The sequence below is a fragment of the Streptomyces sp. NPDC034085 genome, assembly GCF_055575555.1.
On sequence record NZ_JBVISL010000008.1, the window covers coordinates 282,740 to 340,072 of the forward strand.

50 protein-coding genes (2 of these 50 only partly in view) are annotated in these 57,333 nt (G+C 72.6%); 32 read left to right on the forward strand and 18 right to left on the reverse strand.

Features of this window, described 5'->3' with window-relative positions; translation table 11 throughout:
* A protein-coding gene (locus ACZ501_RS26195; RefSeq protein WP_468798556.1) for a hypothetical protein crosses the window boundary here: on the forward strand, positions 1-917 show its 3' portion. Its footprint begins 10 nt before the window's first position; only the last 917 of its 927 coding nucleotides appear in the window; its start codon lies beyond the left edge, outside the window; it ends in the stop codon at positions 915-917.
* 65 nt (positions 918-982) lie between these two features.
* Positions 983-1,471, forward strand: a complete 489-nt coding sequence (locus ACZ501_RS26200; protein WP_361604846.1) for a glutathione peroxidase — start codon at positions 983-985, stop codon at positions 1,469-1,471.
* Between the two features lie 220 nt (positions 1,472-1,691).
* On the opposite strand, the gene ACZ501_RS26205 is transcribed toward ACZ501_RS26200, so the two are convergent.
* Together ACZ501_RS26205 and ACZ501_RS26210 are read right to left on the reverse strand one after the other, a co-directional pair.
* On the reverse strand, positions 1,692-3,371 hold the full coding sequence (locus tag ACZ501_RS26205) for an AMP-binding protein (protein WP_468798559.1): 1,680 nt from the start codon (positions 3,369-3,371) through the stop codon (positions 1,692-1,694).
* A gap of 45 nt (positions 3,372-3,416) precedes the next feature.
* Positions 3,417-4,532, reverse strand: a complete 1,116-nt coding sequence (locus ACZ501_RS26210; protein ID WP_468798562.1) for a winged helix DNA-binding domain-containing protein — start codon at positions 4,530-4,532, stop codon at positions 3,417-3,419.
* 86 nt (positions 4,533-4,618) lie between these two features.
* Between ACZ501_RS26210 and ACZ501_RS26215 the strand changes: the two genes are divergently transcribed.
* The 6 genes from ACZ501_RS26215 to ACZ501_RS26240 all read left to right on the forward strand — a co-directional run bounded on the left by ACZ501_RS26215 (position 4,619) and on the right by ACZ501_RS26240 (position 8,803).
* On the forward strand, positions 4,619-5,758 hold the full coding sequence (locus ACZ501_RS26215; RefSeq protein WP_468798565.1) for a magnesium and cobalt transport protein CorA: 1,140 nt from the start codon (positions 4,619-4,621) through the stop codon (positions 5,756-5,758).
* A 399-nt stretch (positions 5,759-6,157) separates the two neighbouring features.
* Entirely contained in the window at positions 6,158-6,370 is a 213-nt protein-coding gene (locus ACZ501_RS26220) for a hypothetical protein (RefSeq protein WP_468798568.1), read from the forward strand.
* Between the two features lie 143 nt (positions 6,371-6,513).
* Positions 6,514-6,645, forward strand: coding sequence for a DUF5131 family protein (locus ACZ501_RS26225; RefSeq protein WP_362466020.1), 132 nt, complete (start codon positions 6,514-6,516; stop codon positions 6,643-6,645).
* A gap of 218 nt (positions 6,646-6,863) precedes the next feature.
* Positions 6,864-7,238 carry a hypothetical protein gene (locus ACZ501_RS26230; protein WP_468798571.1) on the forward strand — a complete coding sequence of 125 codons (375 nt, stop codon included), beginning with the start codon at positions 6,864-6,866 and terminating at the stop codon, positions 7,236-7,238.
* 378 nt (positions 7,239-7,616) lie between these two features.
* A complete protein-coding gene (locus tag ACZ501_RS26235; protein WP_468798574.1) occupies positions 7,617-8,444 on the forward strand; it encodes a hypothetical protein in 828 nt (275 codons plus the stop codon).
* A 131-nt stretch (positions 8,445-8,575) separates the two neighbouring features.
* The gene (locus ACZ501_RS26240) at positions 8,576-8,803 is read left to right on the forward strand and encodes a hypothetical protein (protein WP_468798577.1); all 228 of its coding nucleotides are present in this window, start codon (positions 8,576-8,578) and stop codon (positions 8,801-8,803) included.
* A gap of 535 nt (positions 8,804-9,338) precedes the next feature.
* Here the strand turns inward: ACZ501_RS26240 and ACZ501_RS26245 are convergent.
* Both ACZ501_RS26245 and ACZ501_RS26250 read right to left on the reverse strand, forming a co-directional pair.
* The gene (locus ACZ501_RS26245) at positions 9,339-10,388 is read right to left on the reverse strand and encodes a phosphotransferase (RefSeq protein WP_468798580.1); all 1,050 of its coding nucleotides are present in this window, start codon (positions 10,386-10,388) and stop codon (positions 9,339-9,341) included.
* Between the two features lie 97 nt (positions 10,389-10,485).
* Positions 10,486-10,845, reverse strand: a complete 360-nt coding sequence (locus tag ACZ501_RS26250; RefSeq protein WP_468798583.1) for a hypothetical protein — start codon at positions 10,843-10,845, stop codon at positions 10,486-10,488.
* A 104-nt stretch (positions 10,846-10,949) separates the two neighbouring features.
* On the opposite strand from ACZ501_RS26250, the gene ACZ501_RS26255 reads away from it, so the two are divergent.
* The 3 genes from ACZ501_RS26255 to ACZ501_RS26265 all read left to right on the forward strand — a co-directional run bounded on the left by ACZ501_RS26255 (position 10,950) and on the right by ACZ501_RS26265 (position 12,970).
* The gene (locus ACZ501_RS26255) at positions 10,950-11,888 is read left to right on the forward strand and encodes a MerR family transcriptional regulator (RefSeq protein WP_468798586.1); all 939 of its coding nucleotides are present in this window, start codon (positions 10,950-10,952) and stop codon (positions 11,886-11,888) included.
* Between the two features lie 74 nt (positions 11,889-11,962).
* A complete protein-coding gene (locus ACZ501_RS26260; protein WP_468798589.1) occupies positions 11,963-12,532 on the forward strand; it encodes a GNAT family N-acetyltransferase in 570 nt (189 codons plus the stop codon).
* Between the two features lie 222 nt (positions 12,533-12,754).
* Positions 12,755-12,970, forward strand: coding sequence for a DUF6243 family protein (locus ACZ501_RS26265; RefSeq protein ID WP_361602065.1), 216 nt, complete (start codon positions 12,755-12,757; stop codon positions 12,968-12,970).
* Between the two features lie 151 nt (positions 12,971-13,121).
* On the opposite strand, the gene ACZ501_RS26270 is transcribed toward ACZ501_RS26265, so the two are convergent.
* The 3 genes from ACZ501_RS26270 to ACZ501_RS26280 all read right to left on the reverse strand — a co-directional run bounded on the left by ACZ501_RS26270 (position 13,122) and on the right by ACZ501_RS26280 (position 17,279).
* Complete coding sequence (locus ACZ501_RS26270) at positions 13,122-14,216, reverse strand: DUF1152 domain-containing protein (RefSeq protein ID WP_468798592.1); 1,095 nt, start codon at positions 14,214-14,216, stop codon at positions 13,122-13,124.
* 43 nt (positions 14,217-14,259) lie between these two features.
* Positions 14,260-15,696, reverse strand: a complete 1,437-nt coding sequence (locus ACZ501_RS26275; RefSeq protein WP_468798712.1) for a GuaB1 family IMP dehydrogenase-related protein — start codon at positions 15,694-15,696, stop codon at positions 14,260-14,262.
* Between the two features lie 149 nt (positions 15,697-15,845).
* Positions 15,846-17,279: a coproporphyrinogen-III oxidase family protein gene (locus tag ACZ501_RS26280; protein ID WP_361602059.1), complete on the reverse strand. Its 1,434-nt coding sequence runs from the start codon at positions 17,277-17,279 to the stop codon at positions 15,846-15,848.
* Positions 17,280-18,275: 996 nt separating this feature from the next.
* Here ACZ501_RS26280 and pucD point away from each other — a divergent pair.
* From pucD to ACZ501_RS26325, 9 genes are all read left to right on the forward strand, one after another.
* On the forward strand, positions 18,276-20,627 hold the full coding sequence (pucD, locus tag ACZ501_RS26285) for a xanthine dehydrogenase subunit D (RefSeq protein WP_468798595.1): 2,352 nt from the start codon (positions 18,276-18,278) through the stop codon (positions 20,625-20,627).
* Positions 20,624-21,853: an ATP-grasp domain-containing protein gene (locus ACZ501_RS26290; protein WP_468798598.1), complete on the forward strand. Its 1,230-nt coding sequence runs from the start codon at positions 20,624-20,626 to the stop codon at positions 21,851-21,853. Before pucD ends, ACZ501_RS26290 begins: the two co-directional genes overlap by 4 nt.
* Before the next feature lie 5 nt (positions 21,854-21,858).
* Positions 21,859-23,154 (forward strand): ATP-grasp domain-containing protein, encoded by a 1,296-nt coding sequence (locus ACZ501_RS26295; protein WP_468798601.1) that lies wholly within the window; start codon positions 21,859-21,861, stop codon positions 23,152-23,154.
* Positions 23,155-23,202: 48 nt separating this feature from the next.
* Positions 23,203-23,931, forward strand: a complete 729-nt coding sequence (locus ACZ501_RS26300) for a 2OG-Fe dioxygenase family protein (RefSeq protein WP_468798604.1) — start codon at positions 23,203-23,205, stop codon at positions 23,929-23,931.
* 118 nt (positions 23,932-24,049) lie between these two features.
* On the forward strand, positions 24,050-25,402 hold the full coding sequence (locus ACZ501_RS26305; RefSeq protein ID WP_468798607.1) for a hypothetical protein: 1,353 nt from the start codon (positions 24,050-24,052) through the stop codon (positions 25,400-25,402).
* Complete coding sequence (locus tag ACZ501_RS26310; RefSeq protein ID WP_468798610.1) at positions 25,399-26,718, forward strand: MFS transporter; 1,320 nt, start codon at positions 25,399-25,401, stop codon at positions 26,716-26,718. Before ACZ501_RS26305 ends, ACZ501_RS26310 begins: the two co-directional genes overlap by 4 nt.
* On the forward strand, positions 26,715-28,064 hold the full coding sequence (locus ACZ501_RS26315) for an aminotransferase-like domain-containing protein (protein ID WP_361608811.1): 1,350 nt from the start codon (positions 26,715-26,717) through the stop codon (positions 28,062-28,064). The genes ACZ501_RS26310 and ACZ501_RS26315 overlap by 4 nt, the downstream gene beginning before the upstream one ends.
* A gap of 7 nt (positions 28,065-28,071) precedes the next feature.
* Positions 28,072-29,301: a methionine adenosyltransferase gene (metK, locus tag ACZ501_RS26320; RefSeq protein ID WP_468798613.1), complete on the forward strand. Its 1,230-nt coding sequence runs from the start codon at positions 28,072-28,074 to the stop codon at positions 29,299-29,301.
* A 58-nt stretch (positions 29,302-29,359) separates the two neighbouring features.
* A complete protein-coding gene (locus tag ACZ501_RS26325; protein WP_361608815.1) occupies positions 29,360-30,562 on the forward strand; it encodes an MFS transporter in 1,203 nt (400 codons plus the stop codon).
* A gap of 33 nt (positions 30,563-30,595) precedes the next feature.
* Here ACZ501_RS26325 and ACZ501_RS26330 read toward each other — a convergent pair whose 3' ends face one another.
* Entirely contained in the window at positions 30,596-31,657 is a 1,062-nt protein-coding gene (locus ACZ501_RS26330; protein ID WP_361608817.1) for a GNAT family N-acetyltransferase, read from the reverse strand.
* A 299-nt stretch (positions 31,658-31,956) separates the two neighbouring features.
* On the opposite strand from ACZ501_RS26330, the gene ACZ501_RS26335 reads away from it, so the two are divergent.
* Both ACZ501_RS26335 and ACZ501_RS26340 read left to right on the forward strand, forming a co-directional pair.
* Positions 31,957-33,201 carry an ATP-grasp domain-containing protein gene (locus ACZ501_RS26335; RefSeq protein WP_468798616.1) on the forward strand — a complete coding sequence of 415 codons (1,245 nt, stop codon included), beginning with the start codon at positions 31,957-31,959 and terminating at the stop codon, positions 33,199-33,201.
* A complete protein-coding gene (locus ACZ501_RS26340) occupies positions 33,201-34,565 on the forward strand; it encodes a hypothetical protein (RefSeq protein ID WP_361608821.1) in 1,365 nt (454 codons plus the stop codon). Before ACZ501_RS26335 ends, ACZ501_RS26340 begins: the two co-directional genes overlap by 1 nt.
* A gap of 33 nt (positions 34,566-34,598) precedes the next feature.
* Here ACZ501_RS26340 and ACZ501_RS26345 read toward each other — a convergent pair whose 3' ends face one another.
* The 3 genes from ACZ501_RS26345 to ACZ501_RS26355 are packed head-to-tail and all read right to left on the reverse strand — an operon-like array spanning position 34,599 to position 38,625.
* Positions 34,599-35,798, reverse strand: a complete 1,200-nt coding sequence (locus ACZ501_RS26345) for an NAD(P)/FAD-dependent oxidoreductase (RefSeq protein ID WP_468798619.1) — start codon at positions 35,796-35,798, stop codon at positions 34,599-34,601.
* Complete coding sequence (locus ACZ501_RS26350; RefSeq protein ID WP_468798622.1) at positions 35,795-37,192, reverse strand: FAD-dependent oxidoreductase; 1,398 nt, start codon at positions 37,190-37,192, stop codon at positions 35,795-35,797. The genes ACZ501_RS26345 and ACZ501_RS26350 overlap by 4 nt, the downstream gene beginning before the upstream one ends.
* The gene (locus ACZ501_RS26355) at positions 37,189-38,625 is read right to left on the reverse strand and encodes an FGGY family carbohydrate kinase (protein ID WP_468798625.1); all 1,437 of its coding nucleotides are present in this window, start codon (positions 38,623-38,625) and stop codon (positions 37,189-37,191) included. The genes ACZ501_RS26350 and ACZ501_RS26355 overlap by 4 nt, the downstream gene beginning before the upstream one ends.
* 408 nt (positions 38,626-39,033) lie before the next feature.
* On the opposite strand from ACZ501_RS26355, the gene ACZ501_RS26360 reads away from it, so the two are divergent.
* Together ACZ501_RS26360 and ACZ501_RS26365 are read left to right on the forward strand one after the other, a co-directional pair.
* Positions 39,034-40,005: a hypothetical protein gene (locus ACZ501_RS26360; RefSeq protein WP_468798628.1), complete on the forward strand. Its 972-nt coding sequence runs from the start codon at positions 39,034-39,036 to the stop codon at positions 40,003-40,005.
* Between the two features lie 99 nt (positions 40,006-40,104).
* A complete protein-coding gene (locus ACZ501_RS26365; protein WP_361610536.1) occupies positions 40,105-41,640 on the forward strand; it encodes an amino acid permease in 1,536 nt (511 codons plus the stop codon).
* A 37-nt stretch (positions 41,641-41,677) separates the two neighbouring features.
* Here ACZ501_RS26365 and ACZ501_RS26370 read toward each other — a convergent pair whose 3' ends face one another.
* The 4 genes from ACZ501_RS26370 to ACZ501_RS26385 form a co-directional block, all read right to left on the reverse strand.
* On the reverse strand, positions 41,678-42,967 hold the full coding sequence (locus ACZ501_RS26370; RefSeq protein ID WP_468798631.1) for an NAD(P)/FAD-dependent oxidoreductase: 1,290 nt from the start codon (positions 42,965-42,967) through the stop codon (positions 41,678-41,680).
* Between the two features lie 102 nt (positions 42,968-43,069).
* A complete protein-coding gene (locus ACZ501_RS26375) occupies positions 43,070-44,470 on the reverse strand; it encodes an MFS transporter (protein ID WP_468798634.1) in 1,401 nt (466 codons plus the stop codon).
* Between the two features lie 105 nt (positions 44,471-44,575).
* Entirely contained in the window at positions 44,576-44,890 is a 315-nt protein-coding gene (locus ACZ501_RS26380) for a metal-sensitive transcriptional regulator (RefSeq protein WP_361610268.1), read from the reverse strand.
* 75 nt (positions 44,891-44,965) lie between these two features.
* On the reverse strand, positions 44,966-45,937 hold the full coding sequence (locus tag ACZ501_RS26385; protein WP_468798637.1) for a hypothetical protein: 972 nt from the start codon (positions 45,935-45,937) through the stop codon (positions 44,966-44,968).
* Between the two features lie 191 nt (positions 45,938-46,128).
* On the opposite strand from ACZ501_RS26385, the gene ACZ501_RS26390 reads away from it, so the two are divergent.
* The 8 genes from ACZ501_RS26390 to ACZ501_RS26425 all read left to right on the forward strand — a co-directional run bounded on the left by ACZ501_RS26390 (position 46,129) and on the right by ACZ501_RS26425 (position 53,888).
* Entirely contained in the window at positions 46,129-46,416 is a 288-nt protein-coding gene (locus tag ACZ501_RS26390) for a cation transporter (protein WP_468798640.1), read from the forward strand.
* Positions 46,417-46,511: 95 nt separating this feature from the next.
* Positions 46,512-48,770 carry a heavy metal translocating P-type ATPase gene (locus tag ACZ501_RS26395; RefSeq protein ID WP_361610273.1) on the forward strand — a complete coding sequence of 753 codons (2,259 nt, stop codon included), beginning with the start codon at positions 46,512-46,514 and terminating at the stop codon, positions 48,768-48,770.
* Between the two features lie 245 nt (positions 48,771-49,015).
* Positions 49,016-49,405, forward strand: a complete 390-nt coding sequence (locus ACZ501_RS26400; RefSeq protein ID WP_361608622.1) for a BlaI/MecI/CopY family transcriptional regulator — start codon at positions 49,016-49,018, stop codon at positions 49,403-49,405.
* Positions 49,402-50,310, forward strand: coding sequence for a M56 family metallopeptidase (locus ACZ501_RS26405; RefSeq protein ID WP_361608624.1), 909 nt, complete (start codon positions 49,402-49,404; stop codon positions 50,308-50,310). Before ACZ501_RS26400 ends, ACZ501_RS26405 begins: the two co-directional genes overlap by 4 nt.
* A gap of 163 nt (positions 50,311-50,473) precedes the next feature.
* Positions 50,474-50,953, forward strand: coding sequence for a GNAT family N-acetyltransferase (locus ACZ501_RS26410; protein ID WP_468798643.1), 480 nt, complete (start codon positions 50,474-50,476; stop codon positions 50,951-50,953).
* A gap of 219 nt (positions 50,954-51,172) precedes the next feature.
* On the forward strand, positions 51,173-52,081 hold the full coding sequence (locus tag ACZ501_RS26415) for a class I SAM-dependent methyltransferase (protein WP_468798646.1): 909 nt from the start codon (positions 51,173-51,175) through the stop codon (positions 52,079-52,081).
* An 86-nt stretch (positions 52,082-52,167) separates the two neighbouring features.
* A complete protein-coding gene (locus tag ACZ501_RS26420; protein WP_361608630.1) occupies positions 52,168-52,611 on the forward strand; it encodes a Fur family transcriptional regulator in 444 nt (147 codons plus the stop codon).
* A 224-nt stretch (positions 52,612-52,835) separates the two neighbouring features.
* Positions 52,836-53,888, forward strand: coding sequence for a helix-turn-helix transcriptional regulator (locus ACZ501_RS26425; protein WP_361608632.1), 1,053 nt, complete (start codon positions 52,836-52,838; stop codon positions 53,886-53,888).
* Positions 53,889-54,070: 182 nt separating this feature from the next.
* Here the strand turns inward: ACZ501_RS26425 and ACZ501_RS26430 are convergent, their stop codons facing one another.
* The 3 genes from ACZ501_RS26430 to ACZ501_RS26440 form a co-directional block, all read right to left on the reverse strand.
* Entirely contained in the window at positions 54,071-54,196 is a 126-nt protein-coding gene (locus ACZ501_RS26430) for a hypothetical protein (protein WP_361608634.1), read from the reverse strand.
* Between the two features lie 171 nt (positions 54,197-54,367).
* Positions 54,368-55,684 carry a D-inositol-3-phosphate glycosyltransferase gene (gene mshA, locus ACZ501_RS26435; protein ID WP_468798715.1) on the reverse strand — a complete coding sequence of 439 codons (1,317 nt, stop codon included), beginning with the start codon at positions 55,682-55,684 and terminating at the stop codon, positions 54,368-54,370.
* Positions 55,685-55,870: 186 nt separating this feature from the next.
* Positions 55,871-57,333, reverse strand: partial view of a class I tRNA ligase family protein gene (locus ACZ501_RS26440; RefSeq protein WP_468798649.1) — the 3' portion only. 112 nt of this gene lie beyond the right edge of the window; 1,463 of the gene's 1,575 nt are visible here — the last part of the coding sequence; the start codon falls outside the window, past its right edge; its stop codon occupies positions 55,871-55,873.

The window sequence follows — 57,333 nt, forward strand, 5'->3', positions numbered from 1 at the left end:
CGGTACCGGTGCGCTGCCCCTCGTGCCGGCGGGAGAACGGCTACAGCGTCCCCGTCTATCCCTGCGCCTGCGGGAGTCCCGTCGCGCCGCCCCTGGATCTGGTGGCGCCGGCCGTTCCGATCACCCACCGCAACTGGTCCGACGCCTGGGTGACGGTGCGCTGCGGGGTCTGCGGGCGCGACAGCGACTGGCCGCACCCCGAGGTGGGCTGCGGCTCCTGCGGGCTGGTCGTGCGGGTGCCGGTGCATCCGGCGGGGTCGGTGGAGGCGGTGGGCCCGTCCGGGGCGGGCGGATCCGGTGCCGGCCCGGGCGGCCGGCCGGGCACGGGCGCGCGGGACGGCGCAGGGGGCGGGGCGCCGCCGGTGCAGCCGCCGTCGGCGGGGTCGTCTCCGGCGGAGCCGGCCGCCGGGGGGCCGTCACCGGCGCAGCCCTGCGCCGCGGACCGGGGCGGCCCGGCCGCGCCCGCGGTGGGCGGCGCGGGCGTACCGGCGCCGGGTGCGGGCCCGGCCGCCGGGCGGCTCCCGCTGTCACGGCCGGCGTTCCGGCCCGTGACGATCCGTACCGCCCGGGACGCGGTGGTCACCGCCGCGCTGTACCTGCGCTGGCTCGGCTTCCAGGACGTCCGCCAGCCCGACGGGGTGCCGATCCCCTCGGCGGCGGTGGACCTGCGGGCCCCGGGCGTGGTGGCGCAGGTGGACCCGACCACCGCGCCGGCCGGGCTACGGGCGGTGGAGTGCGTATGGCTGAACGGCCTGACGGCAGCGGCGACCAGCGTCTACTTCTCCCTCGCCGGGTACACGGAGGAGGCCCGGGGGCGGGCGGACGACCTGGGGATACCGCTGTTCGTGATGGACCTGACGGGGATGCCGCAGCCCGTCAACGACCCGGCGGACGCGCTGGTGGGAAGGGGGGCCTAGGCTCGGGGGCTGTTGGTATTGGTATGACTTTCAGTCCGACGCCCCTTCCTGCCGAGGAGAGCCCGATGAGCCTGTACGACATCCCGCTGACCACCCTGGATAACGAGCCCACCAGCCTGGCGGCCCACCAGGGCAAGGCCATCCTGCTGGTGAACACCGCCTCGCAGTGCGGGCTCACCCCGCAGTACTCGGGGCTGGCCCGGCTGCAGTTCAAGTACGAGGAGAAGGGCTTCACCGTCATCGGTGTGCCCTGCAACCAGTTCGGCGGCCAGGAGCCGGGTACCGCCGAGGACATCCAGACCTTCTGTGCGGCCGGCTTCGGGGTGACCTTCCCGATGCTGGAGAAGTCCGAGGTGAACGGCGAGAACCGGCACCCGCTGTACCAGGAGCTGGTGAAGACCCCGGACGCCGAGGGTGAGGCGGGGGACATCCAGTGGAACTTCGAGAAGTTCCTGATCTCCCCCGCCGGCGAGGTCGTGGCGCGCTTCCGCCCGCGCACCGAGCCCGAGGCCCCCGAGGTCATCGCCGCGATCGAGGCGCAGCTGCCCGCGTAGGGCCCGTACCGACCGGACCGCTGCCGTACCGGCGGCACGGTCGGCGCACGGGCGGCACGGCCGGCGTACGGGCGGCACGGCCGGCGTACGGGCGGCACGGCCGGCGTACGGGCGGCACGGCCGGCGTACGGGCGGCACGGCCGGCGTACCGGCGTACCGGGCACTGCTGCCGTACCGCCGTCAACGCCGCCGGGCCCCGTGCGTCGTCCTGCCCCGGGCCTCAGCCCAGGTCGGCCTCGTCGTACTCCTGCCCCGAGCCGGCGGCGGTGAGCTCCCTCAGCTCGACCCGGCGGATCTTGCCGGAGACGGTCTTGGGGAGTTCGGCGAACTCGATGCGCCGGATCCGCTTGTACGGGGAGAGGACCGCCCGGGAGTGCTCGAACAGCGCCCGGGCGGTCTCCTTCCCGGGCTCCCAGCCGGCCGCGAGGGTGATGTACGCCTTCGGCACGGCGAGCCGCAGCTCGTCGGGGGCCGGGACGACCGCCGCCTCGGCCACGGCCTCGTGCTCCAGGAGGGCGCTCTCCAGCTCGAAGGGGCTGATCTTGTAGTCGGAGGCCTTGAAGACGTCGTCCGCCCGGCCCACGTAGGTGAGGTAGCCGTCGGCGTCGCGCGAGGCGATGTCCCCGGTGCGGTAGAGCCCGTCGGCCATGGCCTCGGCGGTGCGCTCCGGGTCGTCCCGGTAGCCGGTCATCACCCCGGCGGGCTTCACGCGCAGGTCGACGCAGAGCTCGCCCTCGTCAGGGGACTCCTTTCCGGTGACGGTGTCCAGCAGCACGATCGCGTAGCCGGGCGCGGGGCGGCCCATGGAGCCGGGCTTGACGGGGACGCCGGGGAAGTTGCCGACCTGGAGGGTGGTCTCGGTCTGGCCGAAGCCGTCGCGGATGGTGACGCCCCAGGCCTCCCGGACCCGCTCGATGACCTCGGGGTTCAGCGGTTCGCCCGCGGCGACGGCCTCGCGCGGGGGCGTGCGCAGCCTGGTGAGGTCGGACTGGATCAGCATCCGCCAGACGGTGGGCGGGGCGCAGAAGGTGGTGACGCCGCCGCGGTCCATCTCGGCCATGAGGCGTTCGGCGTCGAAGCGCGCGTAGTTGTGGACGAAGACGGTCGCGCCCGCGTTCCAGGGGGCGAAGAGGTTGGACCAGGCGTGCTTGGCCCAGCCGGGCGAGGCGATGTTCAGGTGGACGTCCCCGGGGCGCAGCCCGAGCCAGTACATGGTGGAGAGGTGCCCGATCGGGTACGAGGCGTGCGTGTGCTCGACCAGCTTGGGGCTGGCGGTGGTGCCCGAGGTGAAGTACAGCATCAGGGGGTCGCTGGCGAGGGTGGGGCCGTCCGGGGTGAAGTCCGCGTCGGCGCCGTACATGTCCTCGAGCCGTCGCCAGCCGGTGGGGACCTCGCTGCCCGCGGCGATGCGGGTGTAGGTGCCGGGCACCTCGTCGAACTTGGCGGTGTCCTCCGCCCGCGCGATGACGTGGCGTACACGGCCGCGGTCGACCCGGCCGCGCAGGTCGGCCGGGCCGAGGAGGGGGGTGGCGGGGATGACGACCGCCCGCAGCTTCATCGCGCCGAGCATCACCTCCCACAGCTCGCGCTGGTTGCCGAGCATGACCAGGATCCGGTCGCCGGCGGTGACGCCCTGGGCGCGGAGCCAGTTGGCCGCGGATCCCGACCGTACGCTCATCTCCGCGAAGGAGACGGCGCGGCTGGTGCCGTCCTCCTCGACGATGCGCAGGGCGTCGGCGCCGTTGCCGTCCGCGATGCGGTCGAACCAGTCGAGGGCCCAGTTGAAGCGCTCGGGGCGGGGCCAGGTGAAGCCGGCGTGGGCGGCTTCGTAGTCGCCGCGGTGCGCGAGCAGGAAGTCCCGGGCGGCCAGGAAGCTGTCGGTGGCGCTGTTCTCCGTCATGACAGGCATCGTGCCGCGCCGGGCGGGCCCTCCACCAGGGCGGCGTCAGCCGTGGATTGACCCGAAGCGCACGGCTCCGGGCGCGCCGGCCATCCCGGCGAGCAGGGCTTCGCCCTCGGCGGCGATCTCGTCCTTGCGCGCGGGTGTCTGCGTACCGAACAGTTCCACGGTGAGCCGCGGGCGGGCGCCGTCCTCGTCGTCGATGCGCCAGAGGCCGGCGAGGAAGCCGTCGACGAGGAGGGTGCGGTGGGCCTGGTTGCCGCTCCAGGCGCGGCCCTTGACCTCCGGGGGGACCACGCGGGAGCGGTCGGCGTGCGAGAGGAGCAGGTTGTCGAACTCGGGGAGGAAGCGGGGCGGCGCGGGGGTGGCGGGGTCGGGCCGGGGCGCGTCGGGCAGGTCGAACAGTTCGACGCCGTTCTCGTCGCGGAAGGCGAGCAGGCGGGGGCGCAGCCGCTCGAAGGGCTCGCGCAGCCGGGTGAGCCCGGCCCAGGTCTGCATGTCCTTGACGGAGGCGGGGCCGAAGGCGCCGAGGTAGCGCAGCACGACGGCGTCGATGCCCTGCTCCTCCTCCCCGTGGGCGGCATCGCCCACCCAGCTCTCCACGGTGGTCAGCCGCACCTGCCCGCTACGGCCCCACACCCCGCGCGGGGTGACCTGCACCAGCGGCAACAGGCAGCGGGCGGCGACGGACAGCGACTGCGGGTCGGCGGAGGGCCACTCCCGGAGCAGCTCCTCGCGGATCTCGCCCATGGTGCGCGGCTCGGCCTCGACGAAGGCCCGCGCGCGACGGGCGAGCCGCTCCGGGTCCACTCCGACGAGCCCCTTGCGGAAGTAGTTCACCTCCCGGTCCCGGGCCCCCTGCACGAGCGGCCTCAGCCCGAGGGCGTCCCGCACGGTGTGGGTGTGGATGGTGGACCGCATGGTCACCATCCGGACCACCTTCCGCTCCTCCATCAGCCGGGCCAGCCCGTCGGGCCGGAACCCGGCGAGGCGGGCGTGGAGCTGGAAGTAGGGCGGCTTGACGTTCTGCGCCTGCAACCCGAGCAGGTGCGCGACGGCATCGAGGGGCGCCATTTCGGCGCGGCTCAGCAGCAGCTGGCGGGCGAGCGTGGCACGGTTCAGAGCGCGGGTGTCGAGTACGGGATTCGTCCGGGAGGCCATGAAGGCAACCTAACCCCCCATGCGGACACCCCTTGTCCGCAACAGCCCCTCCCCCCTCCCCCTCCCCCACACGGAAGTGACCTGCGATGTCGGAGCGCCCGGACCGCCGCCCCCCGTCCTCCGCGAGGCGCTCGGGATGGCTGCGCCCGCCCGGCCCCGCCGCCACGCCCCCGTCGGCGGCCCCCGGCCCGCCGCCCCCGGAACACCACAGCCTGATCGACTCCGCCGTCTACCGCGACGGCCGCCGCGTCGCGTCCCCCACCACCCTCGCCGACACCTTCCGACGGCTGCGCGAACAGCCCGACGGCATGGCCTGGATCGGCCTGCACCGCCCGTCGGAGACCGAACTGCACTCCCTGGCCGCCGAGTTCGACCTCCACCCGCTGGCGATCGAGGACGCCCTGGAGGCCCACCAGCGCCCCAAGCTGGAGCGCTACGGCGACACCCTCTTCGTGGTCCTGCGCGCCGCCCGCTACCTGGACGCCCAGGAGGAGGTGGACTTCGGGGAGCTCCACGTCTTCGTCGGGGCCGACTTCCTGATCACCGTCCGCCACGGTGCGGCCCCGGACCTCTCCGCCGTCCGTCGCCGCATGGAGGAGACCCCGGACCTCCTGGCCCTGGGCCCGGAGGCCGTCCTGTACGCGATCCTCGACGCGGTGGTGGACGGCTACGCCCCGGTGGTGGCGGGGGTCCAGACCGACATGGACGAGATCGAGACGGAGGTCTTCCGCGGCGACCCGGAGGTCTCGCGCCGCATCTACGAACTCTCCCGCGAAATGGTCGAGTTCCAGCGCGCCACCCGCCCCCTGGTGGCCATGCTCCACGGCCTGATGGCCGGCTTCGCCAAGTACGGCACGGACGAGGAACTCCAGCGCTACCTCCGCGACGTCGCCGACCACGTGACGCACACCAGCGAACGCGTGGACGGCTTCCGCCAGGCCCTCACGGAAATCCTCACGGTGAACGCCACCCTGGTCTCCCAACAACAGAACGCCGAAATGCGCGCCTTGGCGGAAGCGGGCTTCGAACAGAACGAGGAGATCAAGAAGATCTCCTCCTGGGCGGCCATCCTCTTCGCCCCGACCCTGGTCGGCACGATCTACGGCATGAACTTCGAGGACATGCCGGAACTGAAGTGGGCGGCGGGCTACCCCTTCGCCATCCTGCTGATGGCGGTGGTCTGTACGAGCCTGTACGTGATCTTCAGAAAGCGCGACTGGCTGTAGCGACCCACTGCACGATCTTGATCGACTTAGCGCAAGCGAACCATAGATCACGCCCGCAGAGGCCCCGTGGGGAGAATCTGGGGAGAATGCGCGGCAGAGGGTCGACCACCCTCAGCGCCGCCGCCTCAACGGGGGCGGCGCCCGGCGCAGTCGTTGCCTGCCGCGCTCCGCAGGAACTGGCCATTCGGTCTGCCCTGCATCTCCAGTACGTGACACGCAACCGGAAAGCCCACTCGCAGGCCAACGGGCCATGCAGTCAGCCACGGACGCGGGAAGACATGGCCGACTTGCCCCCTTGCCGCCCACACGATCATGACGGTGTATCAGGTTCTGTCAGTGGCCGCAGCTACAACCGATCTGGAGGTCCGCATGGCGCGGACCGATGGGGAGGGAATCAGCATGCCGAAGGTTCCGGACGGATACGTGCGCGTACGAAGCCACCTCCGCCGCAAGCCGGGGCCGAAGTCCGCCAAGGGCCTGAGCGTCTGGGCCGTGGCCGGCCTGTGCGCGGTGGTGTGGCTCTGGGGCCAGGTCTTCGGGTTCGACGACAGCACCACGGAACAGCAGCCGGCGCCGAAGCCCGTCGTCTCCGCGCCAGCGGCCGGGCAGTGACGGCCAGGCGGCGGCGAAGGATCCGATGGCGACCGCGCAGTACCGCAGACCTACTGGGTGCGGCAGCCGTTGCCCTCGCGTTCGCGGTCGCCCTGGCACAGGCCGCATCACGCCTCCTGACAAGGGCCGCCGCAGCCTGGCCGGTGCTCGTCCTGACCGGTCTCGCCCTCGCCGTCGGTGTGCGTGACGTCTTCCAGGTCGTCGCGGAGACTCCGCAGCACACCTACCAGCTACTCACCAAGCGGGCGCGACGCTTCCGACGCGCGTACACCTGACGGCAGCCCAGCTGGGCCTGGCCACGGAACCGGCGACTCGGAGCTGTCGGCCACCGCGCTGCACGATCTCGCCAAACAGTGCATCGATCTCGGTTACCGGGCCGAAGCCATCCAGCTCGGCGAAGCCTGCGTGGACTACGGCCGCCACCTCGACAACCGCAGGCCGTCCCCTACTACGAGGCCACGCCAACACCGCCACACAGGATGACGATCGTCGCATGGCCACCAAGCGCCTCGCCATGTCCGAGACCGCCATCAGCAGGTCGGACGCCGCGGGCTGCGACTCCTGGGCCGCATACCCCCCGGCTACTGGGGCCACGAGTCCGGTATGTCCCTCTCGCCTCGGCGACCTCGACACCGCCGAAGAGCACCTCCACCTCGCCCTCGACATCAACGGCCTAAACCGCCGCCTCACCCGCGCCATCGTCCTCACCGACCTCGGCGGCGTCCGGATGCGCCAAGGCGACGCCGCCGGAGCCACGGTCTCCTCGCGCGACTTCCGCGACTGCGCCGACGGCATCCGATCGGTCAAGGTCCAGGCTGCCCTTCAGGACATGCGGGTCCGCCTACGGCGGTGCAGCGGGGTTCCCTAAGCCCAAGAGCTCCGGGCGCGAGCGGCCCTCACTGCGGGCTAGCCCGGCGCGACGCAGCTCGGCAAGTTCCTCCTGGCCTCGCGCCGCCCCGCTGTCACGCCCAGCTGCCGGCAGCAGCCACGAAGACGGATCCCCAGCGGTCGAACTGCCTTGTACCGACGGAATGACGGGGCATGACCGCTGAGTGGTGCAGCTAGGTTCGCCGACACGACAGGGCTTCCCCGCTGAGGGCGACCGGCGCTGCTCCCTCCTCCGGAATTCCCATGGCATCCCAGAGTCATGCACCATTTAGCTGTCTACAGGAAATTCCTCAAAGAACCCGCTGAGACAGGCAACTGTCTTGGCGTCAGAGTTTGAGTACGGACAGCCGGAGGTGCGATGGTGACGCCTGTGAGTGAGCAAACATCGTGGGAGGGACTCACTCCGGAGGAGGTCGCCGCCGGAGTCGCTGAGACCCAGAAGTTCCTCTTGGATCGAAAGGCGACACACCGGAGTCATGTTCCCGTTCGGCGCGACTTCGTGCAGCTCCCGCCACGAGCGGAGAGCCGGCACAGCCTCCTCGCCCAGTTCGTGCAGGGCCGGGACGCGCGCGGCCTGAAGGCATACCTATTCATCATCGCGATCACCAGCTCCGACCTGGACGGCTGGAGCACAACGCTCAACAGCTCCGTATGGGCCAGGGCAATTGGCGCGACGGCAACAGCAGAACCGACAGGCGCTCGGGCGGCGGTCAACAAGATCTTCGACCGTCTTCAGAAACGCCGATTGATCAACTACGGCCGAGTCCCTGGCACACACGACATCAGGGTCACCCTGCTGCGTGAGGACGGCCGAGGCGAGGAGTACACCCGCCCCGGCCGGGAGAACCGAGACCCGTATCTGAAGATCTCCCGTGACCTGTGGGACTCGAGAGCGATCGATGATCTAGGCCTGCCAGGCCTGGCCATGCTCCTCGTCCTAAGCTGTGAGCGCCCAGGCTTCGAGCTGCCGCCCGAGCGGACTCCGGACTGGTACGGCTGGTCGGCCGACACGACCGAGCGAGGCTTCAAGGAGTTGGCCCGCAAGGGATTCATCGAGGTCAAGAAGACCTTCAAGTCGGCGCCTACTAGCCCGAGGGGTTACACCCACAGCAACCGCTACACACTCCTGCCCCCGCACATCCATCGAGGGCGTAGCACCCCCCAGATGGATGCACCTGTCAGCTAGGTGCGTGAAGACACCACAGCCTCTGTGGGGTGCGACAGGGCCGCACCCCACAGAATCCCAGGCGGAGGCCGCGCGCCGGCAAGCAAATGCTGCCTCACCTGCAAGCAGTCCACCATCGGAAGGAGAACTACTTGAGCACCAACCGTAGCGCGCCGAAGCAGCTCGGCGCGCCCGTGATCAACATCAACCTGTCCGGGAACGCGCAGCTGAACTGGGCTTACGGCGACCAGATGGCGAGCAACCAGTCCGACGCTGGTGCCGAGTCTCCGGACAAGCACCCCTTCTGGAAGAGCATGATCTTTTGGACAGCGGTCGGGGTCATCGCCACCGCCGCAGGCGCCATCGCTGCGTTCCTGTAGATGCTCCTGCTAGAGAAACAGACAAGGAGTAAGCAGTAACCTGCGGAGGTTCGCCGAGTCGACCGGTCGCGGGCCAGGCAAGCGCTACGAACCCTTGCACCCATCACCGACGCCGAGCACGTGCCCCATCCGTGCCCTTCAGGACGGTAAATGGCGGTCACTACGGGCGCAGACGGGGCCTCGCTAGCGGCTCGACGTGGGTGGCCCGCACGTACGCGAGGGGGCGGCTGTACACCGGGAGCAATCTTCTGCTGGTCCCCTCGCAAGTGGAGGACACATTCCCCCGGGTGATCGTGGGGGCCGGGCTGCACTGCGTCACCACGGTCGGCTCGTTACGTGGCGGCATTCCCGAGACCGTCGGGGACGGCGGGGTGATCTTGCCACCCCGATGACGTGGAGGGCTGGATACAGGCGCGATCGAGTACGTCGACCGGCCCGGCTTCGGCGCGAGGGCTCGGGACCGGGCGGTGCCACTGGTTCGGTCATGCCTGCCTGAGCTGGCTGCCGCAGGGCTAATCCCAGCAGCAGCCGCCGGCTAGCGGGCCGCGTACGCGGCCTGGACCTCGTCGGCGCGGTCGGTCCACCAGTTCAGCAGGGCCTCGTCCGTCAGGAACATCTCCCCGAAAGTGGGGTCCTGGCGGTCGAGGTAGAACTCCAGCTGCCAGAAGTCGGTCATCCGCTTCCACCACAGCCGCTTCACGGCGTCGGCGAGGTCCCGCTCCGACAGATCGATCACGGACCGGTAGCCGGCGCAGAAGGCGGCGATACGGTTGAGGTCGAAGACACCACCCACCCCGAACTGCACCTGCGCGGTCCGCGCGACCTCCTCCCCGTACGGACGGATACCGAGCCGATCCCAGTCCAGGACCGCTGCGACCCGGCCCTCCTGCCACAGCAGGTTGCGGTACTGGAAGTCGCCGTGTGTCCACCCGTAGGGCCCGGCCGGGATCTCACCCTCCGGCCGGGCATCGGCGTGCCGCGCCAGGAGGCCGCGCCGGTCGTGAAGGGCCTCAGTCGCGGCTTTGTCGAAGTCGGTCACCGGATCGGCCGGGAGGGCGCCCAGGAGAGCAGCGGCACCCTGGTCGGCCGCGCCGACGTCGCGGACCTTCGTCGCCGGGGCCTGCTCAGGGAGCGGGCCGGGGGCGTGACGCCGCAGCCCTGTGTGGAGGCGGGCCAGGAGAGCGCCGAGATCGCGTGCTTGGCCGAGGGTGAGGTCAGTCCCCTGAACGTGTTCGCCGTCCACCCAGGGCAGGACGCAGTAACCGTGACCGCCGACCTCCACGACAAGATCCCTGCCCTCGGCGAACAGTGGCGCCGGAACCGGGATCCCCTCGCGGGCCAGGTCCGCCAAGACCGCGAGGTTCCTGCGGACCTTGGGCAGGGGAACGTCAGTGATCTCCTTCACCGCGTACGTCCCGGCAGCCGTCTCCAGCCGCCAGTTCCGGTTCATTAGTCCATGGGCAAGGAACAGCTGGTCGTGCACCTCGCCCAGCCCGAACGAGCGGGACACGGTCGGCAGGGCCGCCAGAAGGTCGTCTTCTCGGGTCACATCCGTCACCCCAAGGACGGTACGCCGACACCGCATCCCGCACCGGCATCCGTCACCGAGGTCTGCTGTGGGGTGAGGGGCGCACAGCGACGCCGATGGTTCAAGGACGAGTCCTGATGGCACTGCGGGAACTTTAGCGATCACGCCCCCACACGGCCCATACCGGCGAAGTGTGCCCCCAGCGCCCTAACACGCTCCCGGCTGAATGGGTGACGTGCGCCATCACCGACCCGTAGAGGGCGATCCGCCGGTAGAAGCGCCGTCCGGTCTGGTAGAAGGCCAAGGGGCCCAGCGCCTGCGACTGTGCGAGGAACACGCCCGCGGCTCCGAGGGCGCCCTTAGCGGCCAGTGCCGCGATGCCGCGGAGGCCGACGTCCAGCAGCCACCGCACCTGTGCCGCCTGGGCAGCCGATCCCAGGTACCAGGACTGGCCCGGCTGCGCGGTCATGGGGCCGACCAGGTGCCGGTGCGCGGCCTGCTCGACCGCCTCCACACCCGCCGCGCCGTCGCGGTTGAAGAGTCTCGGAACCGCCGCAGGGGTGGAGGCAGGGAGCGCAGACTTGAGTCTCCTGCAGGGGGAGACAGGAAGGTGAGTTCATGGACGGCGGCATCCTCTACTCGATCGGCGAATTGGCCCAGCGCACCGGGCTGACGGTCAAGACCATCCGGTTCTACTCCGATCGGGGCATCGTCGAGCCTGCCGGCCGCACCCACGCCGGCTACCGGCTCTACGCCCAGGACACCGTCGCTCGCCTTGCCCTCGTGCGAACACTGCGAGAACTGGGACTCGGCCTCGCCATGATCCGGCAGGTCGTGGACCAGGAACTCACACTCAGCGAAGTCGCCGCCCAACACGCTGCCGCAGTTGACGCGCAGATCAGCATCCTGCGACTGCGACGGGTGGTCCTGACAGCCGCCGCCACACGCGAACCCACCCCCGAGGAGATGGAACTCATTCACCAGCTGGCCACGCTCTCCGAAGCCGAACGCCGACGCCTGATCGACGACTTCCTCAACAGCGTCTTCGACGGCCTCCACCGCAGCTCTTACTACGCCGCAGCTCGGCGTTCCATGACGCCCGAGCTTCCCGACAGCCCCACGGACGAACAGATCAGAGCATGGGTGGAGCTGGCTGAACTGTCCCTGGACCCGGATTTCCGCGCCAGTGTGCGGCGCCTGGCCGAAGACCACGCGGCCGCCCTGCCCGACGACGCCCCCACGCCACCTCGCCCGGACATGATCGCCATTGTCCGAGATCTCGTCGGGCCGGTCGTGGCGCGTGGCATCAGCCCCGACTCGCCCCTGGCCGATCCTGTCGTCGCGGCGCTCACCGCCCACTGCGCGCTCGCCCACGGCCGCTCCGATGACGCCGAGCTGCGCCGGTGGCTGCTACGGCGCCTGCACGCCGCGAGCGATCCGCGCAGGGACCAGTACCTCCGGCTGCTCGCGCTGATCAACGACTGGCCGACACCGGAACGCCTCACCCCGTTGATCGACTGGGCCGTCGCAGCTCTGCGGATGCAGGCAGCCCGATGACGCAACAACCACACAGCCCCGCCCCACAGTCGCACGCGGCGCTGAAAGCTGCTGCGGCCACATGTTCTCGGCCCATGGAGAAGATCGTTGCACTGCTCGAGGCAGACGCCACACCGTCGGCCCCTGCTCTCCTATTGCGTCCCTGGGACCCGTCGGACGCTGCCGACCTGATTGAACTGTATCGGGATGACGCCCTGCGCCGGTGGACGAGCTCACCAGTGAACGACGAGGCGAGCGCGGCTCATTGGATTCACGAACAACAACGGGGATGGGATACGGGAGACCGCTTCGCATTCGCCGTCGTCGAATCGCACACTGCGGGCACCGACGGCACGTTGACGGGGAACATAGTCCTCAAAAACGTCCTGCCGGGCACTTCGTCCGCCGAGGTCGGGTACTGGACCGCAGCGCATGCGCGCGGCCGGGGAGTGGCACCCCGCGCGCTACAGGCACTGACGAAGTGGGCTTTTACCGCCTTCCCCGGCAACGGGCTGACGCGCCTTGAACTCCTGCATCAAGTGGACAACACAGCATCATGCCGCGTCGCGCAGAAGAGTCGGTATGCACTCACCACGGTCCTGCCCTCAGCACCGCCCACCTACCCCCTTGCCGGTCACCTGCACGTACGGACGCGCGACCTCTGACCCAGTCCGCGCAGGGCGCTCGCCGTAGGACCGGTCGGCGCTGGGGCGGCCAAGGGCCTGGCGGGCGGGGGTGACGGGAGCGGGTAACGTCTTTGTCATGTTCTTCCAGACGCCGATTCACGAGTGAGAGCGAGACGGGCCCCGCGGACGTCCTTCGACGTCGCCGCGCCCGTCCCCCACCGATGAATCCGTAGATCACTTCACACCAGACCGGGAGAACCCGTGACCGACAGCAAGAACATCAACAACCCCGTGGGCCAGGGCGGCGGCCAGCGCAAGAAGCTGTCCCGCGCCGAACGGCAGAACAACGGTCCGCACCGCAACCTCGACCGCCAGAGTGCCGCCGACCGGAAGGCGGAGCTGGTGCGCAAGATGCGCGAGAAGGCACGCGCAGCCGAGGACTCCGGACAGGCGGGCGACGACACCGCACAGAGCTGACGTACCTCCGCCGCAGGGCGGCCCTGCCGCCGTATCGGGCGCGGCGGGCCGGAGTGGCGGCTGACCTGCGTGTCCTTCCGGGCGTGACGAGCCCGATGGTCGCCGTCGTGACGCCGTTGCGGCGGCGCACCGGTACGCCATCGCGCCGCGCTCAGGGCGTCAGAGCCAGCAGTGGTGGCGCGTACTGCTGGGGGCGTTCCCGGATCAGGCGGGTACGCAGCCGTTGGGCGGCGGAGCCCGTCAGCCCGAGGCCTTCGGCAGCGGCGCGGAACGTGACGTACTGCGCATCGCGGTGCTCCTCCCGGAGGCGTTCGAGCCAGGAGTCGACACCCCGCACCGCGTGCTCGACCGAGCCGTCGGGCGAGCCGGCCCCGTGCAGCAGCGCCCGGTCGCGCTCGCGCTGGAGCTCGGAGAAGCCGCACACCTCCAGGCTGGTGCGTTCGGCGCCGGCGAGGTCCGCGTTGCCCGAGAGGTGCAGTGCACGGGCCAGCCGGTTGCGGCTGAGGACCCGCTCGGTGCTGATCCGGTAGACCCGTGCGCTGACGTCCGAGAGTTCCACCGCCAGCCCGGTGTCCCGCACGACGCACCCGCCGCGCAGGCCCCGTGCGGCCGCGGCCAGCAGGGCGCTCGCCTCCGAGGGGTGCCAGTCGAAGACGTGGTCGACACGGCGGGTGTCCTGCTCGGTGAGGGCGAAGGAGTCGTCCCCCAGATCCGCGGCCAGGTCCCGCTCGGGGATCTCGCAGTCCAGACCGGGGCCGGCGAGGTACAGCACCGCGTTCACGCCGGCCGTGGCGCACGCCGCCATGACCATGGCGTCCGGGAGCGGGCTGAGCAGGGTCGGCTCGTCGCCCCGGGCGAAGACGTCGCCGCCGACGTCCACCACCTTGACCTCGTCCACGGCGTACCGCTCCGCCGCCTCGGCGATCTGGCGCGCCAGGCCCCGTACGCCGTCGTACGGGTCGAGCAGGCCCAGGGTGATCGGAAGGTCTCCGGCCAGCCGCGGCAGGGTGGAGCCGGCAGGAGCGATGGGGGCGCTGTCCGCGGTGATCTGCGAGACGTGCGGGGTCAGGGGCCGCAGTCCGGTGAAGTCCCAGCCGCTGCGCGGCCCGGGGATCGGGTCGACCACCAGCCGCTCCCAGGAGTAGCTGAGGACCACGGCGGGCTCGTCGCCGCTGATGGCGCCGTGCACCAGGGTCGTGCCGATGACGTCACCGCCGCCGCCGGCTGCCACGAGGAGCTGAGTCACGATTCTTCCTTCGGGTCGGTTTTCCGGGGGTGGCGGCGCCCGCTCACCAGCTGGTGTGCAGGGGCTTGCCCTCCGCATAGCCGGCCGCGCTCTGGACGCCGACGACGGCGCGGTCGTGGAACTCGTCGAGGGTGGCGGCGCCCGCGTAGGTGCACGCGCTGCGCACCCCGGCGACGATCTCGTCGATGACGTCCTCCACGCCGGGGCGCCGGGGGTCGAGGTACATCCGCGCGGTGGAGATCCCCTCGTCGAACAGGACCTTGCGGGCCTGGTCGAAGGTGGAATCCTCGGCGGTACGGTGCCGGACGGCGCGGGCGGAGGCCATGCCGAAGCTCTCCTTGTACCGGCGGCCGTCGCTGTCGGTGTGGAGGTCGCCGGGGGACTCGTGCGTGCCCGCGAACCAGGAACCGATCATCACGTTGGAGGCTCCGGCGGCCAGGGCGAGCGCGATGTCACGAGGATGGCGGACGCCGCCGTCGGCCCAGACGTGCTTGCCGAGGTCGCGGGCCTGCCGGGCGCATTCGAGGACGGCGGAGAACTGGGGGCGGCCGACGCCGGTCATCATCCGGGTGGTGCACATGGCGCCCGGGCCCACGCCGACCTTGACGATGTCCGCTCCCGCGGCGACGAGGTCCCGCACTCCGGCGGCCGTCACCACGTTCCCCGCGACGACCGGAACGTGCGGGTCGAGGGCACGCACCGCACGTACGGCGTCCAGGGTCTTGTCCTGGTGGCCGTGGGCGGTGTCGACGACGAGGACGTCGACCCCCGCTTCGAGCAACTGCTTCGCCCTCAGTGCGACATCGCCGTTGATGCCGACGGCGGCGGCGATCCGCAGCCGGTTCCGGTCATCGACGGCCGGGCGGTAGGCCGTGGCACGCAGGGCGCCGGCCCTGGTGAGGATGCCGGTGAGGCGCCCGTGGCCGTCGATCACGGGTGCGAGCCGGTGCCGGCCCTGGTGCAGCAGGTCGAAGGCGCGGCGCGGTGCCGCGTCCTCCGCCAGGGTGAGCAGCTCGGGGGACATCACCTCGCGGAGCTGGGTGAAGCGGTCGACGCCCTGGAGGTCGGCCTCGGTGACGATGCCGACGGGACGGTCCGCCTCGACCACGACGACGGCTCCGTGGGCGCGCTTCGGCAGAAGTGACAAGGCCTCGGCCACGGTGGCATCGGGGGTGAGGGCGATCGGCGTGTCGTGGACGAGGTGACGGCTTTTCACCCACAGCACGACCTCGGCGACGACATCGCTGGGAATGTCCTGCGGAATGACGCAGATTCCGCCACGGCGTGCGACCGTTTCGGCCATTCGGCGGCCGGACACGGCCGTCATATTGGCCACGACCAGTGGAATTGTCGTTCCGGTTCCATCGGAGGTGGAGAGGTCGACGGACGTGCGGGACCCCACGGCCGAATGGCTCGGCACCATGAAGAGATCGCTGTACGTCAGTTCGTACGGAATCGGATGATCGGAAAGGAAGCGCATGGTGAGTACCTGGTCCATCGTCGTCATGCCGGGAGAAGTCGTCGGCGTGCCCGAAGCGGGCACGCCGCCACCGCCCCGGCGCACCCGTACGGCGAATGAGGGGGTGCGCCGGGGGCGGTGGAGAGGGCCGGTGTTTCCGGAAGGGACCGTCAGGCGCCGGCCGTCTTGAGACCGGAGATGCGGATCGGCTCGCCGCCCATGTGCTTCTGGGCGCGCTTGTTCTGCTGGTGCAGCCCCTCGTAGTACGTGCGGTCGAGTTCGATGACGTTCTTCGAGAAGAACATCCAGGACAGGACGTCGCGGTACTTGAACCCGTCCGCGGTCAGCTGGATCCGGTCGGTGGGCAGCCGGCGCAGCAGGCCCAGCTCCTCGCCGGCGGCCAGGACGGGCTCGAAGAGGTGGGCCTTCTCCCGGTAGCCGAACCGGTCCAGCTCGTTCAGGTCCAGGTCGAAGGTGTCGAGGACCAGACGCTTGCGGATGATCTCCTCGTCGTCGAGGACGAAGCCCGTCTGCGGGGTGAGCTCGTGGTTGCGGGCCTGCTTGATGTAGTCCGCCACCTCCCCGAGGCTCGGCTTGACGTTGCCGACCATGTAGTCCACGGAGCTCGTGTAGCTGCGCGCGCCGGCGCCCAGGCCCAGCAGCGGAACGCCGTGGAAGGTGAGCACCTTCTGCTGGTAGCCGCCGCGGCCGAGCTTCTTGTAGCGGACGTTCGACTCCTGCACGTAGCCGGCCTCGCGGAAGGCCGCGTTCGCGTAGTCGTAGCGCTCGTAGAGGTCCGGGTTCCACATGTACTGGTAGGCGCCGGTCTTGGAGAACCACGCGTCCGGGCGGACGGTGAGGAAGTACGTGCTGATCGTCTCGGGGGCCAGCGCCACGAGCTCGTCGACGGAGTGCCGCCAGCTCTGCGGAGTCTGTCCGGCGAAGCCCATGATCAGGTCGGTGCTGAGGTTGGGCAGCTGCTTCTCGCGGGTGATCTCGATGGCCTCGCGGATGACCTTCTCGTTGGCCTGGCCGCGGCCGGCCTCGCGGATCTCGGCCGGCACCAGCGACTGGATGCCGATGTTCGCGCGGGTCAGACCCATCGCGATCAGCCCCTCGAGCGTGCCGGGCTCCTTCACGATGGAGTCCGGCGTGGCTTCGATGGCCACCTCCTCGACCGTGCTGCGCCAGTTCGGGTAGACCTCGTCGAAGGTCGCGAAGAGCTGCTCGAAGTGACGCGGGCTCAGCAGGCTGGGCGTTCCGCCGCCGATGTAGATGGTGCGCAGCCGGCGGGCCTGGATGATCTCCGCGTGGTCCCGGATCTGGGTGCACAGCGCGTCCATGTACGCGTCGTAGACGTCCATGTCCTCGGAGATGACGGTGTACAGGTTGCAGAAGCCGCACTTGTAGCGGCAGAACGGAACGTGCAGGTAGAGGTTGAGTTCCGGAACGCCGTGGCGTTTCAGGTCTTCATCCCATATGTCTTTGATGTTCCAGGAGCCGTTGAGAGGACGGTAGGCACTACGCGAGGGGTAGGCGTAGTTGAAAGGCGGAATAACTCCTTGCTTGATGTGGTGGGCGAGCTCGTCGCGAATTTCACTCATGGTGATTTCCCTCAATCCGTTTGCGGGACCTGGGCAGCAGTGGACAACCCCATGGGGCCGCCGGGCCGATGGGCCGACGAATGCCGCTACGAGGCGGTGCGACGGGGGCCGGAGGGCGAGTCCGGATGAAAGGAAACGGAGGGTGCATTGCCCCCCTGGTATGTACAGCTCCCCCGCTGCGACGCGATCCGCCGAGAACTCCTGGCCGTTCGCTCACTCAGAGCGCAGAAACAAGGCCGGGCAGACGCTCCAATAAGTAGATGGGTAATTCCACGCCGAGCGACAGGACCGTATCCTCCAAAGCCGGAGGGTGGTTTCCGACACGCACCTGGGTGATCGTCCAAGACCGTCTTGGTGGGTGAGATGTTTCGGCTGGGTTACGGATTCCTCCAGCGGTCCTCTATTAGCGTCACCCACTCATGCACCAGAACGGGGGTTCAGATGAGGCATGAGTTCCGGTTAACGCTGTCCCGCGGGGAATTGACGCGACGTCAGTCCCGCGACGGACAAGAGAAGCCGCCACCGGCCGTCACGGGTGCCGACGCGACGGCCGTCTCCTTCGCGAAGGTACAGTCCACCCGCCCGGAAGCGGCCGGGTCCGCCAGCACCGGGACGCCCGTCGAGGCAGACGTCCTCCGGGCGCCGGAGTCCCGCGCACCACAGCGGACGACGTCACGGCCCGCGTGGCGGCGGACCGGCCCGCGCGCCACCTCTCCATCGCCGCTCGCCCGGTCGGCGGCGACCACGTGCCGGACGCCGCGTCCGGCGTCGTCGACGGCGGACCCCTCGACGGGGCCAACTCCTCGACGGGGCGCGCCGCATCCACGCCTCCGCCACACCCAGCCGATCACCATGCGGTAGCGGACCGGCAGCGTCCGGCAGATCGCCCCCCAACACCAGCTCTGGCCTCGAAGGCTCCGAGGCACCCTTGGCGCGCCCCTGGCCGACTCGGCCCTGCGCTCGCTCGAGCCGGCCAACTTCGTGGATAGGTTTTCCTTGAGTACCACTCCATCGGGCGCCCCTGAGGCGGTCGACCTGCGCCAGGCCATCGGTATCGGTGGCACACCCCCGCGCCCGGACGGCGCACAGAAGGTCCAGGGCTCGTTCGCGTACGCATCGGACCTGCGCGCCGAGGACATGCTGTGGGGCGCGACGCTGCGCAGCCCGCACCCCAGTGCGCGCATCCGCTCTCTGGACACCAGCAGGGCCCGCGCCCTGCCCGGCGTCGCCGCGGTCCTCACCCACGAAGACCTGCCGGGCCGGAAGCTGTACGGCCTCGAACGCCGCGACCAGCCCGTTCTCGCCGTGGACGAGGTCCGCTACCAGGGCGAGCCCATCGCGCTGGTGGCGGCCGACCACCCCGAGACCGCCCGGCGGGCGCTGGCCCTGATCCGGGTGGACTTCGAGGTGCGCGAGCCGCTCACGGATCCCGCTCTGGCGGCCTTCGATCCCGACCAGCCGGCCGTGCACCCGCAGGGAAACCTCGTACGCCACCAGCCGATACGGTCCGGTGACGTGGAGGCCGCCCGGCGCCGCGCCGATCTCGTGGTCGAGCGGGCCGAGTTCGAGATCGGCATGCAGGACCAGGCGTTCCTGGGACCGGAGTCGGGGATGGCCGTTCCCGACGGGGACGGCGGCCTCGACCTGTACGTGTCGACGCAGTGGATGCACCACGACAAGCGCCAGATCGTCCCCGTGCTGGGCCTGCCCGAAGAGCGGGTCAGGCTGACCCTCTCGGGCGTCGGCGGGGCGTTCGGCGGCCGCGAGGACATCTCCGTGCAGATCCACATGGCGCTGCTGGCCCTGGCCACCGGTCTGCCGGTGAAGATGTCCTACAGCCGCGACGAGTCCTTCCTGGGACACGTCCACCGCCACCCCGCCAGGATGCGGTACGAGTACGGCGCCACCCAGGACGGCCGGCTCGTGTACGGGGACGTCAGGATCGTCTTCGACGGCGGCGCCTACACCTCCGCGACACCCGGCGTGGTGGGCATCGGCTCCTCCCTCTGTCTCGGACCGTACGAGTTCCCGCACGTCTCGGTCGACGTGTACGGCGTGTTCACCAACAATCCCCCCTGCGGGGCGATGCGCGGCTTCGGCGGCGTCCAGGGCTGCTTCGCCTACGAGTCCATGATGGACCGGCTCGCTGCCCGGGTCGGCCTGACACCGCTGGAGATCCGCCGGCGCAACGCGATCCGGCCGGGTTCCAGGATCGCCAACGGTCAGGCGGTGGACGCCCCACAGCCGTTCCGCTCACTGCTCGACGAGATCGAGGCCATCCCGCTCCCGGCGGCCCTCCCCGCGGTCACCGATCCCCGCGACCTGCCGGGAGGCCTGTCCGGCAGCACCCGCGCCGAGAGCGTGGTGCGCGGCGTGGGCTACGGGGCGGGGATGAAGAACGCCTGCTTCTCCGGAGGCGACGACGACTACTCCACCGCCCGGGTCGTCCTCGCCGTGGCCGACGGCGAGCCCACCGCATACCTCCACACGGCCGCCGCGGAGGTCGGCCAGGGCCTGGTCACCGTGGAGGCCCAGATCGCCCGCACCGAACTCGGCTTCGAGCGCGTGGTGCTGCTCCCCCCGGACACCTCGATCGGCGACTCCGGCGGGAGCTCGGCCTCCCGGCAGACCTACATGACCGGCGGCGCCGTGAGGACCGCCTGCGAGGCGGCGCGGGAGGAGCTCTTCCAGCTCGCCGCCCGACGCCTGGCGCTGTCGGAGCGGCCGGCCGGCGACCTCTGCGTCAGCGGGGGCAAACTCGTCTCGCGCCGGGACGGGGTCCTCGCCGACGTCCTGGACGTACTGGGCACGGACACCGTCGACGTCACCCGCGAGTACCACCACCGGGCGACCAGCGCCGTCGACCCGCTGACCGGTCTCGGCGACTCCCACGTCCAGCTCATCATGTGCGTCCACCGCGCCGTGGTCGACGTCGACGTGGAGCTGGGGCTGGTGCGGGTGGTCGCGCTGGACGCCGTGCAGGACGTCGGCCGCACCATCAACCGCGGCGGCCTGGAGGGCCAGATCCACGGCGGTTCCGCGCAGGGACTCGGGCTCGCCCTGATGGAGGAGCTCGTGGTCGAGGGCGGCAAGGTCCAGAACGCCTCGTTCACGGACTACCTGATCCCGACGGCCCTCGACGTCCCGCGGATGAACCTCACCATCGTGGAGCACCCGGACCCGCACGCGCCCTACGGCGTACGCGGGGCGGGAGAGGCACCGACCCTCTCGGCGACCCCCGCCATCGTCGCCGCCGTCCGCGACGCCACCGGCCTCGCGCTGACCCGCGTCCCCCTGCGCCCGCACGACATCGCTCTCGGCGCACGATCCACAGGAGTACGGACATGAAGAGGGTTCTGCTGATCGAAGCCATGGGGTCCGCCGAGGACCTGCTCGACGCGGGCCGCGACCTCGGCGTGCGGATGGTGGTCGCCACCCACCCGGAGATCTACGACTCCTACGCGCCGGCCGTCAGGGAGAAGATCCCCGAGGTGGTCTTCACCGACTTCTCCGATCCCGCCAAGGCCCTGGACGACCTCACCGAGTACGCCAGGACCGAAGGCGTGGACGCGGTGGTGGGCTGCTGGGAGTTCCTCACCCCCACGGCGGCCCGGCTCGCCGCCCGGCTCGGACTGCCCGGCAACGACCCTGAGCGGGCGGACGGCTGCCGCAACAAGCGGATCATGGCCGGGCTGTTCGAGGAGCACGGGGTCCCGGCCCCCGTCACGATCCTCGCGCAGGACCACGGGCAGGCCGCCGCCCGGCTGGCGGCCGGCGGTCTGCGCTACCCCGTGGTCGTCAAGCCGGCCGAACAGGCCGGCTCGTGGGGCGTGTCGGTGATCCAGGGCGAGGACGAGCTGGCCGACGCGTTCGCCGCGGCCCAGGCCTGGCCGTACGAGTCTCCGCACGGCTTCCCCCTCGACACCACCGTGCTCGTCCAGGAGTACGTCGACGGCGTCGAGTACAGCGTCGAGAGCGTCGTCTTCGAGGGGCGGGTCTCGCCGCTCACCGTGGTGCAGAAGTTCACCACCGAGGGCGTGTTCCGGGCCGAGACCGGCCAGACCGTGCCGGCCGCCCTCGGCGAGGACGACACCGCGACCCTGTTCGAGACCACGGTCGCGGCGGTCCGCGCGCTGGGCATCACCAACGGCGTCGCCCACACCGAGCTGAAACTGCTGCCCGGGGGCGGCGCAAAGATCATCGAGGTGGGGGCGCGGCTGCCCGGCGACCGGGTGCCCGAGCTGATCCGCCTCGCCCGCGGCATCGACGAGGCCCGCGCCTTCATCCAGGTGGCCCTGGGCATCGAGCCCGACCTCACGCCGCGCGCCGAACGGGCCGCGGCCATACGGTTCTTCGTCCCGCCCCGGGCGGGCCGCTTCCGCAGCATCGACGGAGTCGTCCGTTCCCCGCAGGTCCACCGCATCGCGGTCTACCCCGAGCCCGACGACGAGGTCCGCGGCCCGGGCGACAACGACGGCCGGGTCGGCTACGTGATGCTCACGGCGGCGACCCCCGAGAAGGTCAACACCGCGGCGGACGCCGCCATCGCCAAACTCACGATCGAAGTGGAGTGACCACCGTGACAGAGTCGGACATCAAGCGCATCGCCTACATCCGGTCCATCCCGATCTCGCGGGCCGGACCGTACATCCCGGACCTGGCGCGCACCGTCACCGCCCAGGGCATCGAGGCCCGCATCTTCTTCACCGACGGCGAGTGCGGCCCCGGCGACTTCCCCGGCGGAACCTGGGAGAAGCTGCCCGAGGACGCCCGGCCCGACCTCATCGCCGAGCGGATCCTGACGTGGGGAGCCGACGGCGTGGTCTCCCTGTCCTTCCCCGACGAGGCGGGCCTGCGGGACGCGGTCGTCAAGGAGAAGCTGGCCGCGCACGGCATCCCCGTCGTCACCAACGGCCTGGAGCCCAGCCGCCTGCTCGCCGACAAGTGGGAGACGAAGAAGATCCTGGCCGACTACGGCCTGGAGACCCCCCGCGGCATGCTCGTCGACGGCACCCTGCTCAAGAACGGCGGCGCGGACGTCCCCGTCTACGCGGACATCATCCGCTGGAAGGCCGAGGAGATCGGCTACCCGCTGCTGAGCAAGGCCGTGTGGGGCAGCTCCGGCAACGGCATGCGCTTCATCCGCGACCGGGAGGAGCTGGAGGCGTACCTCGCCACCCCCGACGAGGGCAACTTCGTCCTGGAGGAGTGCATCACCGGCGAGCTGTGCACCGTCGAGCTCGTCGGCTCCGACGGGGAGTACGCCGTCCAGCCGCTGTGCTTCACCGGCCCGACCGGCGGCGAGCCGACCTTCGCCTTCTGGGAGCTGCGGTCCTCCGCCCCGCGCGCCGCCGACGACGAGGCGTTCCTGCCGGTGGCGGAGAAGCTCAAGAAGCTGTGCGCCGGCCTGCGGATCACCGGCGTGATCAACCTCGACATCATCTACAGCGGTGGCACGTACCACGTGCTGGAGATCAACCCCCGGGTCTCCGGGGCCACCGCCCTGGGCGTGGCCGCGTCCGGGCGCAACACCTACCTCTGCATGACCGAGATCCTCCTCGGCCGGTGGCAGCCCCAGCCCGAGCCCGTCCTGGAGCGCCGCCGCTGGTCCCTGGAGTTCCCGGTGAACGGCGTGACCGACGCCTTCACCGAGGCTGCCGGGAAGCTGCTCGACGTGGTCCAGGTGACGCCGACCCTGGTGGTCGACGGCAAGGAGTACGGCGGGCTGCTGATCGCCACCTGCGAATTCGGCACCGAGGCCGCGTTCCTGGAGGCCATCACCGCCCTGGACGCCGAGCACGGCGTGCTCTCCGCGGACATGGCCGTACAGCTGAAGCAGTTGCTGACCCGCCCGGAGGCACAGGCCGTCCGCTGACGCTCCGCCACGATCTCGTTCCCTCAGAAGTGAAAGGTCACCCGCACCATGTCCCAGCCGTACGTCCACATCACCGCAGCGGAACTGCTCGGCTCCCTCGCCGGACACACCGAGGCCGAGGTGAAGCTGCTGCGTGAGTCCTGGAACGGCATGCCGGTCGACGCCTACCTCCACGACGGTGCCGACTACCGCCGCCGCCGCTACAGCGAGTTCCGGCTGACGGCCACGGGGCTGGAGCGGGCCCCCCACGGCGCCTTCCACCAGTCCGTCGACGTGAACCCCCTGCACGGCGGCGTCGCCCGGGAGTTCGAGCCGATCGAGGACGAGATCGCGGACTCCCCCCTGCTGGCGACCCTGGTCCGGGCCCTGGTGGCGCGCCTCCCCGGCACCTGCGACGCCACGCGGGCCGCCATCGGCATCCACCAGATACGCATCACCGCCACCAGGGGCGCGGCCGGACAGCCGGCGCCGGAAGGCATCCACGAGGACGGACACCATTTCGTCGCCCAGGTGCTCATCCGCCGCGACAACGTCGAGGGCGGCCGCTCCCAGCTCTACGACCGCAACCGGGAGGCGATCTTCAGCACCCTGCTGACGGAGCCGTTCGAGACGGTCATCATCGACGACCGGCGGGTGTTCCACGGTGTGTCGGCCATCGAACCCGGCCCCGACCACCCCTTCGCCGTCCGGGACATGCTGCTCGTCGACGTCTTCCCCGCGCCGGCCGCGGCGTCCGCCGCCCCGGCCGGCGCCGAGCGGGGCCCGGTGGCCGCATGAGCGGGGCCCTGCGGCCGGCAGCCGCGGACGGCACCGGACCGTACCCGCGGCCCGGAACCGGGCCGGAGGACCACCGGGCCGCTGCCGTCACCGTGCCCGTCGAGACGGAGACCGGCCGATGACCAACGCCCTGACGCTCGCGTACCTCGCGGGCTCCCGCCCGGGCACCGCACTGGCCCGGGCCTGCACGGAATCCGAACTCCTGCGCACGGCACTGGGCGAGCGGTTCCTCAGCCGCCCCGTGTTCCTGGAGGCCGACCAGGTCCAGGACGTGGGAAGCCGCCTCAGCGACCTCTTCGACCTGCTCCTCTCGCTGCCGCACCGGCTCCACGGCGGGGACGTACGGGCCTTCGCCCGCGCCGTGGGCTGGTCACCGCTCCAGATCGCGACGGCGCTCGGCGAGGACGGCATCCCGCGCGAGGTGCCGCGGTTCGCCCGTTCCGACCTGTACCAGGAGGAGAGCGGACGCTTCCGGATCCTCGAACTCAACGTGGGCAGTCCCCTGGGCGGCTTCGACACCCCGCTGATCGACGACGTGCTGCTCGCCGACCCGTACGTGTCCTCCTTCGCCCAGGAGCACGGCGTCGACACGACGGACACCACCTGGATGCTGACCAAGGTGCTCGGGGAAGCGCTCCCCGGCCTGGACCTCGGCACCGGGCCGGTGATCGGTCTCGTCGACTGGCCCGCCAGCTTCACCTTCCTGGAGCCGCGGCTGCGCGTGATGGCCGAACTGCTCAGGCCCTACGGGATCGAGGCGGTCCCCTGCCACGCGGGCCAGGTCGAGTCCCGCCACGACGGCCTGTACGTCCACGGGCGCAGACTGGACGCCGTCCACCGCTTCTACGTCATCGACGACGTGGTCACCCCGCGGGACGCCGAGCTCCTGAGGCCGATCCACGAGGCGGCGCGGGACGGGAAGACCGGCCTCTTCACCCCGCTGGAGCCGGAGGTCTACGGCAGCAAGGGGTGCTTCGCCGTCCTCAGTGACGAACGCAACCGCCACGCCTTCACGGACGGGGAACTGGAGGTCATCGACTCCTTCCTGCCGTGGAGCAGGACGCTGCGGGACGAGAAGGTCCACGTCCAGGGGGAGGTCGTCGACCTCCTGCCCTACGTCCGCGCACACCGCGAGGACCTGGTCGTCAAGGCGACGGGCTCGCACGGCGGCCTGGACGTGGTACCGGGCTGGTCCACGGACCAGCGGGAGTGGGAGCGGATCGTGGACTCCTTCGCGGGGGGCCCGTACATCGTCCAGCGGCGGGTACGGCCCGTGGCCGAGCAGTTCCCCGTCGGCGACGGCACCCGGGACACCGAATCCCTCGTCCTGAACTGGGGCGTCTTCCTGGTGGGACACGGCTACGGAGGCGCGTACATCCGGGGCACCGCAGACCTGGACGGCGGCGTGATCAGCCAGGCGAACGGGGCCCTGATGGGGACCTGCTTCCACACCGGCACGGGGCGGCCGTGAAGGGCCGGGGCCTGTTGGCCCGCTGGGGCATGCCGGACCTGACCGGGAACGGACGCTTCGTCGGTGCGAACGTCCTCGACAGCCTCGGCAACGGGCTCGTCCTCGCCTTCACCGTCGTCTACTTCAGCGCGACCACCACGCTCTCGCTCGGCAGCATCGGTGCGGCGCTCTCCCTGGGGCAGCTCCTCGCGCTGCCCTCCCCCGTCGTCGCGGGCCCCCTCATCGACCGGCTCGGCCCCCGCAAGGTGGTGGTGGTCGCCAACCTCATCTCCGCGGTCGGCTTCGCCGGGTTCCTGTTCGCCGACAGCGCCTGGAAGATCGTCCTCGTCCAAGTCGTCGCCCAGGCGGGCTCCAGCATCTACTGGACGTCCAGCCGGGCCCTGGTGATGCTCGCGGCGGCCCGCCGGGGCGACCGCGCCCGGTGGTTCGGCTTCATCGGAGCACTGCGCAACACGGGCGCCGGCTTCGGCACGGCCGTCGCGTCCGTGGCGATCGCCCTGGGCAGTGTCACCGGTGTCCGGGCGCTCGTCCTGGCCAACGCGCTGACCTTCGTCGTCGCGGCCTGGCTGGTCGGCACCTGGCGGCCGGCCGAGGCGGCCGGCACCGAGCAGCCGGCCGAGGCCCCGGCCCCGCGGGGTGCGGCGGACCGGCCACCGGGAGGCTACGCCCAGGTCCTGCGCGACCGCCGCTACCTGCGGCTGACCCTCGCGAACCTCGCCTTCGTCCTCGCCGCCAGTGCGGTTCCCGTCCTGCTGGCCGTGTACACCACCGAGGTGCTGGGCGGCGGAGCCTGGCTCGTCGGGGTGTGCGTCGTCGGCAACATGGTCCTCGTCGCCGGGACGCAGACCCTGGTCGCGAGCTGGACCGAACGCCACCGGCCCGCCAGGGTCCTGGCGCTCGCCGCCGTGGTCAACGCCCTCGCGTTCGCGGTCTTCGGCCTCCTGCTCGCCGTGCCCGGATGGGCGGTGGCGGCAGGCCTGGTGGCGGGGATGGTCGTCTTCACCGCCGCCGAGATGCTCAGCCTGCCGCCCAGCGGGGAACTGAGCGTCTCCCTGGCCCCCGAGCACATCCGCGGACGCTACCTGGCCGCCTTCCAGCTCTCCTGGACCCTGGGCAACGCCCTGGCTCCCGTCCTGCTCACCGCTCTTCTCACCCAGGGGCCCGCCTGGCCCTGGATCGTTCTGGGAGGACTGAACGTGATCGCCGTGCCCCTGGTGCTCGGCCTGGACCGGGCCGGCCCGCAGACCGGGCCCCCGGCCGATGCCGGCCCGACCGCCCCGCCCGTCCAGCTCCCCGCGGACGAGGCCGCCTCATGACGGCCACCGCCCTGCCCGAAATGCGGCCGTACCCACAAGCGCCGAGCGACCCGCTGCGCCTGGACGCACTGCACGGCTCCCTCTCCGACCCGGTGCTCGGCTCGATGACCCTGCTCAACGAGATCACCGGGCGCTACCCCGAGGCGATCTCGTTCGCCGCGGGCCGTCCGTACGAGGACTTCTACGATCCCGGCCAGCTGCACTCCCACATCACCCGGTTCACCCGCCACCTGGCGCAGGACCTCGGGCAGACCCCGGCCCAGGTGCGCACCACCCTCTTCCAGTACGGACACACCAAGGGGATCCTGACCGACCTGCTCGTCCAGAACCTCGCCGTGGACGAGGGCATCACGGCCGACCCGGACGCGATCGTGGTCACCACCGGCTGCCAGGAGGCGATGGTCCTGCTGCTGCGCGCCCTGCGCACCGACGAACGGGACGTCGTCCTGGCCCCCGCCCCCACCTACGTCGGATTCCTGGGTGCGGCCCGGCTCATGGACATGCCGGTACACCCGGTGAAGGAGGGCACGGGAGGCATCGACGTCGACGACTTCGTCGACCGGGTACGCGCCTGCCGTACGGCAGGGCTGCGCCCGCGCGCCTGCTACGTCGTGCCGGACTTCGCCAATCCCAGTGGTCTGAGCATGAACCTGGCCGACCGTGAGCGGCTGCTCGAAGCCGCCGCCTCGGAAGGCGTCCTCGTCATCGAGGACAATCCGTACTCCCTCTTCAACGCGGGTGCGCAGCGCCGGCCCACCCTCAAGTCCCTCGACCGGCACCGCAACGTCGTCTACGTCGGCTCCTTCGCCAAGACGGCGTTCCCCGGCGCGCGCGTCGGATACGTCGTCGCGGACCAGCCGGTCGAGGGGGCCGGGGCGGCGGAGGGAGGGCTGCTCGCGGACCAGCTCGCGAAGCTCAAGAGCATGCTGACGCTGAACACCTCGACGGTCTCGCAGGCCGTCATCGGCGGCAAGCTCCTGGAGAACGGGGGCAGCATGGCCGCCGCGACGCGGCGCGAGAGCGAGGTCTACGCCCGCAACCTCCGGGCCGTCCTGGACGGACTGCGGCGGCATTTCCCGGGCCCCGGGACGCAGGTCAGCTGGAACGTGCCGGGCGGCGGCATGTTCGCGGTGGTCACCCTGCCCTTCGAGGCCGACGACGCGGTGCTCGAGTACTCCGCGGCCCGGTTCGGTGTCCTGTGGACGCCGATGCGGCACTTCTACGCGGGGGCCGGCGGCACCCACCAGATCCGGCTGTCCTTCAGCGTCCTGACCCCCGAACGCATCGACGTGGGCCTCGCCCGCCTCGCCGACCTGGTCCACGACCGGACCACCAGCAAAGGATGAGCCCCACATGACCAAGCGCCTGTTCACCTCGGAGTCCGTGACCGAGGGGCACCCCGACAAGATGGCCGACCAGATCAGCGACGCCGTCCTCGACGCGCTCCTCGCCGAGGACCCGGCCTCGCGGGTGGCCGTGGAGACCCTGGTGACCACCGGCCTGGTCCACATCGCGGGCGAGGTGACGACGCGGGCGTGCGCGCCGATCGCCCGGATCGCGCGCGAGAAGGTCCTCGCCATCGGCTACGACTCGTCGAAGAAGGGCTTCGACGGCGCCTCCTGCGGCGTGTCGGTGTCCATCGGCGCCCAGTCCCCCGACATCGCCCGCGGCGTGGACGTGTCGGGCGGCGACGGCGAGGACGCCCTCGACCGGCAGGGCGCGGGCGACCAGGGGCTGATGTTCGGCTACGCCTGTGACGAGACGCCCGAGCTGATGCCGTTGCCGATCCACCTCGCGCACCGGCTCTCCCGCCGGCTGACGGAGGTCCGCAAGGACGGCACCGTCCCCTACCTGCGTCCGGACGGCAAGACGCAGGTCACCATCGAGTACGACGGGGAGAAGGCGGTCCGCCTGGACACGGTGGTCGTCTCCGCCCAGCACGTCGGCGCCGACGAACTGGAACTCCTCCTGGGCGCCGGCGCCGACCTGGAGAGCATGCTGGGTTCCGACATCCGGCAGTTCGTGGTCGAGCACGTCCTGGCGCAGCTGGCGCAGGACGGCATCAAGCTGGACACCGAGGGCTACCGGCTGCTGGTCAACCCGACCGGCCGCTTCGAGATCGGCGGCCCGATGGGCGACGCCGGCCTGACCGGCCGCAAGATCATCATCGACACCTACGGCGGCATGGCCCGCCACGGCGGCGGCGCCTTCTCCGGCAAGGACCCCTCCAAGGTCGACCGCAGTGCCGCGTACGCCATGCGCTGGGTCGCCAAGAACGTCGTCGCCGCCGGCCTGGCCGCGCGCTGCGAGGTGCAGGTCGCCTACGCCATCGGCAAGGCCGAGCCCGTCGGCCTCTTCGTCGAGACCTTCGGCACCGGCACCCTCCCCGACGAGCGCATCCAGGCAGCCGTCTCCGCCGTCTTCGACCTCCGCCCCGCCGCCATCATCCGCGACCTCGACCTCCTGCGGCCGATCTACGCCCAGACCGCCGCCTACGGCCACTTCGGCCGCTATCTCCCGGACTTCACCTGGGAGCGCACCGACCGCGTCGACGCGCTGCGCACGGCCGCCGGCCTGGCGTGATCCCCCGCCGCTCCCCCACGCCCCTCCCCCACTCACCCCCCTCGCCAAGGAATCCCCGTTGTCCGCTGCCACCAGCCTTCGCTCGTTCGTCTCCATAGCGGGGCCCGCCCTGCCCACCATGTCCTTCCTCGCTCGGCTGCCCGCCGCGATCTGCCCCATCGGAACCCTGCTGATGCTCACGGAGCTCAACGGCATCGGCCGCGCGGGCCTCGCCGCCGGGATGCTGTGGACCGGGCAGGCTCTGGGCGGACCTCCGATCGGCAGGATGGCGGACCGGCTCGGACACCGGGTCGTCGTCCTGAGCGCCTCCCTGGCCAACGGCGCCGCCATCGCGGCCTTCGTCGCAGCCGTACTCGCCGATGTCCCGGCCGCCGTGGAAGCCGTACTGGCCTTGCTGGTGGGGCTGACCGTTCCGCAGATCGGGCCCCTGTCGCGCACCCGCTGGATCGCCCTCACCGCGGGCAAGTCCGATCTCACCGGCCGGGCCCTGTCCGCCGACACCACCATCGACGAGATCGGCTTCATGGCGGGACCGGCCCTCGCAGGGCTCGCGGTGACCCTGGTCCACCCGGTCGCCGGACTGCTGCTGGCCGGAAGCCTGATCGTCGTGTTCGGCACGCTGTTCGCCGTCCATCCGACGGCGCCCGGCGGTAGCCGGTCCCGCCCGGGCACGGGCACCACCGAACGCCTGCTGACCCCTCCCCTCGTGGTGCTCCTGGTCATGGCGCTGCTCCAGGGGATGATCTGGGGCAGCGCCAACGCCGGGGTCAGCGCCCTGGCCCAGCAGCTCGGAGATCCCGGAATGGCCGGCTTCGTCTGGGGCGCGATGGCGGTCACCAGCGCCCTGGCCGGGATCGCGGTCACCCTCCGCCCCGGAAAGCGGGACCTGACCGTCAGGCTGCGCATCGCGATCGCCGCCCAGGCGCTGCTGCTGCTCCCCCTGCTGGCCGTGGACGGCTTCCTCGGCGCGGCGGCGGCCGTCGCCGGCATCGGGGCGGCCGTGGCCCCTCACCTCATCGCCGTCTTCGGCCTGGCCGAGCGTGTCGCACCCCAGACCCGCATGGGCGAGGCCATGTCGCTCCTGGGCAGCGGACTGATCGTCGGGCAGGGGATCTCGGCGCTCGTCGCCGGCCAGCTCGCCGAACGCTCCGGTCACCAGACGGCCTTCACCCTGACCTGCGCCTCGGGCCTGGCCGCCGTCCTCGCGGCCGTCGTCCTGGTCCGCACGGCACCCTTCGCCCAAAGAGTCCGCACGGCGTGATCGGGGGGAGCGCCGGGCCGTGCGTTTCCGGGCTCAGAGGGCCGGCGTGCAGGCCCCGCGGGCAGGCTCCCCGCAAGTGGCTCCTGCGGGGGCCGCAGGCCCTCCTATCGCCCACAGGGGTGAAGCGACCGCACCCCGGAGGGCCTTGGCGTGCAGGGACTCCATGCCGAGGTGGAGGGAGGTGGCGCCGTGGGCGTAGGCGTACTCGATGGGGAGGTAGTAGGCGAGGTTGAAGTACTCGTGCGCACCCCGCAGCCGTGCGTAGTCGTATCCGGTGGAGCGGAGCCAGACGGTCCCCATGTGGCAGTAGAAGAGGCTGAAGGCGACCATGCGTCCTTCGGCGTACGCCGCGAGGACGATGCCGCTGTCGGCCATGCCGACGGCCTGGTCGTGCAGCAACCGGGCCATGAAGGCCGGGTCGGCCGGGTGGCCGTGGCGCTCCTGGAGCCGGGCGGCCAGTGCGCCGGCGTCGTCGGCGCACTCGGAGAGCCGCAGGGTGCGGAGCTCGTAGCCGGCTTCGGTGAAGGCCCGGCGTTCCCGGCGGACGGCACTGCGCCGCTTGTGGGGCAGCCCCGCGACGTAATCGTCGAACGTACTGCCGGGCAGTGGGATGCGCGCGTCCTGGTTCAACTGGACGGGCTCGGTACCGCAGGCCTCGGCGAGCTCGGCAGCCGCCGCGTCGGTGACGTAGAGCCACCACGGCTCCGCCTCCCGGGTGGCTGCGAGGGTTGCGGCGGCCGTCACGAGCCGGCCCAGCGCCTCGCGCCGCCGCTCGGGGGTGAGGCCGGAGTGGAGGAGCGGTGCGTTGAGGTAGCCGCGGCGGGCTCCCGCCAGCAGGGTTCTGGCCGGGGTGCGACCCGGGACGACCTCGTGGACGCGGTACAGGTCGTTGGGTTCGGTGTCGACCACGTACAGCGGTGCCGCGGCGATCAGAGCACCGTCGTCGTGGACCAGGGCGTAGCCGACCGATGCGGTGGGGTCGTGCTGCTGGGCGGCGAGCCACTGGTGGGAGAGGTAGAAGCCGGCCTCCGCCGCGAGGGCGTCCCACTCCGTTGCGCGGACGTCCATGATGTCGTGGATGAAGGTGACGTTCACGGCCGGATTCCTCCTGTGCGGTGGGTGAGGTGTTCGCGCTTTCGTCCCAACTCGGCAGCCCTTGCGGTTGATTCGTTTCGACGAACCTAACCGGGCGTTGTCCGGCCGAGGCTTCGCACAACAGGCAATCTCAGAGTCCGGGCAAATTCGGAGGAGTCGACGAATTCCACAGGACGGCACGGGGAGATCGTCATCTGTTCTGTCCCTGTCGTGCTTCTCGCGGCGGCCGTCTACTGGCATGACCTCGGCCGCGGCCGCACGTCCATCACGTCATCAACTCCCCTGGGAGACCACCACATATGCCCAAGCTGCTATTGATCGAAGCGATGGGGAACACCGGCGAATACGTCTTCGACGCCGCTCTGGACCTGGGCGCCGAAGTCATCGTCGTCACCCACGAAGACGTCTACGAGAAGTGGTACTCCCCCGCGCTCAAGGAAAAGATCCGGAAGGACGGGAAACTCGTCTTCACGGACTTCTCCGACGGCGAAGGCGCACTGCGGCAGCTCAGGGAGCTCGCCAGGGCCGAGGGCGTCAACGGTGTGGTGGCCTGCTGGGAGTTCCTGACCCCGCTGGTCGCGCGGCTCGCCGCCGATCTGGGGCTTCCCGGCAACGACCCCTCGCGGGCCCTCAGCTGTCGCAACAAGCGCATCATGGCGCGCGCCTTCGCCGAGCAGGGCGTTCCCGCCCCGCTGACCGTGGCCGCGCGGACGGTCGAGGAGGCGTACGACCTGGTCAGGACGGCAGGCCTGACGTACCCGATCGTCGTGAAGCCCGCCGAGCAGTCCGGCTCCTGGGGCGTCTCGGTCGTCCGCGGCGAGGAGGAGCTGGCGGCGGCCTTCACCGCGGCGCAGGCCCACCTGTTCCAGATGCCGCACGGTGTCCCGCTGGACGCACACGTGGTCATCCAGGAGTACGTCGGCGGCGTCGAGTTCAGCATCGAGACCGTGGTGGCCCGCGGCGTGGCGACCCCGCTGTTCCCGTACGACAAGTTCACCACGGAAGGGGCCAAGCGGGCCGAGTTCGGGCACACGGTCCCCGCGGAGCTGGACGAGGCGTCGGTACGGACCGTGCAGCGGGCCGCGGTGGCGGCCGCTCACGCCCTCGGCATCACCAACGGCGTCGCCCACACCGAGCTCAAGCTGCTCCCGGACGGCACCACCCGGATCATCGAGCTCGGCGCCCGGCTGCCCGGTGACCACGTGGTCGCCCTGATGCGGCAGGCCCGGGGCATCGACGAAGCGAGGATCTACGTCCAGGTCGCGCTCGGCCTGGAGCCGTCCCTCGCTCCCACCGCCGACACCGCGGCGGGCATCCGGTTCCTGACCCCGCCGCGCGGGGGAACCCTTCGCTCGGTCAGCGGGATCGGCGAGTCGGGCGCGGTGGCCGAGAGCAGGCTCACGGTCCAGCCGGGCGGCCGGGTGCGCGCCCCGGGGGACAACGACTCGCGGGTCGGCTACGTGATCCTGCACGCCGGGACCGCCGCCGAGGTGAACGCGGCCGCGGCAGAGGTCCTCGCGGACGTCGTCATCGAGGTCGAGTGATGTCCACCGCGGCCCGGCTGACCCGGGACTACCTGACGGGGCTGCCGGACGGGTGCGCACCGGAACGGTCCTGCGCGGACTCCGCCCTGGCCGGAGACATCTACGGGAGTGCCTTCCTGACCCGCCCCGTCTTCTTCGACCGCGGCGAGAGCCGTGACGTGGGGACCCGGCTCAGCCGGCTGTACGACCTCCTCCTGTCGCTGCCCGAGCGGCTGTACGGGGGAGACCTGCGCTCCTTCACCGCCGCCCTCGGCTGGCCGCCGGAGCAGATCGGTGCCGCGCTCCGGGCCGACGGCAGGGCGCGCGAGCTTCCCCGGTGCGCCCGGGCCGACCTGTACCGCGAGGAGGACGGCTTCCGCCTGCTCGAACTCAACGGCGGCAGCCCACTGGGCGGCTGGGACATCGTCCTGCTCAATCACGCCCTGCTCCAGGACCCCTACGTCGCCTCCTTCGCGCGGGAGCACGGCCTCGGGTTCACCGACGGGATCGAGGTCCTGACGGACCTCTGGCGGGAGTCCTTCCCCGCCGTCGACCTCTCCGCGAACCCGGTCGTCGCGCTGCTCGAATGGCCTGACAACTACGCCGCGCTCGAACCGCACCTGCACCGCATGGCCGGTCTGCTCGCCTCACACGGCATCGATGCGGTGCCCTGCCACCTGGGACAGCTGGAGTACCGCGCGGACGGGGTCCACGTCTTCGGGCGCCGGGTCGACGTCGTGCACCGCTGGTTCGTCATCAACGACGTCGTCACCGCCGGGGACGCGGCCCTGCTCGCGCCCCTCGACCGGGCCGCCGAGCGGGGGCTGGTCGGCCTGTTCACTCCGCTCGAGAACGAGGTCTACGGCAGCAAGGCCGCCTTGGCCCTGCTCAGCGACGAGCGCAACCGGTCCCTGTTCGACCGGGCCGAGCTCGACGTCATCGACGGTCTGCTCCCGTGGACCCGGCTGGTCCGGGACGAGCGGGTCGAGCTCGCCGGGGAGCGTGTGGACCTGCTCCGCTACGCGCTGGCGAACCGGAGCGACCTGGTGCTCAAGGCGAGCAGCTCGCACAGCGGCCTGGACGTGCTGGCGGGTTGGGAGGCATCCGCCGACGAGTGGGCCGCCGGCGTCCGCGCCGCCGTGGACGGCCCGTTCATCCTCCAACGCCGGGTCCGTCCGGTGGCGGAGGACTTCCCCGCCCCGGGCGGCGGCCCGGCCGAGCCCACGGTGCTCACGTGGGGCGTCTTCCTGGCCGGCCGGGGCTACGGCGGTGCGTACCTGCGGGGCACACCCGATGTCGACAGGGGAGTGATCAGTTCCGGGAAGGGCGGCCGCCTCGGCACCGTGTTCCTGTGCGAGGGCGGCCGGGGGCCGGCCGCCGCGTGAGGGCGCCGGCCCGTCGGCCACGGCACCCGGCCGTCAGGCGGTGCCCACCTCCACCGGGCCGCCCGCGCGGTCGACCCGCGTCGTCCACCCCGGCGGCAGGCGCAGGGAGCGGTACGGCGACACGCGCGTCGGGAAGCGGTGGCGCCACACCGGGCGGCCGTCCTGGGTCACCTCCACGACCGGGGCCGTCAGCGGCTCGGCGGAGCGCAGGAGGAGGGGGCCGGCGGCGGGAGCCGTGAGGTGGTTCGGCGTCAGCCATGCGAGTGGGGGCCGGACGAGCAGGGCCGGACCGGGGCCCGGCCAGGGGGTGCCCGCGAGGTGGGCCAGGAGCGGGGGCGCGGCGGCGGCGCCCTCGGCGGCGGCGGTCGCCGCGGACTCGATGCCGCGGAGGGCGTTGCCGACCGCGAACACCCCCGGCCGCGTCGTGCGGAAGGCGGGGTCCACGGACGGGCCCCGGGTGCCCGGGTCCAGGGTGACGCCGCCGCGGCGGGCCAGTTCGTGGTCGGGGATCCAGTCGCCGGTGAAGACCACCGTGTCGCAGGCGATGACCCCCGACCGGCCGTCCTCGTGGCGGACGGCCACGCCCGTCAGCCGGCCCCGGCCGCGCAGCTCCGTCACCGTCGTCGCCGTGAGCAGCGCGACCCCGGGAACTGCGGTGCCGCGCGGGTGCTCCGTGAGCATCGCCGCCACCTCCGTGCCCGCCCGTCGCAGGGTGCGTACCGCGTGGCGGGCCACGGGCTCGGCGCCGACCACCACGGCCCGGCGGCCGACGGGCCGGCCGTGCGGGTGGACGGACCGCTGGAGTTCCCCGGTGGTGAAGACGCCCGCCGGGCGGCTGCCCGGCACCAGGCGGGCGCTGCGGGGGCGTTCCCGGGCGCCGGTGGCGAGGACGACGGCCCGGGCGGTGATCCGCTCCAGGCCCGCGGGGCTCGTGGTCTCCAGCGTCAGCGGGCCGGACCAGCCGGTGGCGGTGACACCCGTGCGGAGCACGGCGCCGGCGCCCACCGCAGCGGCCACCGCACGCCGTGCGTACGCCGGCCCGGACAGCCCGGGCAGCGGCGGCCGTCCGAAGCCCCGGTGGTGGCAGTGGCGCGGGGCGCCGCCCGCTGCGTCCTCGCGTTCCAGGACCTCGACCCGGCCCGCGCCCGCCGCCGCGAGGCGGGCGGCCAGGGCCAGCCCGGCCGGGCCCGCTCCCACGACCAGGACGTCCACCAGGCGGTCCCTGCGGTTCACCGGCGGGCCTCCTCGAACAGGGCGCGGACGGCTGCGCCGCAGTGGAACCCCTGGCAGCGGCCGGCCCGGGCGCGGGTGCGCCGCCGCAGCCCGTCGAGCGAACCGGGCGGGACGGTCGCCGCGAGCGCGTCGCGGATCTCCCCGCGGGTGACGCGTTCGCAGTGGCAGACGATGCGGCCGTACTCCGGGTCCGCGGCGATCATCTCCGCGTCGCGGTAGGGGCGCGGGAACACCTCGCCCAGGTTCGGCACGCGCACGGGCTCCGGTTCCACGGCGCCGGAGGTCGCCAGGCCGCCGTCCGCGAGCAGCTCCACCACGTGGGCCGCGATCGCCATCGACGCCGTCAGGCCGGTCGAGCGGATCCCGCCCACGGTGACGTACCGCTGCGCGGGGTGGGCGCGGACGGCGTAGTCCTCGGAGCCCGTGGCGGTGCGCAGCCCCGCGTACACGGCGGTGACCTCCTCCTCCAGGAGCGCGGGCAGGATGCGCCGGCCCTTCTCCCGCAGCAGCGCGATCCCGTCGGCGGTCGATCCGGTGGCCGTCTTGTCGTCCAGGTCCTCGGCGGTCGGCCCGAGCATCACCTTCCCGTGCACGGTCGGTGTCACCAGGACCCCCTTGCCGAGCGCGCCCGGTACCGGCAGCAGGATGTGCCGTACGAGGCCGCGCGCGAGCTCGTCGAAGACGATCAGCTGGCCGCGCCGGGGCGTCACGGTGAAGTCGGCGTGGCCGAGCAGCCGGTCGATCTCGTCGGCGTACAGGCCGGCCGCGTTGACGAGGTGGCGGGTGCGCAGCGGTCCCCGGCCGGTGGCCAGGAGGTGGGGGTCGCCGGACGTCACGGCCCGGACGCGGCAGTTGAGGTGGAGGTCGACGCCGGCCCGCACGGCCTGCGTCGCGTACGCGAGGGTGGTCGACCAGGGGCAGATGACGGACTCGCCGGGCACCTCGAGCGCCCCCAGCACGCCGGGGCCGAGTTCCGGTTCGCGGGCCCGCACCTCCCCGGCCGGCACGATCCGGGCCGCGCGGTAGCCGTTGCGCGCGGCCTTCTCGGCGAGGCCCGGCAGCGCGGCCAGCTGTTCTTCGTCCCAGGCCACCAGGAGCGCCCCGAGCGGTTCGACCGGGATGCCGCTCTCGGCGGCGTACGCGGCGAGCCGCCGGCTCCCCTCGCGGACCAGCCGGGATTCCAGCGAGCCGGGCACCGCGTCGAAACCGGTGTGCAGGATGGCGGTGTTGGCCTTGGAGGTGCCGTCCCCGACGTCGTCGGACGCGTCGACCAGGGCGATCCGCAGCGGCAGCCGGGCCAGTTCCCGGGCGATGGCGGTGCCCACCACGCCGGCGCCGATGACCGTGACGTCGTACTCCCCGCCGGGCAGGGGGCCGCCGGTGGTGACGCTCATGCCGCGCCGTCGAGCAGCGCCGCGACCGCCGTGCGGAAGCGTGCGCGGCGCTCGGCCGCCTCGTCCGCGCCGGCCCTGGGCTCGTAGACGGCGGACGGCTGCCAGCGCGGGACGGCCTCGTGGACGGTGAGGGACGGGTCGAGACCGAGCCGGGCGACCGCCCCGACGCCGAGGGCGGTGGCGTCCGGCAGCGCCGACACCTCGACGGGGATGCGGAGCAGGTCGGCCTGGGCCTGCATCAGCAGGGAGGACCGGGTGAGGCCGCCGTCGACGCGGAGGGTGGTGAGCGGCGCGCCCAGGTCGGCGGCGGCGGCGTCCGCGAGCTCGGCGACCTGGGCGGCGATGCCGTCGCACAGGGCGTGCACCAGGTGCCCGGCGGTGGTGCCGAGTCCGAGCCCGGTGACCGAGCCCCGCAGGTCGCCCCGCCACCAGGGAGCGGCGAGCCCGGCGAGGGCGGGGACGAAGGTGACGCCGCCGGCGTCCGGGACGCCGGCGCCCACGGTGTCGATGTCCTCGGCGCCGGAGATCACGCCGAGGTCGGTGAGCCAGCGCACGGCGGACGCGGCGGTGTACACCTGGCCGTCGAGGCAGTAGCTGGTCCGCCCGGCGATCCGCCAGGCCACGCAGCCGACCAGCCCCGAGGTGCTGCGGCGCGGCTGCGGACCGGTCTGCGCGAGCAGGAACGCGCCCGTGCCGTAGGTGCACTTGGCGGTGCCGGGTTCGGTGACGCTCTGGGCGAGCAGCGCCGCCTGCTGGTCCACGAGCAGCCCGGTCAGCGGCAGTACGGGGCCGAAGGCGGAGGTGGTGCCGGCGGGGGCGTCGGCGTCGACGATCCGCGGCAGCGGCTCGCCGGTGAGGCCGAAGGCGTCGAGGGCCGCCTCCGACCAGGCGACGGTGTCGAGATCGAGCAGCTGGGTACGGCCCGCGGTCGCCGCGTCGGTGACGAACTCGCCGGTGAGGCGGTGCACCAGCCACGCGTCGCTGGTCGTGACGACGCCCTCGCGCGTCAGGTGGCGGCGTATCCAGGCCATCTTGGGCGCGGCGAAGTACGGGTCGAGCGGCAGGCCGGTGCGCCGGCGCAACTGTTCGGCGTGCGGGGCCATTTCGGCGCAGAGGGACGCGGCGCGCCGGTCCTGCCAGACGATCGCGTCGGTCAGCGGTGCGCCGTCCGCCGGGTCCCAGGCCAGTACGGTCTCGCCCTGGTTGGCCAGGCCCACCGCCACCACCGGCTCACCGGCCGCCGCCAGCGCGGCCCGGCCGGCGCCGACGACGGAGTCCAGCAGCTCGCGGGGGTCGACCTCCACCCGGCCGTCCGGCAGGTACCGGGGGCGTACGGGGGCGGAGGCGGAGCCGATGACGCCGCGCTCCGGGCACAGCACGAGGGCCTTGGTTCCCGAGGTGCCCTGGTCCACTGCGAGCACCGGGCCCGTCATCACCACTCCGTCCGCGTTCCGGCAGGTCGTCGATCGTCGGTCGGAAGCCTTCACCAGCGGAGGTCGTCCGTCAAGATCCAACCGGGACGGCCGTGGTCGATATGACGCCACCTCACATGCCCTGCGTGGCTTGATACTTGCGTTCGACGAAGAACAGGGGTGCGAACGGCCACACCCGCTCTATAGTGATCGCCGATCAACGGGCGGTGACGGCGCCGCACGTGACTCGACGGCCGGGGGTTCACCGAACGGTTCGCGCATGGTTCACGCATCCCTGGTGCTGGCCCGACCGCAGTGCGGCCTCGGACGCCAGACGGACCCGACCGTCCCTCCAGCGATCCGAGGACCCATGACCACGATGACCGCAAGACGAGCCCGATCCGGCCGCACGTCGCCCGGGGCGAGGTGATGGCCGGCGATTTCCGGCCCGTCTACCATCCCGCCGGCCTGGACGACGACCTGCGCGCCGCCGTCCAGGACGTGCGCACCGGCCGCTGGCTGTCGATGGCGCGGCTGCTGGAACGCACGGACGGCTGGGGGCTGTGGACCCAGCGCACCCAGGTCCTCGCCGCGGTCGCCGCCGGCTCCGACGTGGTGCAGGCCTGGAGGACCGAGCAGCCCACCAGCGTCGCCGCGACGGTGATGCACACCCGGGTCACCGTCGAACGCGCCGTCCGAGCCCACCGCGCGGGGCACCCCCGTACGCACGAGCTGTGGCAGGAGGCCTGGCAGGCCTGCCGCAGCAGCGCCGGCCTCAGCCCGGCCGACCCCGTGCCCTGGGTCTGCCTGCTCGCCCTGGCCCTCCTCGACGAACACCGCCGGATGGACGAGCACCGGCAGCCGCCGCCCGGCCCGATGCTGCCCCCGGGACCCTGGGGCCTCCTCGGGCAGGCCGACGAGCGGGACCCGTACAACCGCGAGGCCTACCACCGGATGCTCCAGTTCGTATGCGCGGGCCGGCCTCCGGCCGAGGCCGTCACCTTCGCCCGCTGGGCGGCCGGCACGGCTCCGGCCGGCTCCCCCGTCCACCTGCTGCCGCTCTACGTCCACGTCGAGCGCTACCGCCGCGAAGGCGGCCAGGAACGGGCCCTCGACCTGCACTGGGTCGCGGAGGACGCCATCCGTGACGCCGTGCACGCCCTGGACGCCTGGTTCCCGTACGCCGACCCGGCGCACGCCTCCCCGCTCGACCTGAACCATCTCGCCCACGCCCTGTGGGGCGCCCACCGGTTCGAGGGGGCGGCCCGGGTCTTCGAGGCGATGGGCGGGTACTGGACCACCCTGCCGTGGGCCCAGCGGACCCGCGACCCGGCCGACCCCGCCCTGGCCGAGGAAGTGTTCCTGCTCGCCAGGTCCCGGAGCCTGGCCGAGCGGAACTGACCCCCCCCCCCTCCCGCGGCGCCGGATCCGCAGCCGCCCCTTCGCTCCCCCTCCCCGCTCCCCCGTCCCCCGTGCTCCACGCATCTCGGAGGTACCGCCATGTCGCGCACCACGCCGGCAGCCAGCCCGGACCGCAAGGCCGCCCCGCCCCTCAAGGACGAGGAGGAGCGGCTCAGAGAGCTCGGCTACCAGCCCGTCCTCGCCCGCCGGATGGGCGGCTTCGGCAACTTCGCCATCAGCTTCTCGGTCATATCCGTGCTGTCCGGCTGCATGACCCTGTACGGCTTCGGCCTCGGCACCGGCGGCCCGGCGGTGATGCTGTGGGGCTGGGCCGGCGTCGGCCTGTTCGTCCTCTGCGTGGGCCTCGCCCTGGCCGAGGTGACCAGCGCCTACCCGACCTCCGGCGCGCTCTACTACATGGCCGACCGGCTCGGCGGGCGGCGCTGGGGCTGGTACACGGGCTGGCTCAACCTGCTCGGCCTCCTCGGCGCCATCGCCGGCATCGACTACGGTGCCGCCCTGTTCACCGGCGCCTTCCTCAACCTCCAGTTCGGGTTCGTGCCCACCCCGGGCTCCACCTTCCTGATCTTCCTGGCCATCCTGCTGCTGCACGCCGTCCTCAACCTGTTCGGCGTCCGTCTCGTCAGCGTGCTCAACTCGGTCAGCGTCTGGTGGCACCTGGGCGGCGTCGCGGTGATCGTCGGCGCCCTGGCCCTCGTCCCCGACCGCCACCAGTCGGTCTCGTTCGTCTTCACCGAGTTCGTCAACGACACCGGCTGGGCCAACCCGTTCTACGTGGCGGCGATCGGCCTCCTGCTCGCCCAGTACACCTTCTCCGGCTACGACGCCTCCGCGCACCTCTCGGAGGAGACCTCCAACGCCTCCGTCTCCGCGGCCAAGGGCATCGTCCGGGCCATCTGGGTCTCCTGGCTCGCCGGATTCGCCCTGCTCGCCGGGCTCACCTTCGCCATCCAGGACTACGCGGCCGTGCAGGGCAGCGCCACCGGCGTCCCGCCCGCCCAGATCTTCCTCGACGCCCTCGGCTCCGGCGGCGCCACCGCCCTGCTGCTCGTCGTCATCGTCGCGCAGCTCTTCTGCGGCAACGCCGAGGTGGCCGCCGCGAGCCGGATGGTCTTCGCCTTCAGCCGTGACAACGCGCTGCCCGGCTCCGCCCTGTGGCGCAGGGTGAGCGGCCGCACGCAGACGCCGGTACCGGCCGTCTGGCTCTCCGTCGTCGTCGCCGGAGTCCTCGCGCTGCCCTCGCTCTACTCCGCCACCGCGTACGGCGCCGTGACCGCCATCAACGTCATCGGCATCACTCCGGCGTACGCCATCCCGATCTACCTGCGGCTGCGCGCCGGCGACCGGTTCCGGCCCGGCCCGTGGAGCCTGGGACGCTGGAGCCGGCCGGTCGGGTGGGTCGCCGTCGTCTGGGTGGCCCTCGTCACCGTCCTGTTCTGCCTGCCGCAGAAGTCCCCGGTCACGATCGACTCGATGAACTACGCGGTGATCGCCCTCGCGGTGGTGCTGGTCCTCGCGAGCGTGTGGTGGTACGCCGCCCGGCGCTCGTACGGGACCCCCTCCGCCTACGGCACCGCCCGCGAACAGGCGGACATCGCGGAGGGCATCGTCTGATCCGGCCCCCGTCCGGCCCGCCGGCGGTGCGGGCGCTTCAGCGCGCGCCCGGCCGCCTGCCGGCGGCAGGGTCCGGCGCGGCCGCCGCGCGGTGCCTGATGTTGACGGCCGCGGCCCTGGCCAGGGCCGCGGGGCTCAGGAAGCGCAGCGGGCCGATCAGGCGGGAGGCGAACAGGTGCATGTGCCGCGCCATCGCCTCGTCGCGCGCTGCCGCGGAGAACATCAGCCGCTCCCCCGGATTGAACGGACGGGCCCTGGCGTAGTCGGCGGCCAGGGACTGGTGGCCGCGCAGCCGGCGCCGGTGGGTGCGGGCGTACGCCGCGAGCGCGCGGTCGAGGTCGCCCCGGCCGGCCGCCGCCGGGGCGACCGCCTCGGCCAGCCAGTGCGCCGACTGCAGGGCCCATCCGCACCCCACCCCCCACAGGGGGTCGCCGGTGAGGGCTGCGTCGCCGATGAGCGCGACGCCCGGAGCGGTCGGCTCGCGGCTGAGGAGGGGGTAGTCGACCGTCCCGATGATCTTGCTGATGCGCTCGGCGGAGTCGATGGGCGGGGCCTCGGGCAGGGCGCGGACGAAGTCGAGGAAGCTGCCCTCCAGGTCCTCCCGGAAGGCCGGCAGCCGCTGCTTGTCCGGGAGCACCGCGAGGACCGTCACCCCGTCGTCGTTGGGGAACGCGTACGCCATGTCGGGTTCGAGGAACCAGGCCTGGCCGATCCCGCCGTGCAGCGGAAGGCCGCGGAAGTGCGCGAGGTAGCCGAACCGGGTGTTCTCGTACCGCCGGGCGGGCAGCGCGGCGGACCTCGCCACGGCCGAGTCCCGGCCGTCGGCGCCGACCACCAGGCGGGCCCGGATCTCGCGCTCTCCCCGCGGTGTCGACACGCGCACCCCGACGGTGCGCCCGGCTTCCCGGACGAGGCCGGTGACGCGGTGGCCGGGAAGCAGGTCGACGCCGGGGGTCTGCGCCGCACGGGACCTGATCAGCGGGTCGAGGGTGGCGCGGCGGATGTTGTACGCGTAGGGCAGTTCGGGGCCCGCCGGCGCCGGCCTCGGTTCGATCCATCCCCAACGGGTCCACCAGCGGGCCGTGTTGCGGACGGCGCCGGCCTCCTCCAGCGCGGGGACGAGGCCGAGTTCGTCCAGCACCGGGTAGGCGTTGGCCGTGAGGGAGTGGGTGCACAGCACCTTGTACGCCTCGGGGTCCGAGCGGCGCTCCAGCAGGGCGACGCGGACACCGCGCCGGGCGAGCAGGATCGCCGCGGCGCTGCCGGCGAGGCTCGCCCCGCTGATGACGACGTCGTGGCCGTACCCCGGGCTCTCGGGCTTCGTCATGCGCTGACCCTTCGGGGTGCGGTTGCCGGTCGGGGGGGTGACGCGCTGCCAACTGCAATGGGAGCGGGGCCCGTTGTCAAGGCCTGCGCCGCGCGCGGTGCGCTACCTGAGGGCCGGTACGGGCAGCACGGCCGCCAGGCGGCGCAGGGCCCACCTGCGCTGGACCAGGGCCAGGCCGGCCACGCCGGTGCCGAGCGCCACCCAGCCGAGCGGGCCCGCCGCCATGACGGCGCCGGTCAGCAGGAGCGGCCCGACGGCCTTCTGGGTGGAGGGGGAGATGCCGGCCACCCCCAGGTACGAGGCCCTCGCCTGCGGCGGCGCGAGGGAGACGGCCAGCTCCCAGGAGCACACCGAGCGCACCAGCTCGGCGGCGGTGAGCAGGGCGGCCGCGGCCAGCAGGGTCGCGGTGGCCGTCCAGGGCCCGTGCTCGGGGGTGACGGCGACGAGGACGCAGGCGCCGAGCAGGAACAGCCCGTACCAGGCGACGGCGGCCGCCGCCCGGCGCGGCCCGCGGACCTTCGCGGACACGGTGAGTTGGAGGACGAGGACCAGGCCGGTGTTGAGCGCGAGGAGGGCGGGGACGACGGCGTGGGGCGCGTCGGTGTGGTGGACGAGCCACAGCGGGAGCCCGACGTTGAGGAGGGAGTCGTCCAGGTTCATCGGGATGTCGAGGAGCACGAAGCGGAGGTAGCCCCGGTCCCGCCAGGGGTTCTCGCCGGGCCCCTTCACCGCGGGCGCGGCGCCGTCCGGCGCGGCGCCGTCCGGCGCGGTGCCGTCCGGCGCGGTGCCGTGCGGTGCGGTGCCGTGCGGTGCGGTGCCGTGCGGTGCCGAGCCGTGCGGTGCGGCGGCCACCAGGCGGCCGTGGCCGCGGGGCTCCCGCGTCCGCCACACCAGCACGGCCGCCGCGAGGAAGGACAGCGCGTTGGCGAGGATGAGGACCTCGTACGCGCCGCGGGTGCCCACGGCGAGTCCCGCGGCGGCGATGCCGGCGCCGAGCGCGTAGCCCGCGTTGGCGGCGCTGCGGGACAGGGCCTGGTAGGTGGCGCGCCGCTCGCCCGCGACCCGGGTGGCGAAGAGCATCTCGAGGGTCTTGGCCGCCCGGTCGCCGAGGTGGGTGGCGGCGACGATCGCCACGAGCAGGTCGAAGCGGGTGACGAAGAGCATCGCGCAGAGGGCGGCCAGGCGCAGCAGGTGGCAGGCGATCAGCAGGGGGCGCACGGGGATCCGGTCGGCCAGGTGGCCCGCGACCGGTGAGCCCGCGATGCCCGCGACCGCGCCGACACCCAGCATCAGGCCGAGCCGTCCGGCGTCGAGACCGACGACGAAGGTGAAGAAGAGGACGGAGGAGGCCGCCCAGACGCCGGTGCCGGTGCGGTCGAGCAGTTGGGCGAGCATCATGATCCGGGCGTCACGGCCGCCGGGCGGCCGCCTGAGCTGTGCGATCAGGCCGCCCTCGGCGCCGTCGTGGTCCGTGTCGCGCCGTGCCGTGCTGCGCCGCCGCATGGCGGGCCTCCGTCTCCCCCGAGGAAGTATCTCGATATCGAGATACTTCACGGCAGCCTGCCCTCACATCCCTCTCGACGTCAAGAGATTCCGCGGGCGGGCCGTTCAGGAGCGGACCATGCGGGCGATGGCCCGCGAGGCCTCCTCCACCTTGTCGCGCGCCCTGTCGCCGCCCTCGGCCACGGCGTCGGCGACACAGGAGTGGAGGTGGTCCTCCAGCATGGCCAGCGCGAAGGACTGCAGCGCCTTGGTGGCGGCGCTGACCTGGGTGAGCACGTCGATGCAGTACGTCCCCTCCTCCACCATGCGCTGCAAGCCGCGCACTTGGCCCTCGATGCGGCGCAGCCGCTTGAGGACGTCATCCTTGTGCGCCGCATAGGCGGGGGCGGTGTCAGCGGGGTGTGCGGTGTAAGCGGGCACGGCGATCCCTTCCCGTTCGTCCCTCTCGTCGCGGACCTTTCTACCCCTGGGGGGTATGCAGGCTATGGGTACGCCTCAGTGCGAGTGCTCGCCCGACTCCCCCACCGCGGCGCCGGCGGCCGGGCTCGCGGCCGGCTCCGCCACCGGCTCGGCCCCGCCGCCCGCGGTGACGGTGAAGGCCGCCGTACGCACCGTGCCCTGGTGCTGGAAGTCCAGGAAGAGCCGGTAGGTCCCCGCGCTCGGGGCGGTGGCGGTGAAGGAGACGTCCGGGCCGGGACCGCCCTCGTTGGGGTGCACGTGCAGGTAGGCGAGGTCTCCGGCGCGCAGGGCGACGAGGTGGCCGTACGCGCCGAGATAGGGCTCGAGGTCGGTGACGGGCTTGCCGTCCTTGCTGACGGTGAGCTTGAGCTCGCCCGCCTTGCCGGGCTCCAGCGTCCCGCCCAGGGCGACCTGGTAGCCGTCGACGTCCGCCGTGCGCGCGGCCGGCGGCATCGGGTTCGGCGCGTACGCCCCGGGGACCGAGAGGTCCGCGCCGAGGGTGACGTTCTTCGCGCCCCCGGCGGCGGGCGCGAAGTCGGCGAACGCCTTGTACGCGCCCGGCGCGGGCAGGTCCACCGGCGCGGACCAGGTCCCGTCCCCGGCCCGCACCGGGTGCAGGTGGCGGTAGACCGTGAGGTCGCGCGAGGCCACGATGAAGTGCAGCTCCTTGCCGTGCTCGGTCTTGTACGCGGTGACCTTGCGGCCCTGCGCGTCCTTGACCGAGAACCGCAGCTCACCCTGGCCCGCCGCGACCTGGGGGGTGTCCAGGCTGAGGGTGTAGCCGCCCTCCGACACCTGGAGCCCGCCCGCGGCGGGGCCCTGGGCCGCGGCCTGGTCGTGGCCCCCGTGCCCCGCGGAGCCGGCGGGCGCCTGTGCCGCGTGCCGCCCCCCGTGCGCCGGCTCGGCCGGCGCGCCCACCGGACCCACGCCCGCACCCACCCCGTAGGCGGTGCCGAAGGTCGCCGCCAGCGCGGCGGCGAAAACGGTGATCTTCACTCCGGTGTTCATGGCTGATCTCCCCTACGACGTACGTTCCACTGCCGCATCCAGCGGTTCCATGGACTTCACCATACCCCCCAGGGGTATCAAGTCAAGCCGGGCAGACACTTGCGGTAGATACCTCCGGGGGGTATATCTGGAGTCAGTCCGGATACCCCCGACGGGTATCCGGACGCAGAAGCCCGACCAAGGAGAAACACATGTCTTCCTGCTGCACCCCCGACGGCAGCTGCGGCACCGGCGCCGCCGAGACGACGGCCGTGGCCGTCGTCGACACCACCGCCACCGTCTACCGCGTGACCGGCATGTCCTGCGGGCACTGCCGCACCGCCATCACCGCGTCCGTCGGCGCCCTCGACGAAGTCGTCTCCGTCGACGTGGACGTCGACGGCGGCGTGGTCACCGTGACCACCGCCGGCGAGCCCGACGACGCCGCGATCACCGCGGCGGTGGACGACGCCGGCTACGAGCTGACCGGCCGGGCCTGACACCCGGGCCCGTCCCCGACCCACCCGGCCGCCGGGGCCCCGTCCGTCCCACGGGCCCCGGCCCCCACCCCGCGCTCGAACGAGGAGCAGCACTCATGACCACCATCACCTCCGGCGCCGCCCAGGTCGAGCTCGCCATCGGCGGCATGACCTGCGCCTCGTGCGCGGCACGCATCGAAAAGAAGCTCAACCGCATGGACGGCGTCGAGGCCACCGTCAACTACGCCACCGAGAAGGCCAAGGTCACCTTCGACGCCGACGTCTCCGTCGCGGACCTGATCGCCACCGTGGAGGCCACCGGCTACACCGCGCAGGAGCCGGCGCCGGCGCGGACGGGCGGCACGCCGGGCGACGGGACGGAGCAGCAGGAGCCGGACGAGCTCGGTCCATTGCGCCAGCGGCTCGTCGCGGCCGTCTCGCTCGCGGTGCCCGTCATCGCGATGGCCATGGTCCCGGCCCTCCAGATCGAGTACTGGCAGTGGCTCTCGCTGACCCTGGCCGCGCCCGTCGTCACGTACGCGGCCTGGCCCTTCCACCGCGCCGCCTGGACGAACGCCAAGCACGGCGCGGCCACCATGGACACCCTGATCTCGGTGGGCACGATCGCGGCGTTCCTGTGGTCGCTGTGGGCGCTGTTCTTCGGCACCGCCGGCACGCCCGGCATGACCCACGCCTTCGAATTCACCATCGCCCGCACCGACGGCGCGGGGAACATCTACCTGGAGGCCGCGGCGGGCGTCACCGCCTTCATCCTGGCCGGGCGGTACTTCGAGGCCAAGTCCAAGCGCAAGGCCGGCGCCGCCCTCAAGGCGCTGCTGGAATTGGGCGCCAAGGAGGTCACGGTGCTGCGCGGCGGCCGCGAGGTCACCGTGCCGACCGCCGACCTCCAGGTCGGCGACCGCTTCCTGGTGCGCCCCGGCGAGAAGATCGCCACCGACGGGACCGTGGTCGAGGGCTCCTCCGCCGTCGACGCCTCCATGCTGACCGGCGAGTCCGTCCCGGTCGAGGTCTCCGCCGGCGACGCGGTCACGGGCGCCACCCTCAACGCCGGCGGCCGCCTGGTCGTGGAGGCGACCCGGATCGGCTCGGACACCCAGCTCGCCCGGATGGCCAAGCTGGTCGAGGACGCCCAGAACGGCAAGGCCGCCGCCCAGCGGCTCGCCGACAAGATCTCCGCGGTGTTCGTCCCGGTCGTCATCGGACTGGCCCTGGCCACCCTCGGGTTCTGGCTCGGCACCGGGTCGGGCCTCGCGGCCGCCTTCACCGCCGCCGTCGCCGTACTGATCATCGCCTGCCCCTGCGCCCTGGGCCTGGCCACCCCCACCGCCCTGATGGTGGGCACCGGCCGCGGCGCCCAGCTCGGCATCCTCATCAAGGGCCCCGAGGTCCTCGAGAGCACCCGCAAGGTCGACACCATCGTCCTGGACAAGACCGGCACCGTCACCACCGGCCGGATGACCCTGCTGCACGTGCACACCGCCGACAACACCGACGAGGCCGAGGTGCTGCGCCTCGCGGGTGCCCTGGAGCACGCCTCCGAGCACCCGATCGCGCAGGCCGTCGCCGCCGGCGCCACCGCGAAGGCCGGCCCCCTCCCCGCCCCCGAGGACTTCGCCAACATCCCCGGCCTCGGCGTCCAGGGCGTCGTCGAGGGCCACGCCGTGCTCGTCGGACGCGGCAAGCTGCTCGCCGAGTGGGCGATGGAGCTGCCCGCCCACCTGGAGCGGGCCAAGGCCGAGGCGGAGGCCGCCGGCCGCACCGCGATCGCGGTGGCCTGGGACGGCGAGGCCCGCGCGGTCCTGGAGGTCGCCGACGCGGTCAAGGACACCAGCGCCGAGGCCATCCGGCGGCTGCGCGCCCTGGGCCTCACCCCGATCCTGCTGACCGGTGACAACAAGGCCGTGGCCGAGTCCGTCGCCGCCGAGGTGGGGATCGACGAGGTCATCGCGGAGGTCATGCCGCAGGACAAGGTCGACGTCGTCAAGCGGCTGCAGTCCGAGGGCCGCAGCGTCGCGATGGTCGGCGACGGCGTCAACGACGCGGCGGCCCTCGCCCAGGCCGACCTGGGGCTGGCCATGGGCACCGGCACCGACGCGGCCATCGAGGCCGGCGACCTGACCCTCGTACGCGGCGACCTGAGGGCCGCGGCGGACGCCATCCGGCTCGCCCGCAAGACGCTCGGCACCATCCGCTCGAACCTGTTCTGGGCCTTCGCCTACAACGTGGCCGCCCTGCCGCTCGCCGCGGCCGGGCTGCTCAACCCGATGATCGCCGGTGCGGCCATGGCCTTCTCCTCGGTCTTCGTCGTCGGCAACAGCCTCCGTCTGCGCGGCTTCCGGGCCGCCGCCGACTGAGGAGCCCCCGTGGCCGGTTACGCAGATCACGGGCGAAGGAGAAGGTCGGCGAGGCCACCAGGGCCGTCGCCCGCCTGATCCGCACCTGACCACCGCCCTCCCGGCCGCTCCCGCCGCCCCTCCACCCGCACGACGCGGTGGAGGGGCGGCGGCGGTCCGGGGCCCGTCGTACGGGGCCGGGGTATGCCCCCGCGGGCGGGGCGGGCCGTACGATGAACCGCTCGCGAGGGGGAGGGCCGAGAGGGATGCGCGTACGCCGGCTGGGAGAGCTGGAGGCCGAGATCATGGACCGGGTGTGGCAGTGGGAACGCCCCGCCTCGGTCCGCGAGATCGTGGACGACATAAACCGGGGCCGCAAGGTCGCCTACACCACCGTCATGACCGTGGCCGACATCCTGTACCGCAAGGGCTGGCTGAGCCGGGAGAAGTCGGGCCGGGCCTGGATGTACGAGGCGGTGCGCAGCCGCGAGGAGTACACCGCGGCGCTGATGCAGGACGCGCTCGGCGACAGCCAGGACCGCAGGGCCGCGCTGCTGCGGTTCGTGGAGCGCATGTCGCACGAGGACGTGGAGGCGCTGGACGAGGCCCTGCGCGCCGCCCGTCCCGGCCGCCCCGCCGACGGGAACGGCCGGTGAACCACCACGTCCTGCCGCCCCTCGGACTCGCCCTGATCACCGGCCTGGTGCTGCCTTGGCTGCTGGTCCGCGCCCGCTGGGCCCAGCAGGTGCCCCGCATGGGTCTCGCAGCGTGGGTCGCCTGCGGCGCCGTCTTCGCGCTGTCGACGGCCATGCTGCCGGCGCAGCTGCTGCTCCCGCCGGAGACCAGCCACCGGCTCGTCGACGCCGTCATGACGCTGGCGCCGCCCCCGCCCGCACGGCTGGCGGCGGCCACCGTGCGCGAGGCCCTCGCCGCGGCGTCGGCCCTCGCGGTGCTGACGGTGCCGGCCACCGGTTTCGTGACCGAGCTCGTGCGGGCGCGCCGGTCCCGCACCCGGCACGCCGAACTGCTGCGCCTCGTCGGCCGGTACGACGCCCGGCTGCGCGCGACCGTACTGGAGGACGGGCGCCCGGCGGTGTACTGCCTGCCGGGGCGATCGCGCCGGGTCGTGGTCTCCTCGGGGGCCCTGGAGGTCCTGACGGAGCAGGAGCTGGCCGCCGCGCTCGCCCATGAGCGGGCCCACATCGGCGGGCGCCACCACCTGCTGGTCGCGGCGGCGAGCGCGTACTCGGCCGTCTTCCGCCGGCTGCCGCTGGCGCGGATCGGCGGGCGGACCGTGCCGCTGCTGCTGGAGATGGCCGCCGACGACCGTGCGCTGCGCGGCTGTTCGGGCGACGCCCTGGCCACGGCGCTGTACGCGCTGGCCTCGGGACACGCGCCGCGCAGGGCGTTCGCGGCGGGCGGCCCTTCGGCCGCGGTGCGGATGCGGCGCATCCTGGAGCCGCGGAGGGCGGGCCGCCCGGTGCTGCGCGGGACGCTGGCGGTGGCCGCGGCGGTGTCCACCGTGGTTCCGCTGGTCGTCGCCTGTTGCTGGACCACCTGATATGCGGATGCCGCTCTTCCTCCCGGCACTCCGCCTCTCCCGTCACAACCCGGTTATTTACTAAGCCAATTCGTAGATTTCCCGCCGGACCCGGCCACTCGAATTGCCCGCTATTCTGAGCGCGTGCGGGCTCAGGACCGGTACGGCGAGAGGTGCGGAAAGAATGCTGCTGGCTGACGTGCGGACGGCAGCGCCCGGTGACGCGACGGCGATTTCCCGGCTCCTCGCGGAAGCGATTCGCGACGGCTACGGCGAGGCCCTCGGGGAAATCCGGGCAGCCCGGCTGGTGTCGGACCATTGCGCCCTGCCCCGCATTAGAGCGGAAATTGAAATTCCCGGCGGGGCGCCGGGCTGGCTCGGCTGGCTGGTCGCGGCGGCCGCCGACGGCACCCTCGTGGGAGCGGTGTCAGGGGGTGTACCGGTGGCCTCCGAGGGCGAGATCTACGCCCTGTGCGTGACCCCGGGGCGCCGGCGCGAGGGCGTCGGGTCGGCGCTGCTGGAGGTGGCCACCGGCCGGATGCGGGCGCACGGGGCCGCGTCCCAGCGGATCACGCTGCCCGTCGAAGGGGCCGCGGCGCTCCCCTTCTTCGCCCACCACGGCTTCGGCGAGCTCACCCCGGTCCGGCTCGGCCGCCCGCTCTGACGGCCGTCCGCTCTGGCGGCCGTCCGCTCTGGCGGCCGTCCGCCGCGGCCCCTCCCGCCAGGGCGGGGCGTGGCGGATCCACGCCATCGCGTGTTCACGCAGCCCGCCGCTCTGGCCCCGCGCCTCCTGCGCGGGACAGGATTTCACCGGCGGCGCGGTCCCGGCGGCACGGGAGCCCCGCCCCCGGACGGCTGGACCGAGCGACCCCCTGGAGGAGCGATGCACACCCCGAGCGGCATGTCCCTGCCCGTCCTGCCGGTCGTGCCCGCCCCGTTCACCGCGGCCCCGTCGGCCGCGCACCCGGCTGCCGGCGCCCTCGGGGCGTACGGCTCGACCGCCGTCCTGCCGCCCTCCGACTTCCTGCCGGGCCTGGAGTCGGCCGCGCCCGCCGACGAGGACGCGGGCTGGCTCCAGGACGCGCTGCTCGGCCCGCACAGCGCGGACATCGTCCGCTACCTGGGCCTGGCGCGCAGTTGCGGCGGCCCGGTCCTGGACCTGGGCTGCGGCGCGGGACGGCTCGCGGTGCCGTTCGCCCGCCAGGGCTTCCACGTCGAGGCCGTGGACCGGGACGCCGCCAGTCTGGAGCGGCTGCGGGCCTGGGGCCGGCGGATCGGTCCGCAGGTGTCGCGGCTGCTGGTGACCACCCGGGCGGATCTGGCCGAGTTGCGGCTGCGCGGCTCCTACCGGCTGGCCCTGCTGGCCGGGACGATGATCTCGGCCGTGCCGCCCCACGCCCGCCCCGGGCTGTTGCGCGAGATCGCCTCGCACCTGGAGCCGGGCGGCGCGCTCGCCCTCGACTTCACCGCGCACCGGCTGCGCGGGCTGTCGCAGGACCCCCGGCGCACGTGGGCCTTCCAGGTGCCCCGGTTCGACGGCGTGGAGGAATGGACGGTGGCCCGCCAGGTGTTCGACCTGGACGACATGAGCGAGCACATCACCTACCACTCCGTCCGCACGGGCAAGCTGAGCACCGAGCGGGTGGCCCGGGACACCCGGAAGTGGATCGTCGACCCGGAGCGCCTCACCGCCGAACTGCACGCGGCGGGGCTGCGCGTGGAGCGCCGGCGCCGGCACCGCCTCGACGAGCGCACCGAGAGCGTCCTGCTCGTCTGCCGGGCCGACGGCTGAGGGCCCCCGCCACCGGTCCACGGGGCTGGGCAAGAGGTACGATGCCCACAAAGGTTTGAGTGGACCAGATCACGGATGGTGGCGGAGTGAGGGCTGTCGTGGAGGAGCCGACCGGCCGCGAGGCGGTGATCCAGCGCCTCCGCGACGTGGGGCTGCGCGTCACGGGGCCGCGCCTGGAGGTGCTGCAAGTCCTGGCGGCCGGCGGGCACATGGACGTCGAGTCCATCACGGCCACGGCCCGCGAGCGGCTCGGTACGCTGACCAGCCAGGCCGTCTACGAGATGCTGCGCCACTTCCTGGAGACCGGACTGGCGTCGAAGTTCGACCGCCCCGGCCTGCCCGCCGTCTTCGAGATCTCCGGCCCGCCCCACCAGCACGCCCTGTGCGTGCGCTGCGGCCGGGTGGAGAACGTCCAGGCCGACGTACCGGAGCCGGCCGGCGGGGCGATCAGCGCCTGGCGGATGGGGGACGGCGCCGAGGTCATCTACAAGGGGCTGTGCCCCGACTGCGCGCACGAGCCGCAGGACTGACCGGTCCGCCTCCCCTTCTCGCGCTCCGCGCACGGGAGTCGGCTTTCCCATGCGGCCCGGGACCGCCCGCGCGACGCCGCGTCCGGGCCGGCCGGGAGCCGCGCCGCGCCCCTCAGAGGCTGCCTGTGACGCCCGTCACATCCCCTTCGGCGGGGCGGGAGGCCTCCCATAGGTATGTGCCAAAGTGTGACTGTCGATTCGTAAGATGAGGGGGTCGCTTCGCGATGGCAACGGGCGACGGCAGGGACGGCATCCAGTCCGCCGACAGGGTGCTGGCCTTCTATCAGGAGCTGCGCCTGCGCGGGGTGTCCGACCTGAACGAGGTCTTCCGGGAGCTCGGGCTCGCCCCGGAGGAGTACGAGAAGTGGCGCGCGGAGCTGAGCTCCCTGGGCCTGATCGTGCCGACCGGCACCACCCACGCCACCCGCGCCGACCTCCAGTCCGGCGCCTGGGAACCGGGACCGGACGCGGTCACCGTGGTCGACCCCGAGATCGCCCTGCTGCGGATGCTCCAGCGCGAGCGCGAGCGGCTGCGCGAGCACCTGGACGAGTCCGACCGGGCCTACAGCGCGCTGGAGACCCTGGTCGGACGGTTCCTGCGGCCCGGTTCGCTGAACGGCTCCGCCGTCGAGGTGGAGATCCTCGAGGACTACGGCCGGATCCAGCAGGTGCTGGAGGACATCACGGACGTCATCCGGCACGACCTGGCGTCCATGCACGTGACGGCGCTGGTCCGGGAGGTGGCGGACCGCGTGCTCAGCCGCGACCGCCGCCAGATCGACAACGGCGTGCGCATCCGGGCCATTTACCACCAGCGCATCACCACCTCCCCGGAGGCCGTGGAGATGCTCCGGCGCCGGGTCGAGGCGGGCGTCGAGATCCGGCTGTCCCCCGCCGTCCCGATGAACATGATCATCGCGGACCAGCAGTTCGCCGTCCTGCCCGTGCACCCCGACGACCGCTCGGCGGGCGCGATCCTCGCCCGCGGCCCGGCCCTGGTCCGCTCCTACCTGGCGCTGTACGAGCACTGCTGGCACGCGGCCACCCCGTACGGCGACGACGTCGCACAGGAACTCGGCGGCGACGGATTGTCCGAGCAGCAGCGGGCGGCCCTGAAAATGCTCGCCTCGGGCATGAAGGACGAGAAAGTCGCCCGGAATCTCGGGGTGTCCCTGCGGACGGTGAGCCGCATGCTCTCCGAGTTGATGCAGGAAATGGGGGCGTCGAGCCGTTTCGAGGCCGGTGTCCGCGCCCAGCGGCTCGGCTGGCTGGACTGACCGGCGCCCCGGCGGCGCTGTTCCGATGAATCCGCACTGCTTTTCCGCCCCTCTGCGCCGATGCGCTGGAAATACCGCCGCAATACTCCGGAGCGCCGAATGAACCGGGGCGGGATCGCGAAAGCCCCGTGACCGCCCGAGGGCCGTCACGGGGCTTCATCCACGGGAATGGGCCGGGTCGTTCAGTCCCAGCCGTTGTCGTCGGCGCGGGAGGAGGACCGGCCGATGCCGGCCGCGGTACAGAGCGGGCGAACGGGGGCGGTGGGGCGGACGTTCCCGAACATTCCGGTGGTGTGCGCGGCGGACATGATTCCTCCAGGGAGCTGGAATGGCGATTTCCGTCTCCGCGGATCCGTGCCGCCGGTATTCCGTCGAAGACATCTCCATTGTCTTATGGATTCCAAGGCCGGGCCACTTTCCTGTAGCGCGTTTGAGGCGGATCTGGAGTTCACGCAGACGTTACACCTGCGCATCTTTGGTCAACTCAAAAGAGCTGTTAGGGTGGCCTTCCGGCCTTCTCGACCCTCCAGGGGAGAGGTGTCGGCGAGGCAGGGGCGTGCCGCCGCTCCTGCCTCACTCATCTCCGGCCCCCACCGCTCCTCCCCCAGCACGTCCCGGTAGACCTCCAGGGTCCGCGCCGCCGCGGCCTGCCAGCTCATCTCCCGGGCGTGACGCACCGCCGCCCGCCCCATCACGGCGGCCGCCTGCGGGTGCTCCGCGAACCAGCGCAGGTGCCGGGCGTACATCACCGGGTCGTTGCCGCGTACGAGCAGACCCGTCACCCCGTCGCGGACGGCGGTGGGCAGCCCGCCGACGGCCGAGGCGAGGACCGGGGTCCCGCACGCCTGTGCCTCCAGCGCGACCAGGCCGAAGGACTCGCTGCGCGAGGGCACCACCAGGACGTCCGCCGCCCGGTACCACCGGGCCAGCTCCGCCTGCGGGACCGGTGGACAGTGGCGCAGCACGTCCGACACCCCCAGTTCCCGCGCCAGTTCCCAGGCTTCGCCGCGCGGCCCGGCGCCGGAGTTCCCGCCCACCACCGGGACGATGGTCCGCCGCCGCAGCTCCGGTACCTCCCGCAGCAGTTCGGCGATGGCGCGCACCATCACGTCGGGGCCCTTGAGGGGCTGGATGCGGCCTGCATACAGGGGGACGAAGGCGTCGGCCGGCAGTCCCAGCCGGGCCCGTGCCGCCGCCCGCCCCCGGCCCGGCCCGAAGGTGCGCAGGTCCACGCCCGGCTGGACGATCTCCGTACGCCGCGCGTCGGCCCCGTACAGCTCCCGCAACGCCTCCGCTTCGTCGGCGGTGTTGGCGATCAGCCGGTCGGCGGAGCCCACGACCTGGTGCTCGCCCCGGATCCGCAGCTCCGGCTCGGGGGCGTCGCCGTCGGCGAGGGCCGCGTTCTTCACGCGGGCCAGGGTGTGCGCGGTGTGCACCAGCGGGATCCGCCATCCTGCGGCGGCGATGCGGCCGGCCTGCCCGGAGAGCCAGTAGTGCGAGTGCACGAGGTCGTAGCGGCGCTGCTCCTTGAGGAGGGCCAGCGAGAACGGCAGCACCAGGGCGGGCATGTCCTCCTTGGGGAGGGCGGCGCGCGGGCCCGCCTCCAGGTGGCGCACCCGCACGCCGGGGCCGAGGGCGTCCCCGGCGGGGCGCTCCTCACCGCGGCAGCGGGTGAACAGGTCTACCTCGATGCCCTGTTCGGCGAGGGCCCGGGAGAGCTGGACCATGTAGACGTTCATGCCGCCCGCGTCCCCGGTGCCGGGCTGGTGCAGCGGCGAGGTGTGGACGCTGAGCATGGCGACGCGCAGGGACACGTGGAGCTCCTACGGGCAGGGGCCGCGTCCGCCCTGCGCCGCCGGGCGACCGGCGCGCGGTCACGCGGCGAAGTGGGGATGCTGTCGTTTCTGTCGTCGTGCTGTCGTGCTGTCGTGCTGTCGTGCTGGTGGTACGGGACGCGCCGGGAGGGACTTCGACGACACGGCCTAGAAGCCGAACACCGGTCCCGAGGGCGGCGCGAGCCGAGTCCCCGGTGCGGGCGGGACGAGGGCCGCGGCGGAGACCGGTCCGCCGGGTTCCGCCTTGAGGGCCGCGGCCAGCCGGTCCGCGCCCTCGGGCATCACCGGCCGCGCCCACGCTCCCAGGGCGTGGGCCACGGCCAGCTGCGCCGCCAGCACGGGCAGGTGGCGGCCGCCGGCGGTGGGGCGGTGCGCCTCGTGCGCGTTGACGTGGCCGAAGTCGGCGGCCGAGCGGACCATCTCGTCGAGCAGGGCCACCGCCCTGCGCGGGTCGAACGCCTCCGGCGAGTAGGCCTCGCGCAGGTCCTCCAGGCCGCGCAGCAGCCGCCGTTCCAGCACCTCCCAGCCGGCCCCCCCGGGCAGGGCCGCCGGGACCAGCCCGGCGCACTCCTCGCGGACGGCGGTGAACAGCCGGCCGAGCCAGTTGTTCCAGCTCTCGTCCAACTCCCGGCGGGCGGCGGCGAGCCGGTCGGCGTGGAACGCCGTGCGCCGGCCCAGCGGCCGGGCCTGGAGGACGTGCCGGCGCAGGGTGTCCGAGCCGTACTCGGTGATCAGGTCCAGCGCCCAGGCCTTCTGGCCGGAGCCCCACACGAGCGCCTCGTCCTCGATGACGTACGCCTCGTTCACGCAGAAGTGCTGTGGCAGCTTGATCCCCTGCGCGAACAGCAGGACCGGCAGCAGCACCGCGTGGCAGAAGGCGTGGCCGAAGCCGCAGAAGTGGACGGCCCGTTCGGGCAGCGGCTGGTCGCCGTGGCCGAAGAGGTGCATGGCGGCCGCCTCGAAGCAGCCGTCGATGCGGTGCTCGGGGAAGCCGTCGACCGGGACGGGCAGCCCCCACTCGGCGGGGTGGGACACCGCGATGTCCGGCAGGCCGTCCTCGACGAGCGACTCGCACAGCGCGGCCAGCCGGGGCGGCAGACCGGTGGCGGCCCAGTACTCGGCGAGCGCCTCCCGGTGCGGCTCCAGCGGGATGTACAGGCGCCGGCACCGCCGCGGCACGGCCGGCGAGGCACACTGGGCGCAGCGCGGTTCCAGCAGGTCGCCGCCGTCGTTGGGGCGGGCGCACTCGTGGCACATGCCGCCTTCGCTGACCGCCGCGCAGTGCGGGCAGGTGCCGGTGACGTGCGCTCCGTGGAGCCAGCGCCCGCAGGGTTCGCAGTACGGCGTGAGGCGGGTGCGGGCCGCGATGACCCCGTCGGCGTGGAGGCGCTGGAAGAGGTCCGCCAGCCGGCGCCCGTACCCCTTGTCCTGGCGGGGCCGCACGATGTGGTCGAACTCGACGCCCGAGCGCAGCCAGTCCGACGTGATCGCGGCGCGGTACCCCTCGGCGACCTCCTCCGGTTTGCGGCCGGCGCGCAGCGCGCGGACGTGGACGGAGCTGGCGTGGTCGGCGGTGCCGGTGGTGAACCGGACGGGTTCGCCCTCGGCCC

Bases quoted from the DNA above. Each gene is read 5' to 3' on its own strand.
- ACZ501_RS26200 (WP_361604846.1), top strand. From the start codon at position 983: ATGAGCCTGTACGACATCCCGCTGACCACCCTGGATAACGAGCCCACC.
- ACZ501_RS26205 (WP_468798559.1), bottom strand. From the start codon at position 3,371: ATGACGGAGAACAGCGCCACCGACAGCTTCCTGGCCGCCCGGGACTTC.
- ACZ501_RS26210 (WP_468798562.1), bottom strand. From the start codon at position 4,532: ATGGCCTCCCGGACGAATCCCGTACTCGACACCCGCGCTCTGAACCGT.
- ACZ501_RS26215 (WP_468798565.1), top strand. From the start codon at position 4,619: ATGTCGGAGCGCCCGGACCGCCGCCCCCCGTCCTCCGCGAGGCGCTCG.
- ACZ501_RS26220 (WP_468798568.1), top strand. From the start codon at position 6,158: ATGCCGAAGGTTCCGGACGGATACGTGCGCGTACGAAGCCACCTCCGC.
- ACZ501_RS26230 (WP_468798571.1), top strand. From the start codon at position 6,864: ATGGCCACCAAGCGCCTCGCCATGTCCGAGACCGCCATCAGCAGGTCG.
- ACZ501_RS26235 (WP_468798574.1), top strand. From the start codon at position 7,617: ATGGTGACGCCTGTGAGTGAGCAAACATCGTGGGAGGGACTCACTCCG.
- ACZ501_RS26245 (WP_468798580.1), bottom strand. From the start codon at position 10,388: ATGCGGTGTCGGCGTACCGTCCTTGGGGTGACGGATGTGACCCGAGAA.
- ACZ501_RS26255 (WP_468798586.1), top strand. From the start codon at position 10,950: ATGGACGGCGGCATCCTCTACTCGATCGGCGAATTGGCCCAGCGCACC.
- ACZ501_RS26260 (WP_468798589.1), top strand. From the start codon at position 11,963: ATGGAGAAGATCGTTGCACTGCTCGAGGCAGACGCCACACCGTCGGCC.
- ACZ501_RS26275 (WP_468798712.1), bottom strand. From the start codon at position 15,696: ATGCGCTTCCTTTCCGATCATCCGATTCCGTACGAACTGACGTACAGC.
- ACZ501_RS26280 (WP_361602059.1), bottom strand. From the start codon at position 17,279: ATGAGTGAAATTCGCGACGAGCTCGCCCACCACATCAAGCAAGGAGTT.
- ACZ501_RS26290 (WP_468798598.1), top strand. From the start codon at position 20,624: ATGAAGAGGGTTCTGCTGATCGAAGCCATGGGGTCCGCCGAGGACCTG.
- ACZ501_RS26300 (WP_468798604.1), top strand. From the start codon at position 23,203: ATGTCCCAGCCGTACGTCCACATCACCGCAGCGGAACTGCTCGGCTCC.
- ACZ501_RS26305 (WP_468798607.1), top strand. From the start codon at position 24,050: ATGACCAACGCCCTGACGCTCGCGTACCTCGCGGGCTCCCGCCCGGGC.
- ACZ501_RS26315 (WP_361608811.1), top strand. From the start codon at position 26,715: ATGACGGCCACCGCCCTGCCCGAAATGCGGCCGTACCCACAAGCGCCG.
- metK (WP_468798613.1), top strand. From the start codon at position 28,072: ATGACCAAGCGCCTGTTCACCTCGGAGTCCGTGACCGAGGGGCACCCC.
- ACZ501_RS26335 (WP_468798616.1), top strand. From the start codon at position 31,957: ATGCCCAAGCTGCTATTGATCGAAGCGATGGGGAACACCGGCGAATAC.
- ACZ501_RS26340 (WP_361608821.1), top strand. From the start codon at position 33,201: ATGTCCACCGCGGCCCGGCTGACCCGGGACTACCTGACGGGGCTGCCG.
- ACZ501_RS26350 (WP_468798622.1), bottom strand. From the start codon at position 37,192: ATGAGCGTCACCACCGGCGGCCCCCTGCCCGGCGGGGAGTACGACGTC.
- ACZ501_RS26355 (WP_468798625.1), bottom strand. From the start codon at position 38,625: ATGACGGGCCCGGTGCTCGCAGTGGACCAGGGCACCTCGGGAACCAAG.
- ACZ501_RS26360 (WP_468798628.1), top strand. From the start codon at position 39,034: ATGGCCGGCGATTTCCGGCCCGTCTACCATCCCGCCGGCCTGGACGAC.
- ACZ501_RS26365 (WP_361610536.1), top strand. From the start codon at position 40,105: ATGTCGCGCACCACGCCGGCAGCCAGCCCGGACCGCAAGGCCGCCCCG.
- ACZ501_RS26370 (WP_468798631.1), bottom strand. From the start codon at position 42,967: ATGACGAAGCCCGAGAGCCCGGGGTACGGCCACGACGTCGTCATCAGC.
- ACZ501_RS26375 (WP_468798634.1), bottom strand. From the start codon at position 44,470: ATGCGGCGGCGCAGCACGGCACGGCGCGACACGGACCACGACGGCGCC.
- ACZ501_RS26385 (WP_468798637.1), bottom strand. From the start codon at position 45,937: ATGAACACCGGAGTGAAGATCACCGTTTTCGCCGCCGCGCTGGCGGCG.
- ACZ501_RS26390 (WP_468798640.1), top strand. From the start codon at position 46,129: ATGTCTTCCTGCTGCACCCCCGACGGCAGCTGCGGCACCGGCGCCGCC.
- ACZ501_RS26395 (WP_361610273.1), top strand. From the start codon at position 46,512: ATGACCACCATCACCTCCGGCGCCGCCCAGGTCGAGCTCGCCATCGGC.
- ACZ501_RS26400 (WP_361608622.1), top strand. From the start codon at position 49,016: ATGCGCGTACGCCGGCTGGGAGAGCTGGAGGCCGAGATCATGGACCGG.
- ACZ501_RS26410 (WP_468798643.1), top strand. From the start codon at position 50,474: ATGCTGCTGGCTGACGTGCGGACGGCAGCGCCCGGTGACGCGACGGCG.
- ACZ501_RS26415 (WP_468798646.1), top strand. From the start codon at position 51,173: ATGCACACCCCGAGCGGCATGTCCCTGCCCGTCCTGCCGGTCGTGCCC.
- ACZ501_RS26425 (WP_361608632.1), top strand. From the start codon at position 52,836: ATGGCAACGGGCGACGGCAGGGACGGCATCCAGTCCGCCGACAGGGTG.
- ACZ501_RS26430 (WP_361608634.1), bottom strand. From the start codon at position 54,196: ATGTCCGCCGCGCACACCACCGGAATGTTCGGGAACGTCCGCCCCACC.
- mshA (WP_468798715.1), bottom strand. From the start codon at position 55,684: ATGCTCAGCGTCCACACCTCGCCGCTGCACCAGCCCGGCACCGGGGAC.